This is a genomic window from Hymenobacter saemangeumensis (genome assembly GCF_039541835.1).
In the GTDB taxonomy this organism is placed as follows: domain Bacteria; phylum Bacteroidota; class Bacteroidia; order Cytophagales; family Hymenobacteraceae; genus Hymenobacter; species Hymenobacter saemangeumensis.
This window is the reverse complement of sequence record NZ_BAABGZ010000027.1, coordinates 57,672-113,304: the sequence shown is the minus strand read 5'-3', so window position 1 is coordinate 113,304 and position 55,633 is coordinate 57,672. Positions and strand designations below refer to the sequence as shown.

52 protein-coding genes (1 of these 52 running past the window's edge) are annotated in these 55,633 nt (G+C 60.4%); 21 read left to right on the top strand and 31 right to left on the bottom strand.

Features of this window, described 5'->3' with window-relative positions:
- Positions 1–3: 3 nt before the first annotated feature.
- The 4 genes from ABD919_RS12310 to ABD919_RS12295 form a co-directional block, all read right to left on the bottom strand.
- Positions 4–1,941 (bottom strand): KUP/HAK/KT family potassium transporter, encoded by a 1,938-nt coding sequence (locus ABD919_RS12310; protein ID WP_345236315.1) that lies wholly within the window; start codon positions 1,939–1,941, stop codon positions 4–6.
- Between the two features lie 95 nt (positions 1,942–2,036).
- The gene (locus ABD919_RS12305; protein ID WP_345236314.1) at positions 2,037–2,657 is read right to left on the bottom strand and encodes a hypothetical protein; all 621 of its coding nucleotides are present in this window, start codon (positions 2,655–2,657) and stop codon (positions 2,037–2,039) included.
- Between the two features lie 141 nt (positions 2,658–2,798).
- A complete protein-coding gene (bamJ, locus tag ABD919_RS12300) occupies positions 2,799–3,425 on the bottom strand; it encodes a BamJ family beta-barrel-assembly machinery protein (RefSeq protein WP_425556412.1) in 627 nt (208 codons plus the stop codon).
- 199 nt (positions 3,426–3,624) lie between these two features.
- Entirely contained in the window at positions 3,625–3,759 is a 135-nt protein-coding gene (locus ABD919_RS12295; protein WP_345236313.1) for a hypothetical protein, read from the bottom strand.
- A 372-nt stretch (positions 3,760–4,131) separates the two neighbouring features.
- On the opposite strand from ABD919_RS12295, the gene ABD919_RS12290 reads away from it, so the two are divergent.
- Entirely contained in the window at positions 4,132–4,971 is an 840-nt protein-coding gene (locus tag ABD919_RS12290) for an outer membrane beta-barrel protein (RefSeq protein WP_345236312.1), read from the top strand.
- 38 nt (positions 4,972–5,009) lie between these two features.
- Here ABD919_RS12290 and ABD919_RS12285 read toward each other — a convergent pair whose 3' ends face one another.
- The 4 genes from ABD919_RS12285 to ABD919_RS12270 form a co-directional block, all read right to left on the bottom strand.
- Entirely contained in the window at positions 5,010–6,110 is a 1,101-nt protein-coding gene (locus tag ABD919_RS12285) for an OmpA family protein (RefSeq protein WP_345236311.1), read from the bottom strand.
- Between the two features lie 137 nt (positions 6,111–6,247).
- Positions 6,248–6,967: a hypothetical protein gene (locus tag ABD919_RS12280; protein WP_345236310.1), complete on the bottom strand. Its 720-nt coding sequence runs from the start codon at positions 6,965–6,967 to the stop codon at positions 6,248–6,250.
- A gap of 127 nt (positions 6,968–7,094) precedes the next feature.
- Positions 7,095–7,907, bottom strand: coding sequence for an OmpA family protein (locus ABD919_RS12275; protein WP_345236309.1), 813 nt, complete (start codon positions 7,905–7,907; stop codon positions 7,095–7,097).
- Entirely contained in the window at positions 7,852–8,130 is a 279-nt protein-coding gene (locus ABD919_RS12270; RefSeq protein WP_345236308.1) for a hypothetical protein, read from the bottom strand. The genes ABD919_RS12275 and ABD919_RS12270 overlap by 56 nt, the downstream gene beginning before the upstream one ends.
- A 269-nt stretch (positions 8,131–8,399) precedes the next feature.
- Between ABD919_RS12270 and ABD919_RS12265 the strand changes: the two genes are divergently transcribed.
- Positions 8,400–9,212 (top strand): IS5 family transposase, encoded by an 813-nt coding sequence (locus tag ABD919_RS12265; RefSeq protein WP_345236307.1) that lies wholly within the window; start codon positions 8,400–8,402, stop codon positions 9,210–9,212.
- A gap of 17 nt (positions 9,213–9,229) precedes the next feature.
- Here ABD919_RS12265 and ABD919_RS12260 read toward each other — a convergent pair whose 3' ends face one another.
- Both ABD919_RS12260 and ABD919_RS12255 read right to left on the bottom strand, forming a co-directional pair.
- On the bottom strand, positions 9,230–12,670 hold the full coding sequence (locus ABD919_RS12260; protein ID WP_345236306.1) for a methylmalonyl-CoA mutase family protein: 3,441 nt from the start codon (positions 12,668–12,670) through the stop codon (positions 9,230–9,232).
- Between the two features lie 97 nt (positions 12,671–12,767).
- Positions 12,768–13,622 carry a hypothetical protein gene (locus ABD919_RS12255; protein WP_345236305.1) on the bottom strand — a complete coding sequence of 285 codons (855 nt, stop codon included), beginning with the start codon at positions 13,620–13,622 and terminating at the stop codon, positions 12,768–12,770.
- A 151-nt stretch (positions 13,623–13,773) separates the two neighbouring features.
- Between ABD919_RS12255 and lepA the strand changes: the two genes are divergently transcribed.
- The 5 genes from lepA to ABD919_RS12230 all read left to right on the top strand — a co-directional run bounded on the left by lepA (position 13,774) and on the right by ABD919_RS12230 (position 20,249).
- A complete protein-coding gene (gene lepA / locus ABD919_RS12250; protein WP_345236304.1) occupies positions 13,774–15,561 on the top strand; it encodes a translation elongation factor 4 in 1,788 nt (595 codons plus the stop codon).
- A gap of 123 nt (positions 15,562–15,684) precedes the next feature.
- Positions 15,685–16,584, top strand: a complete 900-nt coding sequence (locus tag ABD919_RS12245) for a bifunctional 5,10-methylenetetrahydrofolate dehydrogenase/5,10-methenyltetrahydrofolate cyclohydrolase (protein ID WP_345236303.1) — start codon at positions 15,685–15,687, stop codon at positions 16,582–16,584.
- Positions 16,585–16,794: 210 nt separating this feature from the next.
- A complete protein-coding gene (locus tag ABD919_RS12240; protein ID WP_345236302.1) occupies positions 16,795–17,376 on the top strand; it encodes a 7-carboxy-7-deazaguanine synthase QueE in 582 nt (193 codons plus the stop codon).
- A 9-nt stretch (positions 17,377–17,385) separates the two neighbouring features.
- Positions 17,386–19,368 (top strand): OmpA family protein, encoded by a 1,983-nt coding sequence (locus ABD919_RS12235; RefSeq protein WP_345236301.1) that lies wholly within the window; start codon positions 17,386–17,388, stop codon positions 19,366–19,368.
- Positions 19,369–19,877: 509 nt separating this feature from the next.
- Positions 19,878–20,249, top strand: coding sequence for a hypothetical protein (locus tag ABD919_RS12230; RefSeq protein WP_345236300.1), 372 nt, complete (start codon positions 19,878–19,880; stop codon positions 20,247–20,249).
- A gap of 202 nt (positions 20,250–20,451) precedes the next feature.
- On the opposite strand, the gene ABD919_RS12225 is transcribed toward ABD919_RS12230, so the two are convergent.
- The 5 genes from ABD919_RS12225 to ABD919_RS12205 form a co-directional block, all read right to left on the bottom strand.
- Positions 20,452–21,741 (bottom strand): citrate synthase, encoded by a 1,290-nt coding sequence (locus ABD919_RS12225; protein WP_345236299.1) that lies wholly within the window; start codon positions 21,739–21,741, stop codon positions 20,452–20,454.
- 130 nt (positions 21,742–21,871) lie between these two features.
- Positions 21,872–23,284, bottom strand: coding sequence for a tRNA uridine-5-carboxymethylaminomethyl(34) synthesis GTPase MnmE (gene mnmE, locus ABD919_RS12220; RefSeq protein WP_345236298.1), 1,413 nt, complete (start codon positions 23,282–23,284; stop codon positions 21,872–21,874).
- A 265-nt stretch (positions 23,285–23,549) separates the two neighbouring features.
- Positions 23,550–24,212 carry a metal-dependent transcriptional regulator gene (locus ABD919_RS12215; protein ID WP_345236297.1) on the bottom strand — a complete coding sequence of 221 codons (663 nt, stop codon included), beginning with the start codon at positions 24,210–24,212 and terminating at the stop codon, positions 23,550–23,552.
- 106 nt (positions 24,213–24,318) lie between these two features.
- Positions 24,319–25,329: a 3-oxoacyl-ACP synthase III family protein gene (locus ABD919_RS12210; RefSeq protein WP_345236296.1), complete on the bottom strand. Its 1,011-nt coding sequence runs from the start codon at positions 25,327–25,329 to the stop codon at positions 24,319–24,321.
- A 111-nt stretch (positions 25,330–25,440) separates the two neighbouring features.
- Positions 25,441–26,613 carry a glycosyltransferase gene (locus ABD919_RS12205; protein WP_345236295.1) on the bottom strand — a complete coding sequence of 391 codons (1,173 nt, stop codon included), beginning with the start codon at positions 26,611–26,613 and terminating at the stop codon, positions 25,441–25,443.
- An 84-nt stretch (positions 26,614–26,697) separates the two neighbouring features.
- Between ABD919_RS12205 and ABD919_RS12200 the strand changes: the two genes are divergently transcribed.
- Positions 26,698–27,522: a 2,3,4,5-tetrahydropyridine-2,6-dicarboxylate N-succinyltransferase gene (locus tag ABD919_RS12200; RefSeq protein WP_345236294.1), complete on the top strand. Its 825-nt coding sequence runs from the start codon at positions 26,698–26,700 to the stop codon at positions 27,520–27,522.
- Positions 27,523–27,701: 179 nt separating this feature from the next.
- On the opposite strand, the gene ABD919_RS12195 is transcribed toward ABD919_RS12200, so the two are convergent.
- The 3 genes from ABD919_RS12195 to ABD919_RS12185 form a co-directional block, all read right to left on the bottom strand.
- Positions 27,702–28,622, bottom strand: a complete 921-nt coding sequence (locus ABD919_RS12195; protein WP_345236293.1) for an isoaspartyl peptidase/L-asparaginase family protein — start codon at positions 28,620–28,622, stop codon at positions 27,702–27,704.
- Positions 28,623–28,741: 119 nt separating this feature from the next.
- On the bottom strand, positions 28,742–29,278 hold the full coding sequence (msrA, locus tag ABD919_RS12190) for a peptide-methionine (S)-S-oxide reductase MsrA (RefSeq protein WP_345236292.1): 537 nt from the start codon (positions 29,276–29,278) through the stop codon (positions 28,742–28,744).
- Between the two features lie 212 nt (positions 29,279–29,490).
- Positions 29,491–30,378: a 3-hydroxybutyryl-CoA dehydrogenase gene (locus ABD919_RS12185; RefSeq protein WP_345236291.1), complete on the bottom strand. Its 888-nt coding sequence runs from the start codon at positions 30,376–30,378 to the stop codon at positions 29,491–29,493.
- A gap of 192 nt (positions 30,379–30,570) precedes the next feature.
- Between ABD919_RS12185 and ABD919_RS12180 the strand changes: the two genes are divergently transcribed.
- Positions 30,571–30,729, top strand: a complete 159-nt coding sequence (locus tag ABD919_RS12180; protein ID WP_345236290.1) for a lmo0937 family membrane protein — start codon at positions 30,571–30,573, stop codon at positions 30,727–30,729.
- A gap of 119 nt (positions 30,730–30,848) precedes the next feature.
- Here the strand turns inward: ABD919_RS12180 and ABD919_RS12175 are convergent, their stop codons facing one another.
- Positions 30,849–31,619 carry a hypothetical protein gene (locus ABD919_RS12175; RefSeq protein WP_345236289.1) on the bottom strand — a complete coding sequence of 257 codons (771 nt, stop codon included), beginning with the start codon at positions 31,617–31,619 and terminating at the stop codon, positions 30,849–30,851.
- A 108-nt stretch (positions 31,620–31,727) separates the two neighbouring features.
- Positions 31,728–33,353 carry an ABC-F family ATP-binding cassette domain-containing protein gene (locus tag ABD919_RS12170; RefSeq protein WP_345236288.1) on the bottom strand — a complete coding sequence of 542 codons (1,626 nt, stop codon included), beginning with the start codon at positions 33,351–33,353 and terminating at the stop codon, positions 31,728–31,730.
- On the opposite strand from ABD919_RS12170, the gene ABD919_RS12165 reads away from it, so the two are divergent.
- The 3 genes from ABD919_RS12165 to ABD919_RS12155 all read left to right on the top strand — a co-directional run bounded on the left by ABD919_RS12165 (position 33,343) and on the right by ABD919_RS12155 (position 34,880).
- The gene (locus ABD919_RS12165; protein ID WP_345236287.1) at positions 33,343–33,690 is read left to right on the top strand and encodes a hypothetical protein; all 348 of its coding nucleotides are present in this window, start codon (positions 33,343–33,345) and stop codon (positions 33,688–33,690) included. The two genes, ABD919_RS12170 and ABD919_RS12165, sit on opposite strands and share 11 nt — an antisense overlap.
- 132 nt (positions 33,691–33,822) lie before the next feature.
- Positions 33,823–34,293 (top strand): DUF4199 domain-containing protein, encoded by a 471-nt coding sequence (locus ABD919_RS12160; RefSeq protein WP_345236286.1) that lies wholly within the window; start codon positions 33,823–33,825, stop codon positions 34,291–34,293.
- Between the two features lie 185 nt (positions 34,294–34,478).
- The gene (locus ABD919_RS12155) at positions 34,479–34,880 is read left to right on the top strand and encodes a hypothetical protein (protein WP_345236285.1); all 402 of its coding nucleotides are present in this window, start codon (positions 34,479–34,481) and stop codon (positions 34,878–34,880) included.
- A 59-nt stretch (positions 34,881–34,939) separates the two neighbouring features.
- On the opposite strand, the gene ABD919_RS12150 is transcribed toward ABD919_RS12155, so the two are convergent.
- Complete coding sequence (locus tag ABD919_RS12150; protein ID WP_345236284.1) at positions 34,940–35,299, bottom strand: hypothetical protein; 360 nt, start codon at positions 35,297–35,299, stop codon at positions 34,940–34,942.
- 225 nt (positions 35,300–35,524) lie between these two features.
- Between ABD919_RS12150 and ABD919_RS12145 the strand changes: the two genes are divergently transcribed.
- A complete protein-coding gene (locus ABD919_RS12145) occupies positions 35,525–36,313 on the top strand; it encodes a murein L,D-transpeptidase catalytic domain family protein (protein ID WP_425556411.1) in 789 nt (262 codons plus the stop codon).
- A 112-nt stretch (positions 36,314–36,425) separates the two neighbouring features.
- Positions 36,426–37,238 (top strand): M48 family metalloprotease, encoded by an 813-nt coding sequence (locus ABD919_RS12140; protein WP_345236283.1) that lies wholly within the window; start codon positions 36,426–36,428, stop codon positions 37,236–37,238.
- A gap of 186 nt (positions 37,239–37,424) precedes the next feature.
- Here ABD919_RS12140 and ABD919_RS12135 read toward each other — a convergent pair whose 3' ends face one another.
- Complete coding sequence (locus tag ABD919_RS12135; RefSeq protein ID WP_345236282.1) at positions 37,425–38,060, bottom strand: LON peptidase substrate-binding domain-containing protein; 636 nt, start codon at positions 38,058–38,060, stop codon at positions 37,425–37,427.
- A gap of 144 nt (positions 38,061–38,204) precedes the next feature.
- Between ABD919_RS12135 and mtgA the strand changes: the two genes are divergently transcribed.
- Positions 38,205–38,969, top strand: coding sequence for a monofunctional biosynthetic peptidoglycan transglycosylase (gene mtgA / locus ABD919_RS12130; protein ID WP_345236281.1), 765 nt, complete (start codon positions 38,205–38,207; stop codon positions 38,967–38,969).
- Position 38,970: 1 nt separating this feature from the next.
- A complete protein-coding gene (locus tag ABD919_RS12125) occupies positions 38,971–39,435 on the top strand; it encodes a YybH family protein (RefSeq protein WP_345236280.1) in 465 nt (154 codons plus the stop codon).
- A 207-nt stretch (positions 39,436–39,642) separates the two neighbouring features.
- Here ABD919_RS12125 and ABD919_RS12120 read toward each other — a convergent pair whose 3' ends face one another.
- Positions 39,643–40,770 (bottom strand): App1 family protein phosphatidate phosphatase, encoded by a 1,128-nt coding sequence (locus ABD919_RS12120; protein ID WP_345236279.1) that lies wholly within the window; start codon positions 40,768–40,770, stop codon positions 39,643–39,645.
- Between the two features lie 119 nt (positions 40,771–40,889).
- Complete coding sequence (locus ABD919_RS12115) at positions 40,890–41,693, bottom strand: M48 family metalloprotease (protein WP_345236278.1); 804 nt, start codon at positions 41,691–41,693, stop codon at positions 40,890–40,892.
- A 175-nt stretch (positions 41,694–41,868) separates the two neighbouring features.
- Here ABD919_RS12115 and ABD919_RS12110 point away from each other — a divergent pair, with 175 nt between their 5' ends.
- A complete protein-coding gene (locus ABD919_RS12110; protein ID WP_345236277.1) occupies positions 41,869–42,984 on the top strand; it encodes a DNA topoisomerase IB in 1,116 nt (371 codons plus the stop codon).
- A gap of 229 nt (positions 42,985–43,213) precedes the next feature.
- Here ABD919_RS12110 and ABD919_RS12105 read toward each other — a convergent pair whose 3' ends face one another.
- Complete coding sequence (locus tag ABD919_RS12105) at positions 43,214–44,836, bottom strand: hypothetical protein (RefSeq protein ID WP_345236276.1); 1,623 nt, start codon at positions 44,834–44,836, stop codon at positions 43,214–43,216.
- Between the two features lie 190 nt (positions 44,837–45,026).
- Between ABD919_RS12105 and ABD919_RS12100 the strand changes: the two genes are divergently transcribed.
- A complete protein-coding gene (locus ABD919_RS12100; protein ID WP_345236275.1) occupies positions 45,027–46,628 on the top strand; it encodes a hypothetical protein in 1,602 nt (533 codons plus the stop codon).
- 159 nt (positions 46,629–46,787) lie between these two features.
- Here the strand turns inward: ABD919_RS12100 and ABD919_RS12095 are convergent, their stop codons facing one another.
- Entirely contained in the window at positions 46,788–47,519 is a 732-nt protein-coding gene (locus ABD919_RS12095) for a spheroidene monooxygenase (protein ID WP_345236274.1), read from the bottom strand.
- A 66-nt stretch (positions 47,520–47,585) separates the two neighbouring features.
- Positions 47,586–48,092 carry a pyridoxamine 5'-phosphate oxidase family protein gene (locus tag ABD919_RS12090; protein WP_345236273.1) on the bottom strand — a complete coding sequence of 169 codons (507 nt, stop codon included), beginning with the start codon at positions 48,090–48,092 and terminating at the stop codon, positions 47,586–47,588.
- A gap of 275 nt (positions 48,093–48,367) precedes the next feature.
- On the opposite strand from ABD919_RS12090, the gene ABD919_RS12085 reads away from it, so the two are divergent.
- Together ABD919_RS12085 and ABD919_RS12080 are read left to right on the top strand one after the other, a co-directional pair.
- A complete protein-coding gene (locus tag ABD919_RS12085) occupies positions 48,368–48,976 on the top strand; it encodes an acyl carrier protein phosphodiesterase (RefSeq protein ID WP_345236272.1) in 609 nt (202 codons plus the stop codon).
- Positions 48,977–49,191: 215 nt separating this feature from the next.
- Positions 49,192–51,531 (top strand): TonB-dependent receptor, encoded by a 2,340-nt coding sequence (locus ABD919_RS12080; protein ID WP_345236271.1) that lies wholly within the window; start codon positions 49,192–49,194, stop codon positions 51,529–51,531.
- A 188-nt stretch (positions 51,532–51,719) separates the two neighbouring features.
- Here ABD919_RS12080 and ABD919_RS12075 read toward each other — a convergent pair whose 3' ends face one another.
- The 3 genes from ABD919_RS12075 to ABD919_RS12065 all read right to left on the bottom strand — a co-directional run bounded on the left by ABD919_RS12075 (position 51,720) and on the right by ABD919_RS12065 (position 54,852).
- Complete coding sequence (locus ABD919_RS12075) at positions 51,720–52,232, bottom strand: FKBP-type peptidyl-prolyl cis-trans isomerase (RefSeq protein ID WP_345236270.1); 513 nt, start codon at positions 52,230–52,232, stop codon at positions 51,720–51,722.
- A 141-nt stretch (positions 52,233–52,373) separates the two neighbouring features.
- Positions 52,374–52,913, bottom strand: coding sequence for a GxxExxY protein (locus tag ABD919_RS12070; protein ID WP_345236269.1), 540 nt, complete (start codon positions 52,911–52,913; stop codon positions 52,374–52,376).
- Positions 52,864–54,852, bottom strand: a complete 1,989-nt coding sequence (locus tag ABD919_RS12065; RefSeq protein ID WP_345236268.1) for an IGHMBP2 family helicase — start codon at positions 54,850–54,852, stop codon at positions 52,864–52,866. The genes ABD919_RS12070 and ABD919_RS12065 overlap by 50 nt, the downstream gene beginning before the upstream one ends.
- Before the next feature lie 176 nt (positions 54,853–55,028).
- Here ABD919_RS12065 and ABD919_RS12060 point away from each other — a divergent pair, with 176 nt between their 5' ends.
- A complete protein-coding gene (locus ABD919_RS12060) occupies positions 55,029–55,445 on the top strand; it encodes a hypothetical protein (RefSeq protein ID WP_345236267.1) in 417 nt (138 codons plus the stop codon).
- Here the strand turns inward: ABD919_RS12060 and ABD919_RS12055 are convergent.
- Positions 55,442–55,633, bottom strand: partial view of a hypothetical protein gene (locus ABD919_RS12055; protein ID WP_345236266.1) — the 3' portion only. 393 nt of this gene lie beyond the right edge of the window; 192 of the gene's 585 nt are visible here — the last part of the coding sequence; the start codon falls outside the window, past its right edge; it ends in the stop codon at positions 55,442–55,444. The genes ABD919_RS12060 and ABD919_RS12055 overlap by 4 nt on opposite strands.

Below are 55,633 nucleotides of genomic sequence, written 5' to 3'. Positions count from 1 at the left end.
CGGTCAGACAATCCGGGTCAGGGCCACTTCCCGCACGGGGGCAATAACCAGCGGTACCTTCTCCACTTTCACGGAAGAAGTATCCAGGCCGAAGTATTTGTCTTCGGAGGCAATGAACTGGCGGATGTAGAAGTAGGCCTGCATCACCAGCTTTTCCAGGGTGGGGAAGTCGTTTTCCACGCTGAGGAATTTCTCCAGCACCACGAAACGGAAGTCGCCGGTAACGTGGCGCTGGCTGAGCGACTCGTAGCGGGAGGTGATGTCCACTTCCTTGTTGCGCACCAGGTCTTCTACCACTTTGCGGAAATAGAGGTTGATGCGCTGCTGTACCCGGAAGCCCAGGCGGAAGTTGATGCGGAACACGTCGTCTTTGGCTACCTCGGTCACCTTGTACTCCATGGTATAAGGCTGGTCGGTGGTCTCCACGTGGATAAACCAGTAGATGTCGGCCCGCTTCGGACGCTTCTGAAAGATGGAGTAGATAATTTTCTGCTCAATCTCGGTGCTGCGCTCGGCCGAAGTCAGAAACACCAGGTGAGTAGAGTACTTGGGCACCGTATCGTCGTTGCTGAGCTGCTTGAGCGCGTCGATGTAAGGCTCCAGGCGAACAAACTCGGTAAGGCGGCGCTTGATGTAGAAGGCCTTGAGCCACACATACATCACCCCGATAAGCGCGCTGCCGATAGCCAGCGACACCCAGCCCCCGTGGGGGAACTTGATGAGGTTGGCAATAAGGAAGGAGCCCTCAATCAAGCCATACAGCAGGGCAAATGCAATTACCAGGGGCTTGGCTACTTTCTTGGCGCGCAGCCAGATAGTGAGCAGGATGGTGGTCATCATCATCGTGAGCGTAATGGCCAGGCCATAAGCCGCTTCCATGTTTGATGACTCCCGGAAGTAAAGCACCACGGCGATGCAGCCCAGCAGCAGCAGGCGGTTCATGCTGGGCACGTAGAGCTGCCCCTTCACGTTGGTGGGGTAGTTGAGCTTCACCTTGGGCCACATGTTCAGGCGGATGGCCTCGGCCACCAGCGTGAAAGAGCCCGTAATGAGGGCCTGCGAGGCAATGATGGCGGCAATAGTGGCCACGCCTACGCCAATGAGCAGAAACCACGCGGGCATCAGCTCATAAAAAGGGTTGCGCCCGGCCAGCTGCTGGCCCTGGTGCTCCAGCAGCCAGGCCCCCTGGCCGAAGTAGTTAATCAGCAGGCAGGTTTTTACAAAAATCCAGCTGGTGCGGATGTTGTTCTTGCCGCAGTGCCCCAGGTCCGAATACAGGGCCTCGGCTCCGGTAGTACAGAGAAAGACGGCGCCCAGCAGCCAGAAACCACCGGGGTACTTCACCAGCAAATCGTAAGCGTACATGGGGTTTGCCGCCTTGAGAATGCCGGGGTGAGTGATGATGCCTTTCAGGCCCAGCACCGCCAGCATGGTAAACCACACCATCATCAGCGGGCCAAAGGCCTTGCCCACAATCTGGGTGCCGAAGCTCTGCATGAAAAACAGGCCCAGCAGAATGGCGATGACGATGGGCACGGTCGGGATGTTGGGGTACACAGCTTGCAGCCCCTCAATAGCCGATGAAACCGAAATGGGGGGCGTTATAACGCCATCGGCCAGCAGAGCCGCCCCGCCAATAATTGCGACAGCCGACAGCCAGGCGCCGCGGCGGCGCACCAGCGCATAGAGCGAGAAGATGCCCCCCTCGCCGTTGTTGTCGGCATTGAGCGTGAGCAGCACATACTTGACGGTGGTTTGCAGTGTCAGGGTCCAGAGCACGCAGGAAATGCCGCCGTACACCAGCAGCGGGTCGATAAGGCCCGGCACAATGGCCTTCATCACATAAAGCGGCGACGTACCAATGTCGCCGTAGATAATGCCCAGCGCAATAAGCAGGCCCGCACCGGAAACGGCATGGTGCCCGTGTTTTGACGAATCCATGAAAAATAAGGGATAGGAGGTAGGGGGTCGGTGAGGGCGGGCCAGGGACGGCTCACTTATTGGAGCAAAGGAAAATGGCCGGGCGAAGTAACGGGCTAGGTTGGTTCTGAGCCGGGCTGGGATGCTTGCTCCCGCAGCTGAGCGGCCAGGGCTTCCTGGCGGCGGGCTTCATCGGCTGCCGCCAGCAGGAGAGCCGCTTCGGCTGCGGCGCGGTCGTGCAGGCGGTGTATCCGGCGGTTTACCTCGCCGCTAAGCTGTTGCCAGGCGGCACTATCGCCGGGCAAGGCAAAATTGACCATCTGCTGGCCCAGGCGGTGCAGGCGCAGGCGGTTGGTGCCGCGGCGCCCAAATGCCAGCATCAGCGCCGTAAGGGCCATGCCCAGCATAGCCGGCCCCGTGCGCAGCCAGTTGCTCAGAAAGGCAATCATCACGGCGGCCAGGCCCAGGCCACCCAGCAGGTACCACAGCAGCCACTGCACGGGCGTCAGCTCCACCCGCTCCAGCTCCAGCAGCAGAAACGTCTGGCCTTTTACGGTGAGACGGTCATTGGTAAGCGTCACTCGCTTATCGGGACTGCTGATAGTGGGCAGAATTTCGAGGGGAGGCAGCTCCACCGGCCGCGGGGCGGCAACGCCGGCCGGCCCGTGTGCAAAAGTGCTCCCCGGAAGGGGACTGGGGGGCTCGGTAGCCGCCGGCTCCGGGGTAGGTGCTTGCATGGCGGGGGAAGAAGAGGCCTTGGTTGTTGCAGGGGAGGGCTGGGCCAGCGGACGCTGAGCGGCCGTACTGGTTTGAACCCAGCCCGGCGCGGCAACCCGGGTAGCCGAGGGCGCGGCCTGCGCCGCACCCTCGACAGTCCCTCAGTTATTTACTTTGAGGAGCTCCACGTCAAAAATGAGGGCCGTGTCGCCCGGGATGTCGCGGCCGGCGCCCCGCTTGCCGTAAGCCAGCTCCGAGGGAATGTAAAGGCGGTACTTGGAGCCTTCGCCCATGAGCTGCAGCGCTTCCGTCCAGCCGGCAATTACGCCGTTTACGGGGAAGGTAGCCGGCTGGCCGCGCTGGTAGCTGCTATCGAACACCTTGCCGTTGATGAGGGTACCGTGGTAGTGCGTGGTTACCGACGAGCGCAGGGTGGGCTTCTTGCCACTGCCTTCGGTAATTACTTCGTACTGCAGGCCGCTGGGCAGGGTGGTTACGCCGGGCTTCTTGGCGTTTTCGGCGAGGAAGGCTTCGCCTTCGGCTTTGTTGTTCATGGTATCGGGGGTTGAGGTGTCGTCGTCTTCCATGCCGCCCATCTGCTCCTGCAGCTGCATCATGGCTTGTTGCATCTGTTCCTGGGTAAGGCGGCTGGGCAGGCCCTGCAGGCCTTCTTTGAGGGCCGCGGCCAGCACATCAATGTCGAGGTCCAGGCCCTGCTGGGCGAAGTTGCGGGCCAGGTCGCGGCCAATGATGTAGCTAACCTGCTGCTGATTGGTGTCGAGGGTCATGAGATTCAGGGAAAGACGCTTCTCAGCGCCGGTTTGAAAGGATAGAAAAGTGCGTTAAACGGGGATGCGCTCTGAAAAGCTGGGTCTATCGGCCTTTGTTTTTGCCGGGCAAATGTCGGCACTGCGGCGCAAATGGGAAGAAAAAAGCCCCGCTGTAGGGCGGGGCTTGCAGAAAGATGCGCCAGGCGCATTAGAAGGACTAGCAGTAGTGGCAGGCTTCCTCGCCCTGCAGGCTAAAGCTCAGGTCAAGGTCGCGCAGCTGGGTAGCTAGGTAGCTCAGCGAGCTGAAGCCACCCAGGAGGAGGAAGGAAGAGAAAGCAGTGGTCTTTTTCATAACTCAGAAAGACAGTAGGTGCCCCGGAGGGCATAATTGGTTTTAACTCTGCAAATATACGAAAAATCTGAGAAAAATGTTATGCATGCAGTGTAATGGGGCGGCTGATAATCCAGTGTCCGTTGTTCTGCCATCGGCTTATCTACGGCATGAGCTGCAATGCTTTTGCTTCATTACCGCAGCATTTAGCCATATTTTGCCGGCACTCCATAGCGGGTGAGCCCGCACTGAGCCTGGCTTTTTTCAGCCAAAAAAATTCTGAGTAAAAGTTGTCGTGCGGTGCGGAGCGCTTACCTTGGCGCTTTATAGTAAACTCACAATTTTTTATTCGTAATGAAAAACCATCTGTTGCTGCCTCTGGTACTGTTTACAATGACTGCGTCGGTTGCGCACGCCCAAACTTCCATCAGCCTGGGTTTTCGGGCCGGGGGCAACTGGGCTACCCGGGCCGGCGATGACCCGGAATACAAACCCTACACGGGAAGCTCTACCGGAACAGTTACCGCCCGCTCGAGCTCGGATTATACCCGCTCTGGCTTGCTGGCACCGCAGTTTGGCGCGGTGCTGGACGTTCGTTTTGGCAAGCTGGCGCTTCAGCCGGCCCTTTTATTTACCCAGAAAGGCGTGGAGCAGCAGATGACTGTAAACAGCAGCTTTACCTATTCATACAACGGCTTTCCCAGCTCCGTCCAAACTATCAAGGAGAGCATGCACAGCATCAGCCGCCCAAACTACCTCGAAATACCGCTTAACCTGGTTTATACCACTGGCACAGACCACGGCTTTCAGCTGTTCGCGGGCCCATACATGGCCTTTGGGGTAGGGGGGCGCAGCGAGCTGGAATACGAAGGCAGCAGCTCCTCAAATGGCAGCAGCAGCAGCAGCAGCAACAGCAATGGCTATTACAGTTACGGCAATACCTTCTTCGCGTACCGGGATACTTACCCGGGCCCACAGCCAGCTACCTTCAACAACAATACCCGCGCTACTCCCTTCGAAGCCAGCAGCGGGGCGTACATAGCCCGGCGCTTTGATGCCGGGGTGAATGCCGGCATAGGCTACCGCTTCAGCGCCCTTCAGGTGCAGCTGGGCTATGGCCTGGGCCTTGTTAATCAACAGGCTGAAAAAGCACCCGGCTTTCGCGACGAGATGCCTGCGTACTATCAACGGGTAGCCCAGCTTACCGGCACTTACTTTTTTAAGGTGAAATAGGAAAGGAAGGCTACCCTTCTTTCTCTCAGTCGCGGCAGTTACTTAACTTCCTGCACCTCTACCCGGCGGTTGCGGGCATCGGGCGTGGCATAGAGCGGTTTGGAGTCGCCGTAGCCAATGGTTTCGAGGCGCCCAGCGTCTATGCCGGCCTGAACTAAGTAGTCCTTTACGGCGGCAGCCCGCTGCTCGCTCAGTATCCGGTTTTTACTGGGTTCGCCAATGCGGTCGGTATGCCCGGCCACCCGTACCCGCAGCTCCGGCCGCCTACGCAGCTGGGCCGCGAGCGAGTCGAGGGCCGGGGCTGCCGTAGGAAGCAGCTCGGCCGTGCCCAGCTTGAACAGCACCGTAGGCAGTACCAACGGGGCGGCGGTAACCGGAGCGGGCAGCGCCGCTGCCTCCGACGTGGCTATGGCTGGCGAGGCAGCGCCGGGCAGCTCCGCATCGGGAGCTGTCGCCGGCGGCACGGGCTCGGGCTTGCGCGGCGCGGGGCCGGCTACTTTGATGGTGATGGGCACCACTGCGCTGCGGTCGGTGACATAATACCCCTGCATAAGGTAAAACGTCGTCGTTTTGCTGAGCCTGGTACGGTACGTATTGCCGGCGGCCAGGGGCTTGCGCAGGTCGGCATCGGCAAACCAGCGCACGTTCTTGCCCGTCACTACCAGGTCGGTAGCCACCCCGGCCGGCACGGTAGCGGCCGATTTAAGCCTTACCCGGTACAGCTCCAGGTCGCCGGTGCTGCAGCTCATCAGGGGTTGGTAGGCGGCCTTGCCGGTTAGCTTTTCCTCCGCGGCATCGTAGGTGAACACGATGCCGCCGCGGCACCATACGCCGTTGCGCGGCGAAATATCAAACTCGGTTCCTTTGTGGCTAAGGCTGACTCCGCTTTTGGTGCGGCTGCCTTCCATGCGGAACAGGACCTTGTACTCGGGCTGCCCGCCAATTTCCTGGTAGAGCTCGCCGCTCAGGGCATTGCCTTTGCCGTTTTGCAGGCTAAGCTGCACGGGCCAGTATTCGAAGTCGCTGCGGCGGGTGATGGGGTTGCGCTCGACGCCCTGCCACTCGCCCGACAAATCCTGGGCGGCCGCGGTGGACAGGCGTAGTAAACCAAGCGCAGTCAGGGCTAGGCTGGTTTTCATGGCACAAAAATAAAAAAGAGGTTTATTCGATGGTGACAAGCCAGGTCAAAACCACGCAGCAAATGCGGGCATGCCTAACAGCTGCCGGCGGCAGCCGCAGCCATAGACAATCGGCCTGCTCCGGGGATGCAAGCCGCTTACCGCTTCACAAACACCAGCCAGCTCGACTGCCGGGCCGTTTCTGTGCGCCGGTTGCCCAGCTTCACCACCTGGCCGCCGCGCTTGTACCAGCCTTCGTCCCAGTCGCCCATGTCCAGGTACAAGGCGTTACGGACACCCAGCTCCAGCAGGTCGTCGCCAAACTGCTTCATGGTAAGCGCATCCGCCACACTCTCGGCCACCGCAAACCGCCCGTTGGCAAACTCCACCAGGGCCCGGCGCTGAAACACGCTGCCGCCCGGGTCCCTCAGGTTCTGGCCCTGATACAGCAGCAGCTCCTGCAGCAACAAGGTGCCGTGCTGCCGGCGCACTACCTGAAGCTGCGGGTTGGCGGGCGGCTGTCCTTTCGCAATGCGGGAAATCCTGAGGCTGTCGCCGACAATGGTGAGTACGCCATCCAGGAAGCCTAGCCGGGGCCTGGCCTGCAACTCCCGGCCCTGGTCAATCAGCAGGTCCAGGGGCTGGTCAGTTTCCAGGTCGGTGTACGCGGCCGCGACGCTGAGCTGGTAGCGGCTATCGGCGGCGTCCGGGCGCTGGGTTACTACCCGAATGGCCAGGTCGCCGGGATGAAACAGGGAATACTGGTTACCATTGGCCGTGGTGCGTCCTTCCAGCCGTACCTGCTGCGCCGAGTACTGGCTGCAGGACAAAAGACCGGCCAGTAGCCAAACCAGGTTGCGGCTTTTCAGAATGGGCATGGCGAGTGTACAGGAAATGTGGGGCGACCACGAAGGCTGCTACCGGTAAAGGTGGACATCACGGGCCGTAAAGCCAGCGGGCCAATGCACCTTATGGTTGCAGCCGCTGGCTTTCTATATAAGCCGTTTACTTCAGCTCTTCAATCTCAACGCGCCGGTTCCGGATATCGGGGGAAGGGTAAAGCAGCCGGGTATGGCCGTAGCCGGTGGTTTCGATGCGTTCGGGCGCGATGCCGGCATTGACCAGAAAGGCTTTCACCGCCCCGGCCCGCTGTTCAGACAAAACCTTGTTTTTGCCGGCCTCGCCAATCCGGTCGGTGTGGCCGGCTATGCGCAGTCGCAGCCGGGGACGGGCTTTTAGCTCCGCCGCCAGGTGCTGCAGCGCAGGAGCTGACTCGGGCAGAAGCTCGGCTGTGGTGCTCCGGAAAAGGACGGTGGGTAGAACCATTGCAGCTGGGGAGGGGGCAGTAGCTTTAGCAGGAGCAGGGCCTGGTTTTGGGGCCAGGCGAGGCGCTTTTTCCAGGGGCACTGCTTCCACCGTAATGGCTACCGGCTCGCTGTGCCGGGTTGGGTAAAAGCCCTGGGTAAGGTAGAAGGTGGTGGTTTTGCTCAGGCGGGTGCGGTAGCTGTTGCCTTCGGCCACCGGCTGGCGCAGTTCCGGGTCGGCATACCACTGCACCTGGCGGCCAGACACGCGCAGGGTGCTGGCTTGACCCGCCGTTACCTTGGCGGGTGATTTGAGCTTGACCCGAAACAGGTCGAAGGAGCTATTGGAGCAGTTGTTTACCGGTCGGAAAGTGGAGTAGCCCGTCAGCCTTTCCTCACTGGCATCGTAGGTAAACTCCACGAAGCCCTGGCACCAGGAATAATCGCCGTTACCGCTTTCAAACAAAATCCTGGTCTGGTCGAGCCGAATGCGCTGGGGGGGTATGCTGCCCATCAACCTGAAACCGGACGAAGCTGGTGGGCTGGTTGCCGACTTCCTGCTCCAGCATACCCGTAATGTGGCTACTTTTGTCTTCCTGAATGGTGAGCACAGCCGGCCAGAAGCCCATTCTTGGCAGGTGGGTTTCCACGCCCTGCCACTGGCCCGACAAGTCCTGGGCCGCCGCCTTGGTCAGGCAGAACAAACCGAGCGCCATGCTTGCAAAGCTTGCTTTCATGAGGGCGAAAGTAGGGAGAACAACCAGCGCGAGTTTAGGCGAAGCCGTAAGTCATGCCTGGCATTCTGGCAAGGCTGTGCCTCGCAACCGAACGACGGTAGCTGAACATGATGGTCGGCGCAGTCCCGTATTGCCGCTGCGCGGCAGAGGAGGCACAGCCTCCACGTCGTGGTTGGTCACAGTTACGGCTTTGCCTAATTAACTCGCGCGAGCCAGGGTATTGGAACTACGCCTAGAGCGTGTTAATGACTAATTGAGGAAATTCGGGGATGAAAAAGCCCCATCCTGGATATCCGAGTGATGTAAGCGACGAAGAATGGGCCTTTGCCGCGCCCTATCTGACGTTGATGCGTGAAGCGGCTCCGCAACGGGAATACCCGCTGCGGCACTTGTTCAACGCCGTGCGCTACCTGGCCCGCACCGGGGTGCCCTGGCGCTACCTGCCGGGCGATTTTCCGGCCTGGCCGGCCGTCTACCAGCAGCTGCGCCGCTGGCTCGACGCCCGGTGTTTCGAATCCATGGTCGACGATTTGCGCCAGTTGCTGCGCACGGCCCAGGGCCACGCGGCCGAGCCCTCGGCTATCTTGCTCGACAGCCGCACGCTGCAAAGCACGCCTGAAAGCGGGCACCGGGCGGGCTACGACGGGGCCAAACGGCGCAAGGGCAGCAAGGTGCATATCGCCGTGGATACGCTCGGGCACCTGCTGGCAGCGCTCGTCACGCCGGCCAACGAACAGGACCGGGCCCAGGTGGCGGCCCTAACCGAAGAAGTGCAGGCCATCACCGGCCAAAGTGTGACCCTGGCGTACGTCGACCAAGGCTACACGGGAGAGGAACCAGCGCAGGCGGCGGCAGAGCAGGGCATCGCGCTGCATGTCGTGAAATTACCCGCGGCCAAACGCGGCTTTGTGCTGCTGCCCAAGCGCTGGGTCGTGGAACGCTCCTTTGCCTGGGCCGCCCGGTTCCGACGATTGGCCCGGGATTACGAACGCCTCACCACTACCTTGGAAGGCATTCACTACCTTGTGTTTGCCTGCCTCATGCTCGTCAAAGCAAACCACATCAACCTGCTAAGTCATTAACACGCTCTAGAGAAATCCTACATATTCCTTCTATACTGCCCGCCTACCTCAAACAGCGCATTCGTAACCTGCCCCAGGGAGCAGAACTTCACGGCTTCCATCAGGGCGTCGAACATGTTGCCGTTGGTCACGGCCACCTGCTGCAGCTGCTTGAGCTGCTGCGGGGCCTGAGCAGCGTTGCGGGCGTGCAGGTTGCCCAGCATCTCAATCTGGTAAAGCTTTTCCTCTTCCGTGGCACGGATTACCTCGGCCGGGATGATGGTAGGCGAGCCCGTGGATGAGAGGAAGGTATTCACGCCGATGATGGGGTACTCGCCGGTATGCTTGAGCATCTCGTAGTGCAGGCTTTCCTCCTGGATTTTGCCGCGCTGATACATGGTTTCCATGGCGCCCAGCACGCCGCCGCGCTCGGTGATGCGGTCGAATTCAAGCAATACTGCTTCTTCCACCAGGTCGGTCAGCTCCTCGATGATGAAGGAGCCCTGCAGCGGGTTTTCGTTCTTGGCCAGGCCCAGTTCCCGGTTGATGATGAGCTGAATGGCCATGGCGCGGCGCACCGAGCCCTCGGTGGGCGTGGTGATGGCCTCGTCGTAGGCGTTGGTGTGCAAGCTGTTGCAGTTGTCGTAGATGGCGTACAGCGCCTGCAGCGTGGTGCGGATGTCGTTGAAGTCGATTTCCTGGGCGTGCAGCGAGCGGCCGGAGGTCTGAATGTGGTACTTCAGCATCTGGCTGCGCGGGTTGGCGCCGTACTTCAGCTTCATGGCCTTGGCCCAGATGCGACGGGCCACGCGGCCAATCACGGCGTACTCGGGGTCGATGCCGTTGGAGAAGAAGAAGCTCAGGTTGGGCGCGAAGTCGTTCACGTCCATGCCGCGGCTGGCGTAGTACTCCACGAAGGTGAAGCCGTTGCTCAGCGTCAGGGCCAGCTGGGTGATGGGGTTAGCGCCGGCCTCGGCAATGTGGTAGCCGCTAATGCTGACCGAGTAGAAGTTCCGCACCTTGTGGCGGATGAAGTACTCCTGCACGTCGCCCATCAGGCGCAGGCTGAACTCGGTGCTGAAGATGCAGGTATTCTGGGCCTGGTCTTCCTTCAGGATATCAGCCTGTACGGTGCCGCGCACCTGGGTGAGCGTTGTGGCCTTAATGGTGGCGTACACCTCGGCCGGCAGCACTTGGTCGCCGGTCACGCCCAGCAGCAGCAAGCCCAGGCCGTTGTTGCCGTCGGGCAGCTCGCCCTGGTAGCGGGGCCGGGCCACGCCCTTCTCCTGATAGATGGCGTCGATTTTGGCTTCCACCTCGTCTACCAGCCCATTTTCCCGGATGTACTTCTCGCAGTTCTGGTCGATGGCCGCGTTCATGAAAAACGCCGCAATGGTAGCAGCCGGGCCGTTGATGGTCATCGACACCGAGGTGGCCGGGTGGCTGAGGTCGAAGCCGGAGTATAGCTTCTTGGCATCGTCCAGGCAGCAGATGCTCACCCCGGCGTTGCCGATTTTGCCGTAGATGTCGGGCCGGTGGTCGGGGTCTTCGCCGTAGAGCGTCACCGAGTCGAATGCCGTGCTCAGGCGCTTGGCGGGCAGGCCGGCCGATACGTAGTGGAAGCGGCGGTTGGTGCGCTCGGGGCCGCCTTCGCCGGCAAACATGCGGGTGGGGTCTTCGCCTTCGCGCTTAAAGGGGAATACGCCGGCGGTGTAAGGGAACTCGCCGGGGAAGTTTTCCTGCATGGCCCAGCGCAGGCGGTCGCCCCAGCCGGTGTAGCGCGGCACGGCCACCCGCGGAATCTGCAGGTGCGACAACGACTCGTACTTGGTCTTGACGCGGATTTCCTTGTCGCGCACCTTGTACACGTATTCCGGGTTGCGGTAGTTCTGCAGCGTAGCCTCCCAGTTTTCGAGGATGGCCTGGGCCTCGGGGTCGAGGCGGCGCAGCTGGGTCTGGATCTTCTTGGCAAAGTCGGCCACCATGCCCGCGTCGGCCTGTTCGCCCTGGAAGTGCTTTTCCAGGGTGGCGAAGGAGCCGGCCACTTCGGCAATGGCGGCCTGCTCGGCCACGCGCTTGTCGTAGGCGCGGTTGGTTTCAGCAATTTCCGAGAGGTAGCGCGTGCGGTGGGGCGGGATGATGTAGACCTTTTCCGACACCTCGGCGCTGGTTTCGAGCTGGGAGGCGAAGGTGGCGCCGGTTTTCTTTTCCAGTACCTGCAGCACGGCCCGGTACAGGCGGTTCATGCCCGGGTCGTTGAACTGCGAGGCAATGGTGCCGTGCACCGGCAGCTGGTCCAGGGGCTGGTCCCAGAGCTGGTGGTTGCGCTGGTACTGCTTGCGCACGTCGCGCAGCGCATCCAGGGCCCCGCGCTTATCAAATTTGTTGAGGGCGATGACGTCGGCGAAGTCGAGCATGTCGATTTTCTCCAGCTGCGTAGCGGCGCCGTACTCGGGCGTCATCACGTACAAACTCACGTCAGAGTGCTCGATAATTTCGGTGTCGGACTGCCCAATGCCGGAGGTTTCCAGAATAATCAGGTCGAAGTCGGCGGCGCGCACCACGTCCACGGCGTCCTGCACGTAGCGGCTCAGCGCCAGGTTGCTCTGGCGCGTGGCCAGGCTGCGCATGTACACCCGCGGGTTGTTGATGGCATTCATCCGAATCCGGTCGCCGAGCAGGGCCCCGCCGGTTTTGCGCTTGCTGGGGTCGACGGAGATAATGGCCAGCGTCTTTTCCGGGAAGTCGAGCAGAAAGCGGCGCACCAGCTCATCCACCAGGCTGGACTTGCCCGCGCCGCCCGTGCCGGTGATGCCTAGTATTGGGGCCTTAGTTGTCAGTTGCTCGTTGTCAGTTGTCAGGTCCTGGGCCTGGCCTTTTTCACTGGCAACTGACAACTGATAACTATCAACTAACTGCTGGCGCACTTTCTCGAATTCCTCCGGGAAGTTTTCGGCGGCCGAAATCAGGCGGCCAATGCTGCGGGCGTCCTTGTCCTTGATGTGCTTCACCTCGCCGTTGAGGTTCTGGCCGGTGGGGAAGTCGCAGCGCTGCAGCAGGTCGTTTATCATGCCCTGCAGGCCCAGGGCGCGGCCATCGTCGGGCGAGTAGATGCGCTCGATGCCGTAGCCCTGCAGCTCGGCAATCTCGGTGGGCAGAATTACGCCGCCGCCGCCGCCAAACAGGCGGATGTGGCCGGCGCCGCGCTCCTTCAGCAGGTCGTGCATGTACTTGAAGTACTCGTTGTGCCCGCCCTGGTAGCTGGTGATGGCAATGGCCTGGGCATCTTCCTGAATGGCGCAGTCCACAATCTCCTGCACCGAGCGATTGTGGCCCAGGTGAATAACTTCGGCGCCGCTGCTTTGAATAATGCGGCGCATGATGTTGATAGCAGCGTCGTGCCCGTCGAAGAGCGCGGCCGCCGTTACAATGCGGATATGGTTCTGGGGTTTATAGGGAGCAACTGGAGCAGGGTGCATGGGCGGGATATTTAGGGGAGCGAAGGTACGAAAAACGCCCCGTCGCAGGGCAACGGGGCGTTTCCGCACTTAGTTCAGCCAGGCAGCACGGAGCTGCTTAGCCAAAATGTACCGGCGGACTCAGGAACATGTACCAGGACGCTGCCATCAGGATTCCCAATACAATGTAGCCCCAGGTGAAGTCGGTGGGCTGGGGCTTGCGTACCGTGGACTCAAATAACTCATTCATGCAGCCCAGAGCGGTGGGAGTCACCAGCAGGCCCATCATTACCAGGCGCAGCACTTCCTGAATGTTGATATAAGGCAGCTTGGCCAGCATAATCAGCACCGAGCCCACTGCCCAGGGAATGATGAGTGTGCTCAGCACCATGCGCTGCCGGTGCTGGTAGCGCATCACCGTCTTGGAGTCGTGGGCCTGCAGGAAGGGGATGGCGGCAAAGTAACCCAGGGCCAGCTGAATGATGCCCGCTACCAAGGCCAGCAGCACGTTTACCACATTACCCAGCTCGAACACCCAGCTGGGGACGTACCAGAAGCCGGATTGCGTAAACGTATCGGCCAGTAGAGCCCCGAAAAAGGCGTTGAAGCCGTGAAAGGCCGCCCAGATTAGTACCAGCTTAAATACGCCACGCTTGGCGCGGGCCCGGCGCCAGTACCATTGGAAGGCCGCAAATCCTGCCAGTAAGCAAACCACGGGACCAATGCCGTTGATGGCGATAATGGCCAGGCGCCACCATTCCCCGTCGGCCATGGTGTAGACGATTTTGCTGGGGTCCCAGCTGCCCCGCAGCGAGAAACGGTGCGACAGGGCTATCTTGGCAAATTGGTGAAGGGCCGAAATGAAATAGTACGTCACCACATACACCGCCGTGCCGTTGACTGCCGCAATCAAAAACTTATTTTTTTCGGACGGGGCCGTATCGGTTGTTAATGGAGTAGTTTCTGCACTCATAAAAAGGAACTGCCAATAAGAGAGGGGCGAATCAAAGGCCAAAACTACGCAGCCTGCACCATTTTCAGTAGCAGCCTGCGCAGCCTTTAGCGGTTCAAGCTGGCTTTTGCGCTGGGCTTTGCGTACCTTCGCAGACTGAAAAACTGCCCTAGTGAAGAATATCCGCAATTTTTGCATCATTGCCCACATCGACCACGGTAAAAGTACCCTGGCCGACCGGCTGCTGGAATTTACCAGCACCGTTGCCAAGCGCGACATGCAGGCCCAGCTGCTCGACAACATGGACCTGGAGCGCGAGCGGGGCATCACCATCAAGAGCCACGCCATTCAGATGCAGTACCCCTACAAAGGGGAAGTGTATACGCTGAACCTGATTGACACGCCCGGCCACGTCGACTTCAGCTATGAGGTAAGCCGCAGCATTGCCGCCTGCGAAGGTGCCCTGCTCATCGTGGACGCTTCGCAGGGTATTGAAGCCCAGACCATTTCCAATCTTTACCTGGCCATCGGGGCCGACCTGGAAATCATCCCGGTGCTCAACAAGATTGACCTGCCCCACGCCATGCCCGAGGAGGTAACCGACGAAATCGTCGACCTCATCGGCTGCGACGCCGACGATATTATTCACGCCTCGGGCAAGGCCGGTATTGGCATTGAAAACATCCTGAACGCCATCTGCGAGCGTATTCCGGCCCCTAAGGGCGACCCGGATGCCCCGCTGCAGGCCCTCATCTTCGACTCGGTCTTCAATTCCTACCGGGGCATCGAGGTACTGTTCCGCATCAAGAACGGCACCATGCGCAAGGGCGACAAGCTGCGCTTCATGGCCACGGGCAAGGAGTACGGCGCCGACGAAATCGGGGTGCTGAAGCTCAACCAGGAGCCGCGTATGGAAATGAGCGCCGGCAACGTGGGCTACCTCATTTCGGGTATCAAAGAAGCGCGCGAAGTAAAAGTGGGCGACACCATTACCCTGGTAAACAACCCCACTACCGAGGCCATTGTCGGCTTCGAGGACGTGAAGCCCATGGTGTTTGCCGGTATTTACCCGGTGGAAACCAGCGAGTACGAAGACCTGCGCACCGCCATGGAAAAGCTGCAGCTCAACGACGCCTCGCTGGTGTGGGAGCCCGAAACCTCGGCCGCCCTGGGCTTCGGCTTCCGCTGCGGCTTCCTGGGCATGCTGCACATGGAAATCGTGCAGGAGCGCCTCGAGCGGGAGTTCAACATGACCGTGATTACCACCGTGCCCAGCGTGCAGTTCCACGCCATTGGCACCAAAGACCAGCTGCTGGTAATCAACGCGCCCTCGGAGATGCCCGAGCCCAACCTCATCAAGAACATTGAGGAGCCCTACATCAAGGCCCAGATTATTACGGCCGCGGACTACGTCGGGTCCATCATTACGCTGTGCATGGACAAGCGCGGCATCATTAAAGGGCAGTCGTACCTGACTTCCGAGCGGGTAGAGCTGAACTTCGAGCTGCCGCTGTCGGAAATCGTGTTCGACTTCTTCGACAAGCTCAAAACCATTAGCCGCGGCTATGCCTCGCTCGACTACGAGCTGATTGGCTTCCGCGAATCTGACATGGTAAAGCTCGACATCATGCTCAACGGCGAGAAGGTAGATGCCCTCTCCGCCATTGTGCACCGCTCCAAGAGCTACGACTGGGGCCGGCGCCTCTGCGAAAAGCTGCGCGAGCTGCTGCCCCGGCAAATGTTCGACATTGCCATTCAGGCCAGCATCGGCCAGAAAATCATTGCCCGCGAAACGGTGAAGGCCCTGCGCAAAAACGTAATTGCCAAATGCTATGGCGGCGATATCAGCCGCAAGCGCAAGCTGCTTGAAAAGCAGAAGGAGGGCAAGAAGCGCATGCGTCAGGTCGGCTCCGTTGAAATCCCGCAGGAAGCTTTCCTGGCAGTTCTAAAAATCGACTAATAATTTTAAACGCGGCTTATGGGCCGCGTTTTTTTTGCTTCCTGTCCTGCTCCGTACACGGTACTCCCATTTCTAATTTCTTACCCATCATGCCCCAGTACTGGGGCAAACCTGCAGCTACGAATGACACCCACTACCTATCGCCTTATCGACGGCAAGCAGACTGCCGAAGAAATCAAAGTTGAAATTGCTGCTGAGGTAGCCCAGCGCAAAGCCCAGGGGCTGAAAGTGCCGCACCTGGCTGCTGTGCTGGTGGGCCACGACGGCGGGTCGGAGACGTACGTGCGCAATAAGGTGCTGGCCTGCGAGCGGGTGGGCTTCGAGTCGACCTTGATACGCTACGAAGACGACCTGAGTGAAGACGAGCTCCTGGCCAAAGTAGCCGAGTTGAATAACGACCCCGAAATAGACGGCTTTATTGTACAGCTGCCGCTGCCGGCACACATCAATACCGACAAGGTGATTGAAGCCATTAGTCCCAACAAGGACGTGGATGGGTTTCACCCCATGAACATCGGCCGCATGGTGGCAGGGCTTCCGGCTTTGTTGCCGGCCACACCCTCCGGCATCGTGGAGCTGCTCAGCCGGCACGGTATCAAAACCAGCGGCAAGCATTGCGTGGTTATCGGCCGTTCCAACATAGTTGGCACGCCTGTAAGTATACTGCTAGCTAAGAACCTGGATACGGGTAACTGCACCGTTACTTTATGTCATTCCCGTACCCAGAACCTGGCTGAAATCTGCCGGACGGCCGACATTGTAGTGGCGGCCATTGGCCGTCCCGAGTTCGTGACGGCCGACATGGTACGACCGGGAGCAGTGGTAATTGACGTGGGTACTACCCGCGTAGCCGACCCCAGCAAGAAGAGCGGCTACGCCTTAAAAGGGGATGTCAACTTTGCCGAGGTGGCGCCGCTGTCTTCCAGCATTACCCCTGTGCCGGGTGGGGTTGGCCCCATGACCATTGCCATGCTTTTGTTGAACACCTTACGGGCGGCAAAGGGAGAAATCTACCCCAAGTAGCCGGTAGGAACGACCGTTTTTTTGCTTTTTAGCCCCCTGCGACGTACTTTTAAAGTCCGGCATCGGGAACACCATGCCCGTTTTTTAACGTTGGAAAACTTTCTGGTCCGACGTTTTTACCCAATGACTCAACCTAGCCTTTCTTTTGCTCTACCCCGTGTTTCTACTGATGCAGCCGCTTTGATGGAAGCCGGATTGTTGCTGCCAGTGATGGAGCAGTTTTATACTATTCAGGGCGAGGGCTTTAATACCGGCAAAGCAGCGTATTTTATTCGGCTGGGAGGCTGTGACGTGGGCTGCCACTGGTGCGATGTGAAAGAGTCGTGGGATGTCACGGCCCATCCGCTCCAGGCGGTCGAAGACCTGGTGGCTGCGGTGCTGGAGTACCCGGGTCGCAACGTTGTTATTACGGGCGGCGAGCCGCTCATGCACAACCTGCTGCCGCTAACCCAAGCCCTGAAAGCAGCGGGCTGCCAGACCTGGCTGGAAACTTCCGGAGCCCACCCGCTGTCGGGCCAGTGGGATTGGCTTTGTGTTTCGCCCAAGAAGTTTAAAAAGCCTTTGCCGCAGGTGCTGGCTGCTGCTCACGAACTAAAAGTAGTGGTATTCAATGAGTCCGACTTTACGTGGGCTGAAGAGCACGCGGGCCTGGTTGCTGAGACGGCCCGCCTGTACCTGCAGCCGGAATGGAGCCGGGCCGCTCGGGTTACCCCGGCCCTGATTGAGTATGTGAAGCAGCACCCCCAATGGCAGGTATCGCTGCAAACGCATAAATACCTCGACATCCCGTAGCTTGTGCCCATGCTTCGCTTTGTAGTTCATTGTGGGAATCACCTGGGGGCTTTTTGCCTGCTGGTGCTGCTTTGGACTGCAGAGGCTGCACAGGCGCAGGCGCCGCCCCGGAATTTGTCGATTACCAACACCAAAGCCAAGTCGCTTTATGATAAAGCCGCGCAGCAAAGCCGGGAGCGCGACTTTGTAAAGGCCATTGAAACCCTGAACCAGCTCAACCAGAAGTTCCCGTCTTTTGGCGAGCCTTATCTGATGAAGGGCTCCTTGCTTAAGGCCATGGGCGACAACCATGGGGCGCTGGCCGCTTATAAGGAAGGCCTGAGCAAAGTGCCGGCCGATGCTTCGCATGCCGGCGAGTTTCAGTTATTAGGCGACCTGGCCCTGAGCTATGGCGACTACCAGACGGCCGGCGATGCCTACCGGCAGCTGCTAAAGGTGGCTCCTAAAACGTACCGCAACCTGGCCAAGTCGGAGCGGCAGCTACGCACCTGTGAGTTTGCGCTGGAAGCCATGCGGAAGCCGGTGGGCGAAGCCCCAACGCGGCTGCCTTCGCCGATGAATGCTTTCAAGTTTCAGTATTTCCCCGCTCTCACAGCCGATAACCGATTTCTGCTCTTCACCGGTCGGCCTTCCGACAACAGCGGCGAGGACTTGTACATCAGCCGCCAGGGCAAAGACGGTGCCCTGGGAGAGCCAGTGCCGATATCACCGGCTATCAACTCCTCTTTTAACGAGGGCGCCGGTACGATTTCCGGCGATGGCAAAACCCTGGTATTTGCCTCCTGCGACCGGCCCCGCGCCATTGGCAACTGCGACCTGTACATCTCGCGCCGTACCGGTAATAACTGGAGCGCGCCGCAGAACCTGGGCTCCAATGTCAACTCGGTGGAGTGGGACTCCCAGCCTTCCTTATCGGCCGATGGCCGCACGCTTTACTTTACCTCGACAAGACGCGGTGGCCAGGGCCAGGAAGACCTGTACGTAACTACTCTACAGCCTGACGGCAGCTGGAGCGTGGCCCAAAACCTGGGCACGCCGGTGAATACCCCGGGAAAGGACATGGCCCCCTTTATCCATGCCAGCAGCACCACGCTTTATTACGTTACCGATGGCTTGGTGGGCATGGGCGGCCTCGATGTGTTCCGCTGCGAAAAAAGCCCCATTACTGGGCAGTGGAGCGAGCCGCGAAACCTGGGTTACCCCCTGAATACTTTCGAAAACGAAGCCTCCCTCTTCATTACCTCCGATAATCAAAAGGGTTTCTGCTCGCGTACCCGCGTATCGCAGGAGCCTACCGGCGGGGTACGCCTGATTCGGGAGCGGCCGGTGGAGCTTTTTACCTTTAGTGTGCCCAATCAGGTGAAGGCCCGCGAAACCAGCACCTACACCCAGGGCCGGGTTTTCGACGCCATCACCAAAAAGCCGCTGAAAGCTGAAGTAAAGCTGTACGACCTCGATACGGACGCCCTTACCCAGTTTGTAACGTCCGACCCCGAGTATGGCGACTACACGGTGGTACTGAACGAGGGGCACCACTACGCCATGTACGTCGTGGCTGACAAGTACTTGCTTAAAAGCCTGAGCTTCGATTACTCCGACCAGCACACCTTCAACCCGCTGACCCTGGACATCTACCTGGAGCCGGTGCGGGCGGGCCGCAGCGTGGTCTTGAACAACCTGTTCTTCGATACCAACAAGTACGACCTCAAGCCCCAGTCGCGCACGGAGCTGAATCGGCTTATTGAGTTCATGCGCCAGTACAAGGACATCCAGATTGAAGTGTCGGGCTATACCGACAACGTGGGCACCCCGGAGGCTAACATGCAGCTTTCCCAGCGCCGGGCCCAGGCCGTTGTCGAATACCTGGGCAGCAATGGCATCGCGCCCACGCGCCTGCGCTCCAAAGGCTATGGCGAAACCCATCCGCTGGCACCAAACGACTCGGAAATGCACCGTCGTCAGAACCGACGCATTGAGCTGCACATCCTTTAGCAGCGCATTTAACCAGTTGCTAAAGAGCGGCGGCCACTGGCCATTACTCCTTCCTCTGTACCCATTGATGGTTACCCATAGGCAGCCTTTCTGAGCTTTTTGCTGCTCAAATGCCTGTTAACGAATAGGACTATTCCACGGTTGAGGTAAGCATTTTGCATTGCGGGTGTTCAGCTGGTGAACTCTGGTTTTGTTAGGAAAATGCGCCGGGCTGGCACTTTACTTAAAGTAATACTTTAGATGGGTTAAATTTTTATAGCATTTAGCCGGAAAATTGTATTGTTCGCCCATTAGCGAACTTTTTTTTTGCCTCTAGCTTAAATTTTTTTGTTGGGATTTATAGGTTAAAAATCAGTAGGTTATACAATCCAGGGAAAAGTGTCTGGTTAGAAAAGTGACAAAAAAAATATTTTTAGTTCTAAAAAATATTTTGCTTACGTTTGAAATGGTCATTCGGGACTTCCGGAGACAATTCAGGCACTTTTTTCACCTTCACCCTTTTTACCACCATGAAAAATCTTTTTTTAGCTACCTGCCTCGCCGCGGGTGTAAGCACGATGCCAGTAGCAGCATCCGGACCTGGCGACCGCGAGTATTCGCCGGCCATCATCTCGCGGGCCACAACCCTGACCCGGGCGCTCGACCGCCGTATTCATTTCAACGAGGGGCAGTACATCGCCGTCAAGCAGCTCCACCTGCGCATGCTGGCTGAGCGGCAAGAGCTGGAAATCAAGTACTCAGGCGACGAAGGTGAGCGTGATTACATGCTGGCTAATGCCCAGGAGCGCTACGAGAACGAGCTGAACTGCCTGCTGAACCCGCGCCAGGTGGTGGCTTACCACGACCTGCGCAACAATTTCACCGCCCACCGTATCAAGTAGGGGCGGGGAGGAGCTTGTTACCGCGTTTTCGAACACGAAAAAGCCCGCTCAGTGAGCGGGCTTTTTGCATTATTCAGGTTTTCGTGATTAGGTCTATGGGCAGGTTGTAGCCTGGGCAGAAGAGAAGTCTTTTAGCGTTAGCAAATACATTTGAAAGCTTTTACTTCTACCTAAGACCTAAGACCTAAGACCTAAGACCTGGCTAGCGGGCGCTGATTTCAACGTAGTCGCGCTCCAGCTCGCCGGTGTAAATCTGACGCGGGCGGCCGATGGGCTCCTTGTTTTCGCGCATCTCCTTCCACTGGGCAATCCAGCCGGGCAGGCGGCCCAGGGCAAACATCACCGTGAACATCTCCGTGGGAATGCCCAGGGCCTTGTAAATGATGCCGGAATAGAAGTCGACGTTGGGATACAGCTTGCGCTCGATAAAGTACGGGTCGGTCAGAGCCGCCTGCTCAAGCTCCTTGGCAATTTTCAGCAACGGGCTATCTTCCAGGCCCAGGGCCTGTAGCACTTCGTCGGCCGCCTTCTTGATGATGGTAGCCCGGGGGTCGAAGTTCTTGTATACGCGGTGGCCAAAGCCCATGAGGCGGAACGCATCGTTCTTGTCCTTGGCCTTGTCAACCCACTTTTGGGTGTTGCCGCCGTCGGCCTGAATAGCCTCCAGCATTTCCACCACTTCCTGGTTAGCACCGCCGTGCAGGGGGCCCCACAGAGCATTGATGCCGGCCGATACCGAGCCGTAGAGGCTGGCGTTAGCCGAGCCTACGAGGCGCACGGTGCTGGTCGAGCAGTTCTGTTCGTGGTCGGCGTGCAGGATAAGCAGCTTGTTGAGCGCCTTCACTACTACCGGGTTTACTTCATACTTCTCCGTAGGGAAGCTGAACATCATGTACAGGAAGTTGGAGCAGTAGTCGAGGTCGTTCCGCGGGTAGTTCAGCGGGTGACCCATCTGGTTTTTGTAGGTCCAGGCCGCAATGGTCGAAATCTTCGCCATCAGGCGGATGATGTTCAGCTCCATTTCTTCCTGGCTGATTTCCGGGGCCACGCTCTTGGGGTAGAAAGCCGTGAGCGAGCACACCAGCGACGACAGGATGGCCATGGGGTGAGCCGCCGAGGGGAAGCCGTCGAAAATCTTGCGCACGTCTTCGTGCACCAGGGTGTGCTTGGTGATGTTGCTGCTGAAGGTATTGAGCTCGGCCTGGGTGGGCAGAGCACCATAAATCAGCAGGTAGGCTACCTCGAGGAAGCTCGACTTCTCAGCCAGCTGCTCGATAGGATAGCCGCGGTAGCGTAGAATACCTTCTTCGCCGTCGAGGAAAGTGATGGCGCTTTTGGTTGCCCCGGTGTTCTTGTAGCCCGAGTCGAGGGTTACGTAGCCGGTCTGGTCGCGCAGCTTGCCAATGTCAAAGGCTTTTTCGTGTTCAGTCCCTTCAATGACCGGGAGGGTGATGGATTTCCCGTCGAGGATAAGTTCAGCAGTTTCTGCCATGGGCGAATAGGATAAGGGAGAAGTTCTGCGCGAAACTAATGCATAAGCCTCACGCCGGAAAGGTTTGCGGTGAATTGGGTTTGATTAATACAACTAAAAAGGGCAGAGGTTCTACTCCGGCCCAGATATTTTACTTGCCAATGCAGAACTGGGTGAAAATGCTGGTGAGCAGGTCGTCGGTAGATATTTCGCCGGTAATCTCGCCCAGGGCGGCCAGGGCGTGGCGCAGGTCGGCTGCCAGCAGCTCGGTGCCCAGGCCCAGGTCCAGGCCTTGCTGCACGGCGGCCAGGTAGCCGGCAGCCGCTTCCAGGGCCCGGGCGTGGCGCACGTTGGTGACGATGGTAGCCGAGGCATTGGCTTCCAGGCCGGCCCCGCGTACCTGGCCGAGCAGGGCGGCCTGCAGCTCTTCCAGGCCCTCTTTGCGGGCGGCCGACAGCAGTACGGGCAGCTGTAGGGTGCCGGAGAGCGCCAGGGGCTGCCCAAAGGCTGCCAGCTGGCTCGCCGAAGCCCGGTCGCGCTTATTGCCCACGGCCAGCACCGGCAGCTGCAGGCCCGCGGTGAGCTCGGCAACTTCAGCCTGCACCTCGGCGGGGCTCATCTCGGCCAGGTCGAACAGGTAGAGCAGCAGGGCGGCTTGCTGTACGCGCTGCCGGGTGCGCTGCACGCCAATGGCCTCAACCTCATCGGCGGGGTTGTCGCGCAGCCCGGCCGTGTCCACGAAGCGGAAGCGGATGCCGTCGAGGCTGACTTCATCCTCGATGAAGTCGCGGGTGGTGCCGGGAATGGCCGACACAATGGCCCGCTCCTCGCGCAGCAAGGCATTCAGCAGCGTCGACTTGCCGGCATTGGGCCGCCCGGCAATGACGGTGGTAATGCCGTTTTTGATGACGTTGCCGAGCTCAAACGAGCGCAGCAGGTCCGCTACCACGCCGCGCACCTCGTCCAGCAGCCGGGCCAGGCCGCTGCGGTCGGCAAACTCCACGTCTTCTTCGCCAAAGTCCAGCTCCAGCTCCAGCAGGGAGGCAAACTGCACCAGCCGGGCCCGCAGCTCACGCAGCTCCTGGGAAAAGCCGCCCCGCAGCTGGTTGAGGGCTACGCGGTGCGAGAGAGCCGAGTCGGCCGCAATCAGGTCGGCTACCGCTTCGGCCTGGGCCAGGTCCATGGCCCCGTGCAGAAAGGCGCGCTTGGTGAACTCGCCGGCTTCGGCCAGGCGGGCGCCCTGGCGCAGCAGCACGGCCAGCACCTGCCGCACCACGTAGTCGGAGCCGTGGCAGCTGATTTCCACCACGTCTTCGCGGGTAAAGGAGCGCGGTGCCCGGTACAGGGCCACTACTACCTCATCCAGAATGGCTTCGCTGTTGGGGTCGCGCAGGGTGCCGTAGTGCAGGGTATGGCCGGGCTGCTCGGCCAGCTTCTTTTTGGAGAAGATGCCGGCCGTTATGGCCACGGCATCGGGGCCCGATAGCCGGATAACAGCCAGCGCCCCGGCCCCGGGCGGCGTGGAAAGGGCTACAATGGTGTCGGAGAAAATTGTCTGAACCACGGATTTTTCGGATTAAACGGATTTCACGGATTTTGTCTGAACCACGGATTGGCTACGCCGAACTTCGTTTGACGCGGACTTTTCGGATTTCACGGAGTTTGTAAACGGAGCAGAACCGTGCCTATGGGCCTTGACGAGGCGAAGGTCAGGCTTGAACAAAAAGGCAGCCGCAAGGCTGCCTTTTTGTTTGGCTTGCTTTCGAATGCGAATCGACTACAAAGTCCGTGAAATCCGAAAAATCCGTGTCAATCCGTGGTTCATACAACTATTCCGTCACAAACAGGTTCCGGCTTACTTCGGCGGAAATAAGGGTGGTGCGGTCCTGGTTGATGCGCAGCTCGCAGGAGTGGTCGAACTCAATTTTATCAAGCACTTCCAGGTGGGCGCCCAGCTGCAGGCCGACTTTGTTCAGGTACTGTAGAAAGGGTACTGAGGTGTTCTTGACGGCCGCCAGCACGCCCCGCTCGCCCGGGCAGAGGTCGGCCAGCAGGCGGTGGGAGGGGCGGCGGATGGCACCATCTTCACCCGGAATGGGGTCGCCGTGGGGGTCCAGGGCCGGGAAGCCCAGGAAAGCATCGAGCCGACGCATGAGCAGCGGCGACTGCACGTGCTCGAGCTCCTCGGCTACTTCGTGCACCTCGTCCCAGTGAAAGCCCAGCTGCTGCACCAGAAAAACTTCCCACAGCCGGTGCTTGCGAATCGTCAGTAGCGCTACCTTTTGCCCTTCGTCGGTGAGCTGCACGCCCCGGTACCGCTCGTAGGCCAGCAGGCCCTTCTCAGACAAGCGGCGCAGCATGTCCGTCACCGACGCGGCCCGGGTATCCAGCGCCGCCGCAATGCGGTTGGTGCTCACCCCGGCCTGCTCCGGCTCGGCTTCGGCCAGCTTGTAAATGGCTTTGAGGTAATTTTCTTCGGTGTGGGAGGGCATCTTAATTGAATTATAAATTATAAATTATGAATTATAAATTGCGGTTCTGGGCTGCTGCCAGCACTCATTTATAATTCATAGTTTATAATTCTTAATTGCGAAGCGTCTACCACTTTATCAGCGCGCTGGCCCAGGTGAAGCCGGAGCCGAAAGCTGCCAGGCACACCAGGTCGCCGCGTTGGATGCGGCCTTCCTGCACGGCTTCGCTCAGGGCCAGGGGCACGGAGGCGGCGGTGGTGTTGCCGTAGCGCTGGATGTTGGAGTACACCTTTTCGTTGGGCAGGCCCATTTTCTGCTGCACGTACTGGGTGATGCGCAGGTTGGCCTGGTGGGGAATGAGCATGTCCACGTCTTCGGGCTGGTAGCCGTTCTGGTCGAGGGCCTCCTTAATCACCTGCGGGAAGCGCACCACGGCGTGCTTGAACACGTTCTGCCCGTTCATGTAGGGGTAGAGGTCGAGGGGTTTATCCAGGATGTACTGCACGCGGTTGTCGCGGTTGGAGCCCGGCTCTTTCACAATCAGCTCCTCGGCGTGCTCGCCCTGGGAGTGCAGGTGGGTGCTGAGGATGCCGTGCCCTTCGCGGGAGCAGGGACGCAGCACCACGGCACCGGCGCCATCGCCAAAGATGACCGATACGCCGCGGCCGCGGGGTGTCTTGTCGAGGCCCGAGGAGTGTATCTCGGAGCCCACCACCAGCACGGTGTCGTACATGCCGGTTTTAACAAACTGGTCGGCTACCGACAGGGAGTAGATAAAGCCCGAGCACTGATTGCGCACGTCCAGGGCCGGCACCGACTCCTTGATGCCCAGCTCGCGCTGCAGCAGCACGCCGGAGCCGGGGAAGAAGTAGTCGGGCGAGAGGGTAGCAAACACAATCAGCTGCACGTCGTCGGGCTGCAGGCCGGCCATGGCCAGGGCTTTGCGGCTGGCCTCGGCGGCCATGCTGGCCGTGGTGTCTTTGCCCTCCTCAAACCAACGCCGCTCCTGAATACCGGTCCGCTCCTGAATCCAGGCGTCGGAGGTATCCATCATGCTTTCAATTTCAGCATTTTTAACAACGCGGCTGGGGACGTAATGGCCGACCCCGGCAATTTCGGACTGACGTAAAGTGGCCATGTGCGAGAAGGGAATGGTGGGATTTTAAATGAGAAAAGCGAAGCGAATGTAGTACGGCGCAAGAAGCCGAGCTGGCTACGGATAAGCTAAAACGGGCGCAAAGGTGGCAGGTTAAACGAGAGAATCCAGCAAAAGCTGCAATTTTTCTCCCTCGGTGGCCCACAGGGCCTCAGCAGGAATGCCGGCAGGGTAGAATGATGCCCTTGACAGCTGCGCGCTAAGGACGGCCGCATCCACCTGCTGAAAGTCGGTTTCCAGGCCGGCTTGATGCGTCTGCGCCAGGGCCCGCCACAGGGGGTTGGGCGGGTACAGCACCGGCAGGCCGTGGGCTAGGTACTCAAATAGCTTGGTGGGCCGGCAGCGCGCGGTGCTCGGATGGGGCCGGTAGGGCAGCAGCCCCAGGTGGCTGCGGCCGATTTCGGCCACAATTTCAGAGTGCGGCACAGGCTGCGCCCCGCCTACCAGCCGCAGCAGGTTGGGGTGGCTGGCCACCTTTTCCTGTAGCTGCAGCAGCAATGCCGGCTGCTGGCAGAAGCCAACAATGGTAAGCCGGGCGCCCCCGGGCCAGACAGCGTGCAGCTTTTCGGCCAGGGCAATGGCTTCCCAGATGCCATTTAGCACGGAGATGGTACCGGAAAAAAGCAGGCGCAGCGGCTCACTGGTGGGAGGCAGTAGGCGGGGCTGCGAGGGCAGGCCCTCCCCGGGCGCGGGCTGGTACTTGTTTTCAAGGACAAGAATGCGGCTTGGCGGCAGTTGCCGGAGGAAGGGCAGCTCATCGGCGTAGCTTTCCTCGGCCAGCACGACGGCCGCTGCGCGGCGGGCCGCCAGCCCTTCTACCCAGCGCAGGCCGCCGGCCAGCAGGCGGCGCATCAAGCCCTGGTACACCCCCTGGGTAGATACGTTCAGGGCGTAGTTTTCGCGGATGTCGTAGAGAAACCGGCGGCCCTGCCCCAGCAGCTGCCATAGCAGGGTGAGGGGCAACAGCTCGGGGGCATGCACGAAAACCAGACCGGGCTTTACGCGGCGCAGCAGCTGCCAGTAGCGCCACTGCGCGGCCAGTCGGGCCAGGCTCAAGCGGGAGCCTTGGAATATAGGATGCAGTGAAACCGTGGGGCTGTGGCCTGCTTTGCTGGCTTGCCCGGCCGCCCGGCCGGCCACGTGCACCACGGTGCCGGGCCGGGCCGCCAGCGTTTCGGCAAACTTTTCCCGCATGCGGGTATCGTCCACCGGCTTGAGCACCGATGCCAGCAAAACCACAAAAGAAGTAGGAGCGGAGCCGGGCACAAGCCAAAGATGCTAGTTTTGTTGCTCTCAAACCCGTGCGGTACCCTGCGCCGCGCCATTTACGACCCGCTTATTTTCCTGTCAATGTCTGAGTACCAAACCCTCATCGAAGCCGCCTGGGCCGACCGCGCCCTGCTGCAAAACGCCGACACCAAAGCTGCCATCGAGCACATCATTGAAGAGCTGGACAAGGGCCGCCTGCGCGTGGCCACGCCGCCCGCCGAGGAGGGCGGCGACTGGCAGGTAAACGACTGGGTGAAAAAGGCTGTTATCCTGTACTTCCCGCTGCGGCAGATGAGCACCCAGGAAGTGGGTCCCTTCGAGTACCACGACAAGATGGCCCTCAAAACCGACTACGCCGGGCAGCAGGTGCGCGTGGTGCCACCGGCCGTGGCCCGCTACGGCGCCTTCCTGGCGCCCGGGGTCATCCTCATGCCCAGCTACACCAACATCGGCGCTTACGTGGGCGAAGGCACCATGGTCGATACCTGGGCCACGGTGGGCAGCTGCGCCCAGGTAGGCAAAGGCGTGCACCTGAGCGGCGGCGTGGGCCTGGGCGGCGTGCTGGAGCCCGTGCAGGCCGCACCGGTCATCATTGAAGACGGCGCCTTCATCGGTTCGCGCTGCATCCTGGTCGAAGGCTGCCGCATCGGCCAGGAAGCCGTAATCGGGGCCGGTGTCACCATCACCGGCAGCACGAAAATCATCGACGTGACTGGCGCCGAGCCCAAGGAGTACAAAGGCTACGTGCCGCCCCGCTCGGTGGTCATTCCCGGCTCCATTCCCAAGCAGTTCCCCGCTGGCGAGTACCAGGTGCCCTGCGCGCTGATTATCGGCCAGCGCAAGCCCAGCACCGATTTGAAAACGAGCCTGAATGATGCGCTGCGGGACTTAGGAGTTTCTGTCTGAACCGCAGATTGACGCAGATTTAACGGATAAGAACGGATTCTATTCCGACTGTTCTTCCTTTAAAAGCAAAATGGCCACTGCGGCAGGAGCAGTGGCCATTTCTTTTTGTGGAAGCTGAATACAGGACTTTCGAATCTGTGTAATCCGTTAAATCTGCGTCAATCTGCGGTTCAGACAACCTACTCCTTGTCCATCCAGATGTCGATGAACGGCTCTTCCTCCTCCACGCGGTAGGCGCGCCGAAACACGTTGGTGTTGGACTCGATGGCGATGTTGCCTTCGGGGTCGAGGGCAATAATTCCCCGGTCGCCCTGCAGCTTGTCGGCGTACACGTCTACGGCGCCCCGGGCGGCTTTCTGGATGGACAGCTTCTTGTACTTGCGCAGCGCGTACACCTCGTGGGCGCAGGAAGCCAGCATGATGATTTCGCCATCGCCGGTGCAGCTCGCGGCGCACACCTCGTTGTTGGCGTAGCCACCGCCGCCGTATATGCAGCTGTCGCCCACGCGGCCACGCAGCTTGCCCTCGATGCCGCCGGTAGAGGTGGCGCAGGCCAGGTTGCCGTGCTGGTCGAGGGCTACGGCGCCCACGGTGTCGTGCTTGCCGGGGTGGTCTACTTCGGCCTCCTGCAGGATTTCCATCCACTCGTCGCGCTGCTGGTCGGTTTTGAAGTAGCTCGGGTCCTGCAGCGTCAGGCCCTGGGCCAGGGCAAACTCGTGGGCGCCGTCGGCAGTGAGGAAGCTGTGCTTACACTTCTGCATCACCAGGCGAGCCAGGGCCACCGGGTTTTTCACCAGCTTCAGCCCGCTAACGGCGCCGCCCTTCAGGGTCAGGCCATCCATGATGGAGGCTTCGGTTTCCACGTCGCCGTTGATGTTGAACATGCCGCCGCGGCCGGCGTTGAACAGCTCGTTGTCTTCCATTGCCATCACGGCGGCTTCCACGGCGTCGAGGGCGGTGCCGCCGCGGTTGAGGATTTCCCAGCCGGCGTTCAGCGCAGCTTCGAGGCCCTGCTTGAGGGCTTCTTCCTTTTCCGGGGGAATGGTGGTCGGGTCGGTATTCACGGCGCCGCCGTGGATTAGCATCACATATTTTGCCATGGGACTGAGTAGAATTTGGGTGTGCGGGTTCTACTTAGCTGGCTGGATTTTGTTAGGTCGAGCTTAACATAACGAGTAGGGGCGGGGCTAGCCCCCGCCCCTACAACGCTCTGCAATCTTTACACCCCGGCTTTCAGCTTATCCCCAAACAGGGCCTTTACCTTTTCCACTTTGGGGCGGGCCACAAACTGGCAGTAGGGCTCGTGGCCGTGCTGGTTGTAGTAGTTCTGGTGGTAGTTTTCGGCCGGGTAGAAGGTCGGCGCGGGTAGAATCTCCGTTACCACCGGATTGGGAAACGCTTGGCCCTCGTTGAGCTGCTGCTTGTACTCTTCGGCCAAGCGGCGCTGCTCGTCGTTGTGGTAGTAGATGCCCGAGCGGTACTGCGTGCCCACGTCGTTGCCCTGGCGGTTGAGGGTGGTGGGGTCGTGGGTTTTCCAGAAGATTTCCAGCAGCTCCTCGAAGCTGATAACGGCCGGGTCGAATGTGATTTGAATCACCTCGTTGTGGCCCGTGAGGCCACTGCACACTTCCTTGTACGTAGGGTTGGCGATGCGGCCCCCGGCGTAGCCCGACACCACTTTCTCAACGCCCTTCAGATTCTGAAATACGGCCTCGACGCACCAAAAGCAGCCGGCTCCAAATGTTGCTTGCTCCATAAATCGCTGATTTTCGCGGATTATTATGATTTCACTGATTTGTTCTCTTAGCTAACAGGCTTGATACGGGGGTGGTTATCTGGGGGCTGAAGTAGCGCCAACATTTCTACGCAATGGCCTGCCTGGTCATGTCGCATAAAAGGTGGCACAAAAAAGAGGCCCGAACTACTGTTCGGGCCTCTTTGCAGAATGCGGTTGAAATCGGCGCGGGCTTACTTGCGGAACCGCTCGGCCACCACCAGCTCTTTGGAGCCGGCCGTGTACTGGTAGAAGCCTTCGCCCGACTTCACGCCCAGGCGGCCGGCCATCACCATGTTCACCAGCAGCGGGCAGGGCGCGTACTTGGGGTTGCCCAGGCCTTCGTGCAGCACCCGCAGAATGGCCAGGCACACGTCGAGGCCGATAAAGTCGGCCAGCTGCAGCGGGCCCATGGGGTGGGCCATGCCCAGCTTCATCACCGTGTCGATTTCCTCCACGCCGGCCACGCCCTCAAACAGGGTGATGATGGCCTCGTTAATCATGGGCATGAGGATGCGGTTGGCCACGAAGCCGGGGTAGTCGTTCACCTCGGTCGGAATTTTATTGAGCTGCCGCGACAAGTCCATTACCTGCGCGGTTACGGTGTCGGAGGTGGCATAGCCCCGGATTACCTCTACCAGCTTCATTACCGGCACGGGGTTCATGAAGTGCATGCCAATCACCTGGGCGGGGCGCTTGGTAACGGCCGCAATCCTGGTAATGGAAATGGATGAGGTATTCGAAGCCAGAATGGCATCCTGGGGCGCGTAGCGGTCGAGGTCGCGGAAGATTTGCAGCTTGAGCTCCACGTTCTCAGTGGCCGCTTCTACTACCAGGCCGGCGCCGGCTACGCCTTCCTCCAGGGAGGTGAAGGTGCGCAGACGGCCCAGGGTAGCGGTTTTGTCGTCGTCGCTGAGGCTGCCCTTGGCTACCTGCCGGTCCAGGTTTTTGGTGATGGTGCCCAAGGCCCGGTCCAGGGCCGGCTGGCTGATATCAATAAGCGACACGGAGAAACCATGCTGGGCAAACACGTGGGCAATGCCGTTGCCCATGGTGCCGGAGCCAATAACGGCGATATTCATAAGGGTGGGAATGGGAGTGGAGAAAGAATTGATGAAGCAGAAGGCTTGCACCGCAAAGCTACGTGCCGGGGGCTAACTCAAATTGTTTAAAAAAATTTACTGTTTTTTTTAAAAAGAATATCCTTTTAAAATCAGCCCCGTACAAAGCCCAGAGTTCACCTTCTTTTTCACCTTCATTTACTCTCTCACGCCATGGGCAATCTGTTGTATCTCATCGCCGTCGTCCTCGTTATCATCTGGGCCATCAGCTATTTTGGTGGCTTCTACACGGGCGGCATCATTCACACCCTTCTTGTAATTGCCATCATCGCCATTCTGCTGCGTGTTATCAGCGGGCGAAGCGCAGTTTAACGACCATCTGGGTTAAATTAAAAAGCACAAAAAAGCCTCTCTGTTTCGACAGAGAGGCTTTTTTGTGTCATTGTCGCTTTGTATTTCTATTTAAAAAGAAAAAGCAAAATTAACAAAGTCTAACGCCCTAAATTAAATAGGAAACTAAAGCGGAATACCGGATTGCTGTATAAGGAATACAGGGTGTTGTCGAAATTGTACAGCAAAACAATATCTGCAGCAGCCCGCTCGCTGAATTGCTGCCGATAGCCTGCGCCAAGCAGTGGCGTTCCTATCATCTTGCGAATTTTACTGAGGTTGCCGCTGGCATCTTCGGCAAGAAGTTCGGCCCGGGTCAGCTCGTACTCGGCGTGGGCAAAAAATTCTTTGTAAAAAATGTATTGAGCAAAGGCCTTTACCCCAATGTTGCTGGTGGAAATGCTATTAGAGTTTGTGCCCCTGATTACAAAGTTGTCGGGTACCGAATAATTGAGGTAGGAATAGGAGATGCCTGGTCCAAGCGCGAATCGTTCGCTTATGCGGTAGCCCAGCGCAGGCGCGATGCTGAAGTTGAACTGGCTGATGCCATTGACTGCGTTGAAGCCCAGCCCAAAGTTGGAATAAATAAAAAGCTTGCGGCTAAGCTCAGAGCTGCTGCCTCCCGCGGCTCGGGCGTCGCGGTTGCTGGGTAAGTCCAGGCCCGAGGGTTTGTCAGTAGTTGGTGCGGGCAGGGGGGCAGCGCCCGGCGCCGGAGCTGTCTGCTGCACCGGCGGCTGGGCAGGTTGCTGGGCCGGGGGAGGCGTCGCTGTTCCAGGAGGCGCGGTATTAAGCGCGGGCTTGTCCTGAGCCAATGCCGTACCGGCAAGCAGCATGGTTGACGCGGTGAGCAGGGGAAACAGTAGGTTCTTCATGAGGAAAGGAAACCGGCCGGGGCCGGGAAGGTTAAGTAGGCGGCTGACGATAAAGAAATTGTCCGTTGTCGGCAGGTGAACAGTCTCCTGCCGACAACAGAAAAACTCCTAGACGAGCTGCTTGTACATTTTCTGGCGCTGCACCTTGAGGTTTTCATCGGCCAGGTACTCCTCGTAGCTCATGCGGCGGTCGATGATGCCGTCCGGCGTAAGCTCGATGATGCGGTTGGCGATGGTGTCGATAAACTGCAGGTCGTGCGAGGCAAACAGCATGGAGCCCTGGAAGTCGCGCAGGCCGTTGTTGAGGGCCTGAATGCTTTCCAGGTCCAGGTGGTTGGTCGGGTCGTCGAGCACCAGCACGTTGCCGCTTTCCAGCATCATCTTCGAGAGCATGCAGCGCACTTTCTCGCCCCCGCTCAGCACATTGGGCTTTTTCTGCGACTCTTCGCCCGAGAAAAGCATGCGGCCCAGCCAGCCGCGTACGAAGCTCTCGTCTTTCTCCACCGAGTACTGGCGCAGCCAGTCCACCAGGTTCATGTCGCCGGCCTGGAAGAAGGAGCTGTTTTCCTTGGGAAAGTAGCTGGGCGTAATGGTGGTGCCCCACTTAAACTGGCCGGTGGCCGGCTGGGCCTCACCGAAGATGATGTCGAAGAGCAGGGAGGCGGCGCGGTCGTCGCGGCCCACAATGGCAATTTTGTCCTGCTTGTCGAGCGTGAAGCTGACGTTCTTAAACACCGTCTGCCCGTCGACGGTGGCGCTGAGGTTCTCAACCGCCAGCAGCTGGTTGCCGGCTTCACGCTCGGGCTTGAAGGCGATGTAAGGATAGCGGCGCGATGAAGGCTTGATTTCCTCCAGGGTAAGCTTCTGCAGCAGCTTCTGGCGCGAGGTGGCCTGCTTGCTTTTGGAAGCATTGGCCGAGAAGCGGCGCACAAACTCTTCCAGCTCTTTGCGCTTGTCCTCGGTTTTCTTGTTCACTTCCTGGCGCTGGCGCAAAGCCAGCTGGCTGCTCTCGTACCAGAACGAGTAGTTGCCGGGGTACATCGTGATTTTGCCAAAGTCCAGGTCGGCCATGTAGTTGCACACGGCGTCGAGGAAGTGGCGGTCGTGGCTTACCACAATCACCGTGTTCTGGAAGCTGTCGAGGAAGTTTTCGAGCCAGAGCACGCTCTCCGCGTCGAGGTTGTTGGTCGGTTCGTCGAGCAGCAGCACGTCGGGGTTGCCAAACAGGGCCTGGGCCAGCAGCACGCGCACTTTCTCGCTGGCGCCGAGGTCGGCCATGAGCGAGTGGTGCTTGTCTTCGGTGATGCCCAGGCCGCTGAGCAGCTCGGCGGCTTCGTATTCCGCATTCCAGCCTTCGAGGTCGGCGAACTCGCCTTCGAGCTCGGCGGCACGCTCGCCGTCCTTGTCGGAGAAGTCGGCCTTGGCGTAGAGGGCATCTTTTTCCTGCATCACCGACCACAGGCGCTGGTGGCCCTGAATGACGGTTTGCAGCACCACCTGCTCGTCGTAGGCAAACTGGTTCTGCTTGAGCACGGCCAGGCGCTGGCCTGCCGGCATCTCCACCGAGCCGGTGTTGGGCTCCAGCTCACCCGAAAGAATTTTCAGAAAAGTGGATTTGCCCGCGCCATTAGCCCCAATAAGGCCATAGCAGTTGCCCGGCAGGAATTTCGCGGTAACATCTTCAAACAAAATGCGCTTGCCGTAGCGCAGGCTGACATTGGTCGTGGAAATCATTCAGTCAAAAAATAAAGGCAAAAAACGGGTACGCGCAGTACCGGGCCGCAAAATTACGCAAAACCGGCCGGGCCCGAATTGGTCGCAGCCATTCGGGCGCGAACAGCTAATAAAACAACTGGTTAAAAGTCAAATTAGTGCCCGCTCGCTCATGGCTGGCAGCACCGGTAAAGTGGACGGCAGGGCTGAATTTTTTCAGAATTTACCAACGAGCCTGGTTCGCTGGCGCGCCTGTGATGCGGGAATAGGCACGGCCATGCAGGAAGTAGCCGGGCAGAGCAGGGGAGCAGGCAGCCGTTGCAGTGGGCTGATAAATAATGGGTTTCAAGTGCTATGAAGGTTGTGTAGTTCTTAGCAGGTGCACTTTTAGGCTAGACCAGCAAAAACCCGCTGCACCCAAAGTCAGTATAGAAAGGCAGCTGCCGGGGACGCCGGCACTATCCTTCCTTCCACTAATTGAGAAACTATTATGGGCGACGTAAGAATCACCCCCGAACGTACTGGCATCCGCATGGGCGTGCTCACGGCGGCAGTGCTTATTGTGTACACCATCATTGCCAACTTTGCCGGCTTCCTCGACAAGATTGAGGCCGGGGCCCTGAACCTGGTATTCCTGTCGATAGGCGTAGTGCTGGCCATTATACGCTTTAAGCGGGCCAACCATGCACATATGTCTTATTTCCAGGGCTTTGGCACGGGCATCGTGACTGCCCTGGTGGCCTCGGCGCTGCTGGGCGTATTTTTCTGGGTGCTTACCAGCATCAGCCCCGTGGCCCAGGAGCGGGTGCAGGCCCTCGACCTTTTTGGCACCGACCTGGGCCCGCTGGTAGCTGGTCTCGGCATTGTGCTGCTGGGCAGCATGACCGGCGTTATTGTATCGCTGGTAGCCATGCAGTACCTGAAACAAGCCTTCCACCAGCCCATGACCAGCCTCGATTAAAGCTGACATCGGTTGTTAAATCATAAAAAGCCGGCTGTTATTACAGCCGGCTTTTTTATTTCATCTGCAGGTGAAATTTATAAGAAAATAAGAAGTAATAGAAACTTACAGGGGTGGGGTCAGCGTTAAAGCGTATAATCCTTTTCGACAAGTAGTGCTTGTTTGTGTTTACTCTACCCTTAGCTATGAAAACCACCCTTACTATTCTGGGCCTTTTACTGGGAGCATTGCCGCTGACGGCGCAGGCTCAGATGGCAGACCGCCAAAATCCCGTGCCCGCCTTTGTTCGGCCGCCGGGAGCGGCGGCAGCCACTGAGCTAACGCGGGAAATGGCGGCGCGGCTGCAGCTCAACGAATACCAGTACTTGCAGCTGCTGCCCCTGAATCAGACGCGCTTAACCCAGCTCAACCTTCTTAACCGGCAGTACCAGAACGACCAGCTCACCCGTCTGGCTAAGATTGCCGAGCTGGAGGCCTACTATGAGCAAGAATGCCGGCGCATACTCACGCCCACCCAGCTCAGCCAGCTGCAGCAAACCCAGCAGCCTGCCAGCCTGCCCGACAACGAATCCAACGGGTTGGGCTAGCAGCCGCAGCACAAAGCCTGCCGTGTTGACGGCAGGCTTTTTTCGTGGGCAGCATGCACCTAGGGCTTGCGAACCGGGTCGGCAAGAACTTCGGTAACGGTGCCCAGCGGGCCGAAGCGCAGGCTGAGGCGGGGGGCACTGGACCGCTGGTGGCGGTCATCGCACTGGCTGCCGGCCTGCAGGTAATAGAAATACACTTTCTCGGTGCCGGCCCGCAGCTCCTCCTCGTCGGGGTGGCCCAACAGGGAGGTGATGTCGTTGGCGCGCGCTTCGTAGAGCAGCTCTTTATGCTTCAGAATCGCAGCCAGGCCCTTTTCTCGCTGGTTGTGACAGCCGTAGGGGTCGGCCCGCCAGGCCTCAGCATCGAAGCCGGGCAGCTGGGGCAGGGAGTGGCCACAGCCGCTAAGCAGGCCGGCCAAGACCATTGCAAGGGCCCGGCCCAACCAGGAAGGCTGGCAGCGGAAAGCCGGTAGTGGGAAACTCAGCATCGGGAACTATCGTTTGCACGGCGGCGTAGCGCCGCATCTATCCGCGAAGCTACGGGTAAATCCGGCCGCTGGGAGCATATTTACAGGGAGGAGAATGCTTGCTAAACGTTCTTTGTACGAATGAAGCCATTGAAAATACGTTGGTTTTGCCCCCTGGTGTTGGCTGCAGTGCTAAGCTGCACGGGCTCCGCCCGGGCACAGCAGGCGCCGGCTGCCGCCCTGGCCGAGCTTCCGGCCAGCGCCCGGAAGGTATTTTATCAAACTGCGTTCGAGCAGAAGACAACACAGCTGTACACCAAGCTCAAGTTAAGCGAGCAGGGCCTGACCCTGCCCGTATTTCGACGGGCCCTGGTGGGCTATTACAACCTGCACGCAAAAAAAAGCGGCCGCGCGGTGCTCACGCTGATTGACTATACCAGGCCCAGCGCCAAAAAAAGGCTGTGGGTTATCGACCTGGCCAAGCAGAAGGTGCTGTTTCACACCTTGGTGGCTCACGGCAAAAGCTCCGGCGAAAACGTAGCCATGGCCTTCTCTAACAAAGGCGGCTCGGAGATGACCAGCCTGGGCTTTTACCGAACCGCCGCTACCACCTATGTGGGCAAGCATGGCTTGTCGCTGAAGCTGTATGGCCAGGACCCCGGCTTTAACACCAACGCCGAAAACCGGGCGGTGGTGGTGCACGGGGCCGAGTATGTATGCGAAGAGTTTGTGCGCCAGCACGGACGCCTGGGGCGCAGCCAGGGCTGCCCGGCCCTGCCACTGGCTCAAACCACCGCCATTGTGAAAGCTATAAAAGGAGGCAGCGTCTTGTATCTGCACGGCCCCGAGAAAGCAGGGTTCCACTCCAAATGGCTGGATTTTGACCAGGCCGTGCAGTCTTTTGCCCGGAAGGAGGGTATGCTGAGCCTGAGCCAGCCTCCCTCAGTAGAAGCCGGGCAGGACTAAAAATGGGAGAGGAGTAACTTAGGCAGTAGCCTGACGTTAGAAGCAGCATTCGGGCACCGTTGCACTTGTTGTGCGGCCCGGCTTCTTTCACCTCCTTCCTTTTCCTTGCATCATGCGTGGTGGCTTTCGTTTTATAATAGCGCTGGTAATTGCCGGCTTTTCCTTGATTACCTACTGGTGCAAGCGGGAAGCCAACCCCGTAACCGGGGAGATGCAGCATGTCAACATGTCGGCTGAAGAAGAAGTGGCCCTGGGCCTGCAGGCTGCTCCCCAGATGGCCCAGCAGTACGGCGGCATTCACCCCGACCGGCAGGCCGGGGCCGCCGTGCAGCAGATAGGGCAGCAGCTGGTGCAGGCTTCCGGAGCCGGCAACTCCCCCTACCGCTTCGATTTTCACTTGCTGGCCGACGAGCAGACCATTAACGCCTTCGCCTTACCCGGCGGACAGATTTTTATTACGGCAGGCCTGCTCAAGCACCTGAAGTCCAAAGCCCAGGTGGCCGGCGTGCTGGCCCACGAGATTGGGCACGTCATTGGCCGGCACTCGGCCGAGCAGCTGGCGAAGGCCCAGCTCACCCAGGGCCTGGCCGGGGCCGCGGGCATTGCCGCCTACGACCCCAACCGCCCGGGCCGCTCGGTTGCCAATGCCGCCGTAGCAGCGGCAGTAGCCAAGCTCCTGACCCTGCGCTTCGGCCGCGATGATGAGTTGGAGTCGGACCGGCTGGCCGTAAAATACACCGGCGCCGCCGGCTACGACCCCCGCGCCATGATTCAGGTGATGCAGATACTGGAGCAGCAGGGCGGTGGCGGCCGGGGCCCGGAGTTCCTGGCTACCCACCCCAACCCCGGCAACCGCGTTGGTGTGCTGGAAGAAGAAATTCAAAAGCAATACCCCAGCGGCTTACCTGGGGGGCTGAGCCAGTAAATCTGAACCGCAGATTTTAACGGATTTGACGGATAAGAACGGATTCAAAAGACCTGTTTTCAGCCAGATAATTAAAAAAAGAAAAATGACCACTGCTCCGGCTGCAGTGGTCATTTTTCTTTGTTGATAGAAGACCGGACGGAAAGGAATCCGTTCTTATCCGTCAAATCCGTTAAAATCTGCGGTTCAGAAAGATGGCGGCTGCAGGTTCTTGAAGTGGCCATTTAGCCGGACCCGCTCCTTGAGCCTTTCGGTTTCGAGGACTACCGGCAGGATGGTGTCGAGGTGTTCGCGCAGCATTTCCTGGCGCTCCTGCTCGCTGGTGGTGGCCAGCAGCTGGTATTCCTGCTCGGGGCTGAAGCCCACGTGGTGGGCCACGTCGAAAATGCGGTAGTCGGGAGAAAGCTCCAGCAGCAGCTTGCGCAGGCCCAGCGCTTCGTAGAGCTGGCGTACCTGCTGGCTGATGATGTCGCGCAGCAAGGGGTCGGGCTCGTCGTCCTGGGCTACATCCTCTACCTGGCCGGCAGCATAGAGCTTGCCCGGAGCCTCGCGGAAGAACTTGTTGATGCGGAATACCCGAACGGCCTGGGTGCGGATGTCCATCTCGCCGCTGGTATACGTCTGCTCTACGCTAAGCAGACGCATCTCCGTGCCCAGCTCGCCCAGGGTGTTGCCCAGAAAAGGCGGAATGCCGAAGGTGATGCCCTGCTCCAGGCAGTCGCGCACGAGCTGCCGATAGCGAGGCTCGAAGATGTGCAGGTTCAGCTTTTCGTGGGGAAAAACCACCAGGTTAAGAGGGAAAAGCGGCAGCAGGCGGGCCATGAGCAGAAACGGGGAGGGGAGAGTTGAAGTCGGGCAGGCAAGGAATGGCAAACACCCGAATACCCAAGCAGCCGGGCGCTAAAAAGGTTGTGCCAAGGTAGGGTGCCAGGGGCGAATCCGATGCACTAGGCTATTTTTGCCCCAATGCCCGCCCCCCCTTCCCCCTTTCCCATTGCGCACTACCTGAAGCTGGGCAGCCGCCTGTTGCTGCAAAGCCTGGCGGCCTTTTTTCTGCTGAGCGTGGCCTGGGTACTGATTTACCGCTGGATAGCTCCCCCCGCTACCTGGCTGATGCTGGAGCGGCGGGCCCACGCCCCGGTGGGCATGGGCTACACCGGCATACAGGCCGACCCTCGCCACATCAGCTACCGGTTTCGTACCCTCGACGAAGTGGCACCCGCCGTGCCGCTGGCCCTGGTGGCAGCCGAAGACCAGCGTTTCCTGACTCATCACGGCTTCGATTTTGATGCCCTGGTGAAGGCGGCGAAAACCAACTGGAACGGCGACGGCAAGCGCATCGTGGGGGGCAGCACTATCTCGCAGCAGGTAGCCAAAAACGTCTTTCTCTGGCACGGGCGCAGCTATGTGCGCAAAGCAGCCGAAGCCTACTTCACGGTGCTGATTGAGTTTCTGTGGAACAAGCGGCGCATCATGGAAATGTACCTGAGCGTGGCCGAGATGGGCGACTGCACCTTTGGAGTGGAAGCGGCCAGCCAGCGCTACTTTCATAAGCCGGCCAGCGAGCTGAACGCGGCCGAAGCCGCCCTGCTGGCCGGCGTGCTCCCCAACCCCCTGCGGTTTCGGGCCTCCAACCCCGGGCCGGCTGCCCGGGCCAAGCAAATGCGCGTGATGCGCAACATGCGCCGCCTGGGCGGCACTGCCTACATTGCCGAAATCTTAACCGAATAACGTGAAGCCGACCCCTTTCCTCCGTTTTCTGCTGGTGCTGCCCCTGCCACTCGCGCTGAGCTGTACGCCTTCCTCACCCACCAGCTCCCCTGATACGGGGCAGATACGGCACGACATTATGCAGGTATTGAATGCGCAAACCCAGGCCTGGAATCAGGGCAACATTCCGGGTTATATGCAGGGCTACTGGCAGTCGGATTCCCTGGTTTTTATCGGCAAAAAAGGCCTGACCTATGGCTGGCAGCCCACGCTGGACAACTACCAGAAAAGCTACCCCGACGCAGCCGCCATGGGGCAGCTATCCTTTACCAGCTTGAAAATAACCCCGCTGGAAGCTGGCACTGCCCAGGTGGTTGGCGGCTGGCACCTGGCCCGCCCGCAGGCCGGCGATTTGCAAGGCCATTTCCTGCTCATAATGCGAAAAATAGACGGCAAATGGGTGGTTGTAGCCGACCATTCTTCTTAGGTCTTAGGCCTTAGGCCTTATACGTAGTTAAGTATTTGTATTATGCCAGTGCAGAAAGTGCCTAGACGCCTGTGCTGGCATCCAGGCTTTTTATTTCCTCAGGCGACTCGGCCAAAGAATAACGTGACCAGAGTCAGTCTTAGCTATAAAGATGTCGTTCGCTCCCTAATCCCTAATCCCTAATCCCTAATCCCTAATCCCTAATCCCTAATCCACCGGGCTTTTGCCAATGCCTTCGGCTTTAATCAGTCCCAGGCCGGCGGCGTGCTGGGCTGCGGTGGCGTAGTCGGGCACGAGCAGCATGGGCACGCCTTCGCCGCGCAGCTCTTCGCTTACGGGGCCCACCAGGGCGGCCCGGGCCGGCACCTGCACGTCGCGGATATAAATGGCCTTGATGCGGCCGGGAAAGCGGCGCACCACTTCGCGGTAGATGCGGGTGTCTTCCTGCCCGCTGTCGCCCAGCAGCACGAAGGGCAGGTGAGGGTAGGTGGTGAGCAGGCCCTCGATTTCGTGCAGCTTGTGGGCGTGGTGGGCCGAGGCGGCCATGGATTCGCCGGGAATGGCGGGCGGCAGGCGCAGCGACGCGTCGCGCAGCAGCAAGGGGCCCGCGGGCAGCTTACCCAGGCTGATAAAGTCCTCCAGCATGTCGTAGATGTTCCAGGGGGAGCTGCTGACGTAGAAAAAGGGGTTGTCGGGCTGGCCAGTCAGCCCGTGCTGCAGGGCCTGGTAAAACTCGGCTACTCCTTCAAAGGGCGGGCGGGTGTGGGCATTGCTCAGCAGTACTTTGCCCAGCATCTTGAGCACGTTGGTCGCCTTGGTTTCCAGCACCGTGTCGTCGAGGTCGCTGATAACGCCAAACTCGGCCGTAGCCGGGGGCACCAGCACGCGGGCCACGCCCTGCACTTTGGCGGGGATGGCCGGGAAGTGTGATGGCAGACGGCTGAGGCTAACCGGGATGGGGTACCAGAGGTAGGCCACCGGCTCGGGCAGGGCCTGGGGCTCGATGATAAGGGTGAAGTAACCTTCGTCGTCGGTGGTCACCAGGTGCTGGCTGCCATCGGGAAGTTCGGCTACCAGGTCGGCACCGGCTACTTCGCGGCTATTGAAGCGGCGCACCATGCCTTGAAAGTTGCGCCAGCGCGAGTCTTCCGCGGTTTGGGCCGAAATGCCGCGGTCGGCCAGCAGGCGGCCTTTGATGTAGAAGCGGTCAGGGGTGCCGTAGCTTCGGTAGGCATCGATGTGCAGGGGCCGCAGGCTGCCGTTTCGGGCAGAAACCCGGGTCATAAAATGGTCAGACCACTCCACCAGGGAGCTTAAAAAGCGGGGTAAGGGCATGGCATCGGGCGCCAAAAGCGCGCTGTGAAGGTGCAAGAATAACGTTCCGGGCGCGGGTAGGCTACAAAAAACGCCAGTAGCAAAAGCTACTGGCGTCGTTATCAGCTCAAAATCCCTGGTTAAAGAATGCGTTGCAGCTCCTGGAAATTGCTGTTGTTAACGGTGCGGCCGGTGCAGCTCAGCTCCCGGGCCTTGGTTTGGATAGCCTGAATGCGGTTGTCGGGGTTGGGGTGGGTGCTGAGGAATTCGGGCGGGTTGCCCTGGCTTTGGGCCTGTGCCTTGATGAAAAAGCCCGCTGCGCCGTCGCAGGAGTACATGGTGGGGTTGAGGTAGGTGACGGAGTAGTCGTCGGCTTCGCGCTCAAATTCGCGGCTGAAGCTGAGCTGGCCCAGGCCCACGGCAATGCGGGTGAGCTGCCCGGGGTTGTTGCCGGTGAGTACGCCCAGGAGCACCGACACCCCGTATTGCTGCTGCAGCAGGCGGGAGGTGTGCCGGCGGTCGGCGTGGGCAATTTCGTGGCCCAGAATGCCGGCCAGCTCGCTTTCATTATCGAGGAAGTCAATCAGGCCCGAGAACACATAAATGTGGCCGCCGGGCGTAGCAAAGGCATTCTGAATGTTGGGGTCGCGAATGATTTTTACGTCCCACACAAAGTCGTTGCGGTGCTGCAGCTGGCCCGAGTTGAGCACGCGGTTCACAATGGGGTCGAGCAGGGCATAGGCGCGGGCGTTGGCGGCGTTGCGCTCGAGCAGCTGGCCGTTGGCGCGGTAGGTAGAATCGGTTTTGGCGGCTACCTGGGCACCCAGCGCAATGTCGTCCTGCACAGAAAAGAGGAGCACGCCATCGCCGTCTTTGGAGCAGGAGCCCAGGCCGATTCCCAGGAAAAGTGCTGCGGCAAGCAGAGGTTTACGAAGTGAAATCATATGGATGATAAGTGAAAGTCGGTGAGTAGAAACGGCAGTTGCCAGGAGCAGTAGCGCCCCGCCAGGCTGCCCATTGATACGCAGGGCAGGTGCCGGGTGTTGGAAATTGACCCGGCGGCCCCGGCTTGCGTAGAAGGCAGGCGCTGAACAGCCAGCCTTTCTTCTTTTAATTTTCATGCCAGACACACTCGCCGCTCCCCGCCCCAAAACCCGGAAAAAAAGCCTGGCGCCGCTCGATGAGGCCCACGTACTCTACAAAGACCCTGCCCGCCAGGCCCAGCTGGCCGGCCTACGCTACGCATCCGACCAGGGCCCGGGCATCACGCGCAAGCCCACCCGGGCCGGCAACTTCACCTACCACGATGCTCAGGGCCAGAAAATAACCGACAAGGAAGTGCTGGACCGAATTGCCAGCTTCGTGATTCCGCCGGCCTGGACGGAGGTCTGGATTTCGCCGCTGCCCACGGCCCACCTGCAGGTAACCGGCCGCGACGCCCTGGGCCGCAAGCAGTACCGCTACCACCCCGACTGGGACCAGATGCGCAGCCTCACCAAGTTCAGCCGCTTGCGGGCCTTTGGCGAAAAGCTGGGCCCCCTGCGCCAGCAGCTGCGCAAGGATTTGAGCCGGCCAGTCCTGGACAAGGAAAAGGTTGTGGCCCTGGTGCTCACCCTGATGGACCAGTCATTTATTCGGGTGGGCAATAAGGAGTACGCCAAGAAAAACAAAAGCTACGGGCTGACGACCCTGCGCGACAAGCACGTGAGCATCGACGGAGCCGACGTGCGCTTTGCCTTCACCGGCAAGAAAGGGGTGGCCCACGATGTAACCCTCACCGACCGCCGCCTGGCCCGGCTGGTGCGCAAGTGCAAGGAAATTCCCGGGCAGCACCTGTTTCAGTACTACACTACCGACGGGCAGCGCCATGCCCTGGAGTCGGGCGACGTGAACGAATACCTGCAGCGCCACACCGGGCTGGCCCTTTCGGCCAAGGACTTTCGTACCTGGGGCGGCACCGTAAAAATGGTGGAGTGCCTGGAAAGCGTGCTCCGGGAAGAGCCAGGGCTAGCACCCGAAAAGGTGATAAAGAGGGCGGTAAAGGAAGTGGCCAGCGGCCTCGGGAACACGCCTACGGTGTGCTCGAAGTACTACATCCACCCGCAGGTAGTGGAGCTGTTTAAGGCCGGGCAGCTGATTGAGTTTCTGCGCCGGCACGATGCCGAAGCTGCCCCAGACGATTTGCTTTCTCCTAATGAGCGCCTGGTGCTGCGCATGCTGGAACAGGCAGCGTGATGGGGAAGGCTTCATGCCACGCAGTGGCTGGTAGTGGTATGGCGCAGTGATTCGCTGGGTTGTTCTGGAAGTAATTCTCAAGTAGGCGTACCGGCTTCGTTTTCCCGTCCGCCTCACCCTCCGCCCCCAAAAAATGCTTAATTCGCATTTCCGAAAGGGAGAGGGGGAGCCGGTCTGGAATAACCCTACAGCAACTTCGGATGCGATTTAAGGGAGCCCTGGCGTCCGCTCAGGGGCTTTTGTCTTTGTCGAACCGTGCGTAGGGCTTGTGTTTCTTGGGTGTCGGCCGGGCTTTGATGGGGCTTTTGCTCCCAGCTTCATCGTAGTAGCGCAGGTGCCGGGTGCTGCCGCTGAGGGTTAGCTCATCGGTGCCGGGGCCCCCGTGAATGGCCAGCGGCATGGGCCGTTTGGTGTTTATGGTCCTGACGTCGAGCTCATCGTCGCCGCCTAACGCTTCCAGGGTCAGGTGTTTGGTTTCCTGGCGCAAAAAGGTGCGCTGGTAAAAAACCGGAAAGGCCACCCGGGCATTCTGACCCTGGCCGCTCACTTGCAGGCCGCCTTCGATGCGCACCACGGTAGAGTCGGCGTAGCGGCGCACCACAAACCGCTCGGGCTGGGACGTGCCACCTACCACTGCCTGGCGAAACAAGTCGAGGTAGAAGGCATCGGCCGCCTGGGGCAGGGCTTCGCGCCGAGCTTGCAGGGTAGCCACCAGGCGCTTTCCCTCCAGGGCATACACGCTGGAGGGAAGCAAGCGGGCAGCCCGCTCGAGCAGGGTATCCGGCAAGCGGCGCTGCAGCTCAGTGGCCATGCGGTGAAAGTCGGCCCGCCGCAGCAGCGACAGGCTGCGCTGGTCGAGGAAGTGGCCCTGGGATACGAGGCCATGCACGTTGGTATACGTGGGCTTGAAGGTTTGAAACCTGGGCGCCACGAACCGGCTGACAAGCCAGGGAATCAGCCCATCGTCGAAGCGGAAATACACCTGGTCGCGGTCTTTGGGAATGGCCTGGAAGCGGGTGCGGCCGTTTTTCTGCGCGAACTCCGCCCACTGCCACTGCCCCTCGTGCCGGTCCCAGTCGCCGAGCCACACATCGAGCAGGCGCGCCCGAAGAAAAGCCGGCTGCTCGATAAACGCGGCATGGGAGGCATACAGCTTCTTCAACATCTCCTCGCTTTCCCGAAACGTCTCGGCGCTCAGCCAGGGGCCGGTGCGGTCGGCGGGGCCGTCGTATTTTTCTTCCAGCAGAGCCAGCTTGCCCCGGAACCGTTCGGAGCCTTCGCCGAGGTCGTTGGCATCGGGGCGCACGTACACCAGCCGGGGATGGGAGTGCGGCACTCCGGTTGCCTGGGCCAGCGGCGGCACGGTGAGGGCGCCGTAAGGATTCGCGGCCGAAGTGGCGTCGCGCACTACATTCAGCAGAAAGGTCTTACGCAGCCAGATGGGCAGGGTCTTGTTGGGGGCCTTGTCCAGGGCCCGCAGCGCGTACTCACGTCCGGTCGGGTTTTCCAGCGTCATGCTGATGCTTTGGAAGCCGCCGCCCATCTTTCCGGCTTTCAGGCCTCCCGGGGCGGCCGTACTCAGGTTGAGCACGGGCGCTTTCACCTCGGCGGCCCACACCGGGCGGTAATGCCGGCCATATAACAGCTTGTGCACTGCCGAGTGGTGGTTGTAGTGTCGTCCGGCAGTGGCCCGCACGGAATCGGCCCCGGCCGGCAACGGGGCCGTGGCGGTAGGGCCCACGCGGGCATCAGGCTGAAAGTAGTTGCGCCGGGCGCAGCTTGTGCTCAGCAGGGTTAGCAGCACAAGCAGGGCGGGCAGGCGAGGAGAAATCCAGGATAAAAAAGGGAACATTCCGAAATTACGGCAAAGCACGAATATGGCATTAAACGCAGCTTTAGCAGAAAAGTAGGCCATTTACCAGCTCAAACAAGACGGAGCGGCCCGGGTTGGGCACAACTGTAGCGCCTGGCTTTGCGCTATAACAAACGAATTTCCCGGCTTAGGTCACTTTCAGCAAGTGGCTGGTTCCGCTCTTTTGCTTGTGGGCTTACTATTTTCAACATCCCTTCGCCTGGCCGTAGTCACCACGGCGCTGTTCTCGGCAGGAGCCTGCACCGGTCAGTTTTCCCCTGGCTCCGAGCCGGTGCAGTGGGCGGCAGATTCCAGCACGGTGCGCACTGCTGCCGGCACGCATTACGACCGGAGCGCAGTGTGGCAGCTGTTCTGGGGCAAGCATTACCGGGAGCTGTGGGCCACCCCGGTTACGGCCCCGGTGCTGCGCCTGGGCGCGGCCACGCCCAACGGGCCGCTGCTTCCCCTCCAAGCCGGGGGCAGCTACCAGAGCCGCACCTTGCGCCTGCAGGCGCCAACGGGCCAGCAGTACGTGCTGCGCTCGGTTGATAAAGACGCCAGCCGGGCCCTGCCCGAAGGCTGGAGGCGCCAGCTGCTGGGGGGGCTGATGAAAGACCAAACCAGTGTAATCCAACCCTATGGAGCGTATGTGGCCGCTGCGCTGGCTGACGCGGCGGGGGTGTACCATGCCAACCCGCGCCTGGTGTTTCTGGCGGCCGATACCACGCTGGGCAAGTTCCGGAAAGACTATGCCAATGCCCTCTACCTGCTGGAGGAGCGGCCCGACGGCGACCAGCGCCTCACCCCCAGCTTTGGGCGCTCGCCGCGGGTGGTGAGCACGGCCAAGATGCTGGCCGACATACACCAGCGCCCGGGCAGCTACGTGAATGCCCGGGCTCACCTGCGGGCGCGGCTGCTCGATATCTGGCTCGGCGACTGGAGCCGCCGCGAAGACCAATGGCGCTGGGCCAGCTTTCCGGGGCCAGGTACCACCGAGTACCGGCCCATTCCGCGCGACCGTGACCAGGCTTTTTTCCTGTTCAACGACGGGGTGCTGACCCGGCTGGTGTCCTGGGTGGTGCCCCGCTACCAAAGCTTCCGCGGGCGCATCAAGCTGGGCGATGTCGAGGCCCTGACCCATACGGCCCGGGCCCTGGACCGCAGCATCCTGACCAGCCTCAGCGATGAAGACTTCCGGCAGGTTGCCGATTCGCTGCGCCTGCGCCTGACCGACGCCCTTATTGACCAGGCCCTGCAAGCGGGCCCACCGGAAACCCGGGCGCGGGTGACGGCCTACTTCGGCCCCCTGCTCAAAGCGCGGCGCGAGCAGCTGCCGGCCGTGGCCCTGCGGTTTCGCCGGGAGCTGACCCGTGAAGCCTGGATAGTTGGCACCGACCGGCCCGAGCGCTTCGTGCTGAGTGCCACCGGCAAGGCCGGGCAGCTGCGGGTGCAGCACCTGGTACGGCCGGCTGCTGGCCCCGACAGCCTGGTGGGCGACTACCAGCTGAGCGTACGCCACACGCGGCGCCTGAACGTGTACGGCCTGGGCGGTGATGACGTGTTTGAGCTGCACGGCCGCCTGCGGCCAGGCTTTGCGGTGGGGCTGCACGGGGGCAACGGCAAGGATGAGGTGCAGGGCAAGAACCTCCGCGAGACCCGCGGCATCACCTGGTACACCAGCAGCAACCCCGACCCCGAAGCTCCCGCCGGCGTGCGCGTGAAGCTCGACCCGGAGCGCGCCCTGAACTACAATGCCAGCAGCTGGCTGGGACGCTACAAGCTGGACGACTAAGGCTTCTGCTGCTATTACTTTTGCAGCCCGCCTTTAGCTTTCTGCTCGTAAGTTGTGGAATAGGTTTGACCTGCAGCCTAATAACCCAAGTTGTGCGACTGATGACGCGGGGCAGAGCCCTTTGGGTACGACCCCGCGCCATAATTGCCGCAACATGAGTTAATAGGTGTTGGCGCCCAGCTCGGGCACCCGGCCGGCAAGGGGATTTACGCCGTCGAGGGTGCCGGCGCTGCCCAGTACGCTAAAGCGGGCAAACAGCTCCTCGGCGTACCATTTCTCCTGGCGCGTGAGCTTAATGACTTCCCGGTGCTGCTCGTCGCGGTAAGCAAACTGTTGCATGGCCTGGGCCGATTCCCACACGCTGAAGGTGGCCTGCCGCACCACCGGCAGCTCGCCGATGCCGATGGCCGCCAGCAGCCCGCTGGCAGTGGCCAGCCGGGCATTGGTGGGGTCTACAAACTGCCAGAAGCGCATGGCCTTGTGCCAGCGGATGGCGGCCCGGGTTAGCACGGCTACCGGAGCATCGGCGGGCATGGCGCTTTCCGGCGTAGGGTAGTCGAATGGGTTGGTGCCGTTCCACAAGCCCTGCGACTTGATGGGGGCTAAGTGCAGGCACCACATTTCCTGGCTGCGGTGCTGATAGGCCGACCACAGCGTGCTGTGGCTGAAGAAGTGGGCGGCTGCCTGCTCGTTTTCCCACACAGCCAGCAGGCTGTAGCGTTGCAGGTTAGGCCAGAGGCCAAAGCCATTGTCGGCACCGCTGCCCAGCAGGCGGAAAAAGCGCAGGCCGGGCACCTGCCGCAGCAGGGCGGGGGAGGTACCCATCTGGGCCAGGCCCCAGCGGCGGTTGCCCGGGTTCAGGGTGAATATGGTGAGCGTAGTGAGGGGCATTGTTGCAGAAAAGCATGAAAAAAGGCCGGAGCTGCGCCCGGCCTTTTTTAAACAGCAAATCCTGGCTTAAGGATTCACCTTGGAGTGTTCTTCGGGGCTGGGCTGGTGCCGCTCGCCGGTAGCAACCGCTTTCAGGTAGGCATAAGCCCGCAGCAAGGTATTGTTGGGCGAGTTCCAGAATTCGCCGCGCTCAATGTCGACGCGAAGCAGGGAGATGTTGGGGTCGTCGGAGCCTTCGGGAAACCAGCCGCGCAGGCCTTCGCTCCACAGCTCCTTGATTTTAGCCCGGTCGTTTACCACCTTGGCTGTGCCGCTGATGGCCACGTACAGGTTGTCGCTGGGTTCGGCATAAGCCAGGTTGATGCGGCGGTCCTGCTGCACTTCGTCTACTTTAGCCGAGTCTTTTTCGGTGAAAAACCACAGCGTGCCATTGGCTTCGGGCTTGTGGGTGTACATCGGCCGCGAGTGCAGGGTGCCATCGGGCTCGGCAGTGGTCATCATTGCAATCTTGATGTCCTTGATTTTGTCCACGAGCTGGGTGATATCGTGGCTTACGGCAACTTTTTCGGCCATGGGAAGGAAGTGTTTTGGTGTGAAAGTAATGCTTGTACCTACGGCCCGGCTCAGGCAAGGTTGGCCTTTTGCCCGGGCCCGTTCTCCAGCCTAGGCTGCCTTCAAATCTTCCTAAAACAATACCTGCCGGCTGATTGTCTTGCATGGTTATCGCTGTTTCGGGGTCAGTGGATTTGTAGCGTGGACTCTGTGAGTCCGCGCGTAGGAACGTTCACACGCGCGGACTCGCTGCGTCCACGCTACACCCACCGCGATACTGCGCTAACTTCCCCAAAATGAATTTCCTCGCGCACCTTTTCCTTTCCGGTCCCGCCGATGCTCCCGGCTACGCCGACGTGCTACTGGGGAATTTTGTCGCCGACTCCGTGCCTGGCAAGCAGCTTGAGGGCTTTCCGCCGGCCGTACAAACCGGCATTCGCCTGCACCGGGCCATCGATACCTTTACCGACCAGCACCCCGTGGTGCGGCGCGGTACCCAGCGCCTGCGCGATGCGGGCTATGGCAAGTATGCCGGGGTGATTTCGGATATTTTTCTCGACCATTTCCTGGCCCGCAACTTTCCGGACTACTCAACCGAGAGCCTCAGCGTATTTACCCAGCGGGTGTATGCCTTGCTAAGCGCCCGCACGGCCGAGATGCCGGCCCGGGTGCAGCATTTTCTGCCGTACATGGTGCAACAGAACTGGCTGCAGCACTACGCCACCTTGGAAGGTGTAGCCCGCTCCCTGAATGGTCTTAGCCGGCGGGCTCTACCCGGCTCGGGCATGGAAACCGCCGTGGCCGAGCTGCAAGCCAACTACTCTGCATACGAGGCCGACTTTCGGGCTTTCTGGCCAGCGCTGCAGGGCTATGTAAGCCTGCAGCTGGGGGTGTTAAGCAGGTAAGCAAGCGGCGGGCCTTTGGGCTTGTTCTGCCCAAGGAACTTTTGGCTGGGAGGGGCGTAGAGCAGGCATTGTGGGCTGTAGTGCCCGGCTTACCCATGACAGGCCAGCCGCGTTCCGGCCAAGCAGCCGGTGCCTGCTGCACTACTCAAGTGCAAAAGTGCGAGCCGGCGGTACCGGCTAACAAGCCCATTCCCCTAAGCACCACGCGTCCCCGCATGAGCCGACCCGCTATTCACCCTATATCAGCAAGAAAGTGTAAATGGAAGCCGGGCCTGCTGGGGATGCTGCTGCTGGCGTGGCAGCCCGCCGCCGCGCAGCTAAGCCAGTCGGTAAGAGGCCGGGTAACGGAAGGGGCTTCGGGCCGGCCCATTGGCGGGGCCCAAGTAGAGCTGGTGAGCGGGGAGCAGCATTATCAAACTGACTCAGACTCCCTGGGGTATTATGTAGTAAGCCCGGTTCCACCGGGCTACTACCGCCTGCAGGTGCAGCGCCTGGGCTACCACCCGTATCAGGAGCCGGAGCTGGTCGTGGAATCAAGCAAGGTGGTGTACCGGCCGTTGGTGCTGCAGACGGCGGCGGTGGCGCTGGGGGAAGTACAGGTGGGCGCTCCGCAGCTGAGCAGCCTGCACCAGCGCGAGTTCACCGCCGCCCAGACCCAGCGTTTCCCGGCCACCTTCTTCGACCCCGCGCGCCTGGTGCTCAGCCAGCCCGGCATCACCCAGGCCAACGACCAGGCCAACCACGTGGTGGTGCACGGCCTGGCTCCCCAGGGCATACAGTGGCGGCTACAGGGCCTGCCCATCCTCAACCCCAACCACCTCAGCAATGCCGGCGTGCGCTCGGACCGCGCCACGGGCAGCGGGGGCGGAGTGAACATGCTCAGCGGGCAGCTGCTGGCCAACTCTGCCTTCCGTACCGGCGCCCTGTCTTCGCGCTTTGGAAATGCCGTGAGTGGGGTGTTCGACATCAACCTGCGGCCGGGCAGCGCGGCCCGGCGCGAACACACTTTTCAGGCCAGCCTGCTGGGGCTTGACCTGGCCACGGAAGGGCCTCTGGGGGCTGACCACAGCACGTACCTGGTAAACTACCGCTACTCTACCGTGGGCTTGCTCGGGCTGCTGGGCGTCGATTTTGGCGGCGAGTCCATCCGCTACCAGGATGTGTCGGCGCATGTGCAGCTGGAAAAAACGGCGCTGGGCCAGCTAAGCTTTTTTGTGCTGGCCGGCAACAACGCCAACGAGCTGCGGCCCCTGGACGATTCGCTAAGCTGGGAGCAGGATAAAAACCGGCAGCGCATCGACTTCCGCTCCTCACTGGCGGCGGCCGGCATGAGCCAGTCAGCCTCCATTGGCAAAGGGCAGTGGCAGAACGGCCTTGCTTTCAGCACGCTGCGCAGCGTGCGCGAGCAAGCCTGGCTGGGCTCGCGCCGGCCCCTGCGCAGCCAGGCCTACGACCGGCAAACGGCCCGGCAGCTCAGCGCATACAGCCGCTACCTGCGCCCCCTGGGCAGCCGGCTGCTGCTGGAAGCCGGCGTGCAGGCGCAGGCCCAGCACGGCGAGGAGCACAGCACCCCGCTACCCGCCGGAGGCGAGCTGCGCGCCGACATTTCCTACACCCTGGTGCAGCCCTACGTGCAGGCCGACTGGGTTCTGCTGCCGGCCCTGACTTTGCAGACGGGGCTGCGCCTGAGTTACCTGAGCTGGGACCAGCAGGCCCGGCCGGAACCCTACGGGCTGCTGGCGTGGCAGCCGGTGCCGGCTCACCGCTTTCAGCTGAGCTACAGCCGCCAGAGCCAGGTGCTCAGCAACGGGCAGCTGGCGCTGCTGCAGGCCCAGGGGCCGGCCCGCCGCATAAGCGGGCTTATTGGCAGCCACTACAGCGGCCTGGGCTGGGCCTGGCGCCCCCGCCCGGTGCTGCGGCTCACGGCCGAGGTTTTCTACCAGCAGCTGCGCCAGCTGCCTGCCTCGGCCCGCGACGTATGGTGGAACTACCTGGGCGAGCCCGGCTGGCAGCCCACGGGCCAAGGCCACGCCTGCACCTTTGGCGTAGATGCCAGCCTGCAGCGCAGCTTCAGCCGCGGGCTGTACTATCAGCTGGCAGCCTCGGTATTCGATGCCCGCTATGCCGGCACAGACGGGCAGCTGCGTAATACGCCCTTCAATAGCCGCTGGGCCGGGGCCTTTACCGGCGGGAAGGAATGGACGAAGCAGAAAGCCGCGGGGCAGCGGGTTTGGGGCCTGAACCTGCGCCTGCACAGCCGGGGCGGCTACTATTTCACGGCCATCGACGAGGCGCAAAGCCTGCTGCAGCGCCAGGAGGTAGATGACCCGAGCAAGCCTTACCAGGAGCGGCTGCCCACCAACTTCAGCCTGGACCTTCGCCTGAGCCACACCCGCCACAAGCCCGGCTACACCCGCCTCTGGTCGCTGGATCTGCAAAACCTCACCGGCACCCCCAACGTGGGCTGGTACTACTACGACTTCTGGAAGCAGGCGCGCTCCCGGCAGTTTCAACAGGGGCTGATTCCGGTGCTGGCTTACCGCATTCAGTTTTAGCGAGTCTTTTTTCGACTGCTTGCACGCAGTGTTTCGCAGTGTTGTTCTGGCAGCGCAGTTGTGAAATAAGGCGGAATAAAGAGGTGAAGCTTAGTTAAACAGTACAGCCCCCACCGAGGCGAGCAGCCAGTAGCTGCGCTTACCTGAGTGGGGGCTGATGAATAGGGGTTGGGGCAAGCCCGCCTGGCTTAGTGGTGGTGGCCGCCTTCGCCGTGTACGTGGCCGTGGTCCAGCTCCTCGCGGGTGGCCTCGCGCACGCCTTGCACCTGGCCATTGAAGTGCATCACCATGCCAGCCAGCGGGTGGTTGAAGTCCATCTGCACCGAGTCGGTGCCGATGCTAATCACTTTGGCTTGCATGTGGTTGCCCTCGTTGTCGGCCATGGGCAGGAAGTTGCCGGGCGTCAGCATCTCATCGTCCAGCTTGCCGTCAATCATGAAAACCTGCTTGGGAATGTCGACCACGGCCTGGGCATCGTACTCGCCATACGCCTGCTCCGGCGAGAGGCTGAACTCGAACGAGTCGCCGGCATTTTTACCGTCCAGCTGGCGCTCAAACTCATCGGGCAGGCCGCTGCGGCCAAAGAGGAATACCATGGGCGAATCGGCCTCGGCCGACTCAACGAGTACTTTTTCCTGGTTTTCGTCGGTCACGCTCAAATCGTAGGTGATGGTGACAACTTTATTATCGCTGATTTGCATTGATTTTTTTGATTTCGCTGATTCCAGAATCGCTGATTGGGCTGATTAAGCTGATTACGGTGATTCCTGGAATCGTTGGTGAAAGAATTAAGGGTGGGATGTGAATTGGTGTTGTGACTTGGTATTCGGAAAAGACGGGCCTTAAGTTTTGATGAAGCGCTTAAACTGCAGGCTGCGCTGGCCAAAGTTAAGGAGCAGGCCCGTCTGCAGGCGATACGCCGTGAGGTAATTGATGATTTGCGCGAAATGATGCTCATCCAGACCTGTGGTGGCTTTTAGCTCAACCAGCACAGTACTGGCCACCAGAAAATCCACCCGGCGCGAACCTACCTGCTGATTCAGATAGAAGACTGGCTTCTCAATCTCGCGCTCAAATACCAGCGAACAGGCATCCATTTCCAGAGCCAGGCTCCGCTGATAAACTACCTCCGGAAAACCCGGCCCCAAAGCCGAATGAACCCGCATTGCGCAGCCAATAATAGCCTCTGTCAGTTCCGAGTGCGCATATCTTTTATCAATCATCCTACAATAAAGGAATGAAGTAATAAAAAAGTAGGGCCCAGAAAAAAAGAAAATCGGGAGATAGAGAATCCAGAAAAAGAAAAAATCAGCGAAATCAATAAAATCAGCGTCAATCAGCGATTTCCCAGGCCGTGCGGTAGCCCCCAATCCTTTCCACATAGTCCAGAAAGGCCTTGTAGAAGGGGTGAGCGCCCAGGGTGCTGGAGTCGCCGACGAGCAGCAGCTTTTTGCGGGCCCGGGTCATGGCCACGTTCATGCGGCGGATGTCGGCCAGAAAGCCGATTTCGCCCTGGGAGTTGCTGCGCGTGAGGCTGATGGCGATGATGTCGCGCTCCTGGCCCTGGAAGGAATCGACCGTACCGATGCTGAGCATGCGATGCTGAAGCAAGCCGGCCAGCTCGTCGCTTTCCTCCACTACGTCCTTGAGGTAGTTAATCTGGGCCCGGTAGGGCGCAATAACGCCTACCGTGAGCAGGTCTTCCTCGTGGTCAGCCGGGTCGTAAGGCTCCAGCAGCTGCTCCAGACGCTTGATGAGCAGGTCGGCTTCCTCGGGGTTGGCCGTGGAGCGGCTTTCGGGAATGGTAATCTCCTGAAAGCCGAAGCCGGCCGTGTCCAGAAACTCCACGGGCAGGTCGGGGGCAAAGCGCAGGTCGTAGGATTCCAGGCCGGTGTGGCGCACGCTGTCGTGGGCCTGCAGCTTGCCTTCGTAAAACTGCTCCGAGCTGAATTCCATAATCTGCTCGTGCATGCGGTACTGCACCGTGAGCATGCGGGCCGTGGCCGGCTGCCGCTTGATGCACTTCTCGAACAGCGTTTCGCGCAGGCCCTCCCGGGCCGCCTTCTCACTTTTCACCGTGGGCGGCAGCTGGTGGTGGTCGCCGGCCAGCACCACGCGCTCGGCCTTGGCAATGGGAATCCAGCAGCCCGGCTCCAGGGCCTGGGCGGCTTCGTCGATAAACACCGTCTCGTACATCAGGTGGCGGATGGCGCGGTTGCTGGCGCCCACCAGGGTGCAGGTAATCACCTGCACCTGCTCCAGCAGGTCTTCGGTGATGTAGCGCTCCAGCACGTCGGCTTCCTGTACCAGCTGCCGTGCCTGCTCCTTCAGGTGCTTGCGCTGCTGCTGCTCTTCCCAGCCGAAGTGGCGCACGTGCTTGCCGGCCATCTCGCGGTACTGCTCGGCCGTCTGGCGCATGCTGCGCAGCTCGTTGTAGTTTTTGTGGGCCATCACCTGGGCGTCGAGCGTGTGCTCGAGCAGCAGGTCCGACACCCGCGAGGGGTTGCCCATGCGGATGACGTTGACGCCGCGCTCGGCCAGCTTCTCGGTCAGCAAGTCCACGGCCGTGTTCGAGGGCGCGCACACCAGCACGCGCCGCTCGCGGCGGATGGTTTCCAGAATGGCCTGCACCAGGGTGGTGGTTTTGCCCGTGCCGGGCGGGCCGTGAATGATGGCCACGTCCTGGGCGGCCATTACGTGGCGCACGGCGGCCACCTGCGACTCGTTCAGGGGGCTGGGGTAAAACAGGTCGTCGGGCTTTTCTGCGCGGAAGCGGGCGGGCTTGGCACCCAGCAAAATGTCGCGCAGCTCGGCCAGGCGGCCGTCGAAGGCGCCCATCACCTTGCCCAGGGCGTAGTCCATCTCGCGGTAGCTCACCTCGTCGAAGGTGAGGTCGATGCCCAGCTTGCCGCCCTCGTGCAGCCAGTCGGGCAGGTCTTCCTTGGTGGTGGCCAGCAGCAGCTTGTTGCGGCGCACGGCCGTAATCACGCCGCTGAGCGTGGGCCGGTCGGTGGCCGAGCGGCCGGGGATGTTGCCAAACAGGGCGGCGTTCTTGCCCACCTGAAACAGGTGCAGGCCGGCTTGCCCGGCCGGGCGCTCCAGCTCCAGCACCATCTTGCCGCCAAAGCCAATGTCTTCCTTGGTGATGGTAACCGGGTACCAGGTCAGGCCGCGCTGCTGGCGCTCGGCAATGCTGGCCTTGGCGTTTTTGATTTTGAACTGCTCCAGGTCTTCTTCCTGCTCCAGCTTGAGCAGGGCCTGGGTTTTGCGAAGCTCTTTTTCCAGAGCGTAGGGGTCGGTATAGGCGGGAGTCTCAGACAAAAGAATGCAGCTTGATTTCGTTGATTAGCTAACAACGAAAACGGGAAATGAGTGGCCGAAGGTCGGGAGTTTTTTACTAGGCGCCGGGAATAAGGGTGGGAGGTGGCTGAATGCAGACGTTTCGTAGCTTTAGCCCGCTGCCAGCCCTTACCACAGCCGGTAGTGCCGAGCCCGCCATGTACCACGACCTTCCTTCTGCGGCCTTTCTGCAGGTTTGCTTTCGTCAGGATACGCGCCTGCTCACCGGGCGCTGGCAGCGCTCGGTAACGGATGAGGAGATGCAGCAGGGCTACGAGGCCCTGCGCCTGGCCGCCCTGTACCACGACTGCTGCTTCTGGCTGGTAGACGCACGCCGCCGCATCAGCCGCGCGCAGAATGGGCCGGAATGGGTGCTCACGCATTTTTTGCCCGAGGTGCAAAGCGAGCTTGGCGAGGTGCTGCACGTCTCGTTTCTGGTGCTGCCCGACTACCTGCAAACCCTGGAAAACAACCCCGAAGCCTGGCCCGACAGCGCAGTGCAGTACGCCCGCTTTGTGGACGAAGGCGCGGCCAATGCCTGGCTGGCCGCCTGCCAGGCTGGGAGAAGGGCTTAGGCGCGACCCGCCGGGCGCGCGGCCGGCCGGCGGGCGGTGGCTTTGCGGCCGGCCCGCAGCCAGGCCACGAGCAGGCCGGCGCACAGCAGGCCCAGGCCGGCAATCAGGGCGTCGCGCAGCTGGCGCCCGTCCTGCACCTCGGCCAGCTCGGCTTCCAGCTCCCGAATGCGGGCCAGCTGCTTGCTGGC

Excerpts from the sequence above, each read along its gene's own strand:
- ABD919_RS12180 (WP_345236290.1), top strand. The coding sequence starts at position 30,571 with ATGGGCAATCTGTTGTATCTCATCGCCGTCGTCCTCGTTATCATCTGG.
- ABD919_RS12215 (WP_345236297.1), bottom strand. The coding sequence starts at position 24,212 with ATGCCCTCCCACACCGAAGAAAATTACCTCAAAGCCATTTACAAGCTG.
- ABD919_RS12085 (WP_345236272.1), top strand. The coding sequence starts at position 48,368 with ATGAATTTCCTCGCGCACCTTTTCCTTTCCGGTCCCGCCGATGCTCCC.
- mtgA (WP_345236281.1), top strand. The coding sequence starts at position 38,205 with ATGCCCGCCCCCCCTTCCCCCTTTCCCATTGCGCACTACCTGAAGCTG.
- ABD919_RS12075 (WP_345236270.1), bottom strand. The coding sequence starts at position 52,232 with ATGCAAATCAGCGATAATAAAGTTGTCACCATCACCTACGATTTGAGC.
- ABD919_RS12280 (WP_345236310.1), bottom strand. The coding sequence starts at position 6,967 with ATGCCCATTCTGAAAAGCCGCAACCTGGTTTGGCTACTGGCCGGTCTT.
- ABD919_RS12245 (WP_345236303.1), top strand. The coding sequence starts at position 15,685 with ATGACACCCACTACCTATCGCCTTATCGACGGCAAGCAGACTGCCGAA.
- ABD919_RS12310 (WP_345236315.1), bottom strand. The coding sequence starts at position 1,941 with ATGGATTCGTCAAAACACGGGCACCATGCCGTTTCCGGTGCGGGCCTG.
- ABD919_RS12170 (WP_345236288.1), bottom strand. The coding sequence starts at position 33,353 with ATGATTTCCACGACCAATGTCAGCCTGCGCTACGGCAAGCGCATTTTG.
- ABD919_RS12270 (WP_345236308.1), bottom strand. The coding sequence starts at position 8,130 with ATGAAAGCAAGCTTTGCAAGCATGGCGCTCGGTTTGTTCTGCCTGACC.
- ABD919_RS12080 (WP_345236271.1), top strand. The coding sequence starts at position 49,192 with ATGAGCCGACCCGCTATTCACCCTATATCAGCAAGAAAGTGTAAATGG.
- msrA (WP_345236292.1), bottom strand. The coding sequence starts at position 29,278 with ATGGAGCAAGCAACATTTGGAGCCGGCTGCTTTTGGTGCGTCGAGGCC.
- ABD919_RS12110 (WP_345236277.1), top strand. The coding sequence starts at position 41,869 with ATGCCAGACACACTCGCCGCTCCCCGCCCCAAAACCCGGAAAAAAAGC.
- ABD919_RS12255 (WP_345236305.1), bottom strand. The coding sequence starts at position 13,622 with ATGAGTGCAGAAACTACTCCATTAACAACCGATACGGCCCCGTCCGAA.
- ABD919_RS12175 (WP_345236289.1), bottom strand. The coding sequence starts at position 31,619 with ATGAAGAACCTACTGTTTCCCCTGCTCACCGCGTCAACCATGCTGCTT.
- ABD919_RS12240 (WP_345236302.1), top strand. The coding sequence starts at position 16,795 with ATGGAGCAGTTTTATACTATTCAGGGCGAGGGCTTTAATACCGGCAAA.
- ABD919_RS12155 (WP_345236285.1), top strand. The coding sequence starts at position 34,479 with ATGAAAACCACCCTTACTATTCTGGGCCTTTTACTGGGAGCATTGCCG.
- ABD919_RS12235 (WP_345236301.1), top strand. The coding sequence starts at position 17,386 with ATGCTTCGCTTTGTAGTTCATTGTGGGAATCACCTGGGGGCTTTTTGC.
- ABD919_RS12140 (WP_345236283.1), top strand. The coding sequence starts at position 36,426 with ATGCGTGGTGGCTTTCGTTTTATAATAGCGCTGGTAATTGCCGGCTTT.
- ABD919_RS12305 (WP_345236314.1), bottom strand. The coding sequence starts at position 2,657 with ATGCAAGCACCTACCCCGGAGCCGGCGGCTACCGAGCCCCCCAGTCCC.
- ABD919_RS12195 (WP_345236293.1), bottom strand. The coding sequence starts at position 28,622 with ATGGCAAAATATGTGATGCTAATCCACGGCGGCGCCGTGAATACCGAC.
- ABD919_RS12105 (WP_345236276.1), bottom strand. The coding sequence starts at position 44,836 with ATGTTCCCTTTTTTATCCTGGATTTCTCCTCGCCTGCCCGCCCTGCTT.
- ABD919_RS12185 (WP_345236291.1), bottom strand. The coding sequence starts at position 30,378 with ATGAATATCGCCGTTATTGGCTCCGGCACCATGGGCAACGGCATTGCC.
- ABD919_RS12160 (WP_345236286.1), top strand. The coding sequence starts at position 33,823 with ATGGGCGACGTAAGAATCACCCCCGAACGTACTGGCATCCGCATGGGC.
- ABD919_RS12060 (WP_345236267.1), top strand. The coding sequence starts at position 55,029 with ATGTACCACGACCTTCCTTCTGCGGCCTTTCTGCAGGTTTGCTTTCGT.
- ABD919_RS12095 (WP_345236274.1), bottom strand. The coding sequence starts at position 47,519 with ATGCCCCTCACTACGCTCACCATATTCACCCTGAACCCGGGCAACCGC.
- ABD919_RS12230 (WP_345236300.1), top strand. The coding sequence starts at position 19,878 with ATGAAAAATCTTTTTTTAGCTACCTGCCTCGCCGCGGGTGTAAGCACG.
- ABD919_RS12290 (WP_345236312.1), top strand. The coding sequence starts at position 4,132 with ATGACTGCGTCGGTTGCGCACGCCCAAACTTCCATCAGCCTGGGTTTT.
- ABD919_RS12135 (WP_345236282.1), bottom strand. The coding sequence starts at position 38,060 with ATGGCCCGCCTGCTGCCGCTTTTCCCTCTTAACCTGGTGGTTTTTCCC.
- ABD919_RS12285 (WP_345236311.1), bottom strand. The coding sequence starts at position 6,110 with ATGAAAACCAGCCTAGCCCTGACTGCGCTTGGTTTACTACGCCTGTCC.
- ABD919_RS12295 (WP_345236313.1), bottom strand. The coding sequence starts at position 3,759 with ATGAAAAAGACCACTGCTTTCTCTTCCTTCCTCCTCCTGGGTGGCTTC.
- bamJ (WP_425556412.1), bottom strand. The coding sequence starts at position 3,425 with ATGACCCTCGACACCAATCAGCAGCAGGTTAGCTACATCATTGGCCGC.
- ABD919_RS12070 (WP_345236269.1), bottom strand. The coding sequence starts at position 52,913 with ATGTGGAAAGGATTGGGGGCTACCGCACGGCCTGGGAAATCGCTGATT.
- ABD919_RS12115 (WP_345236278.1), bottom strand. The coding sequence starts at position 41,693 with ATGATTTCACTTCGTAAACCTCTGCTTGCCGCAGCACTTTTCCTGGGA.
- ABD919_RS12275 (WP_345236309.1), bottom strand. The coding sequence starts at position 7,907 with ATGGGCAGCATACCCCCCCAGCGCATTCGGCTCGACCAGACCAGGATT.
- ABD919_RS12090 (WP_345236273.1), bottom strand. The coding sequence starts at position 48,092 with ATGGCCGAAAAAGTTGCCGTAAGCCACGATATCACCCAGCTCGTGGAC.
- ABD919_RS12200 (WP_345236294.1), top strand. The coding sequence starts at position 26,698 with ATGTCTGAGTACCAAACCCTCATCGAAGCCGCCTGGGCCGACCGCGCC.
- ABD919_RS12265 (WP_345236307.1), top strand. The coding sequence starts at position 8,400 with ATGAAAAAGCCCCATCCTGGATATCCGAGTGATGTAAGCGACGAAGAA.
- ABD919_RS12225 (WP_345236299.1), bottom strand. The coding sequence starts at position 21,741 with ATGGCAGAAACTGCTGAACTTATCCTCGACGGGAAATCCATCACCCTC.
- ABD919_RS12120 (WP_345236279.1), bottom strand. The coding sequence starts at position 40,770 with ATGCCCTTACCCCGCTTTTTAAGCTCCCTGGTGGAGTGGTCTGACCAT.
- ABD919_RS12210 (WP_345236296.1), bottom strand. The coding sequence starts at position 25,329 with ATGGCCACTTTACGTCAGTCCGAAATTGCCGGGGTCGGCCATTACGTC.
- ABD919_RS12260 (WP_345236306.1), bottom strand. The coding sequence starts at position 12,670 with ATGCACCCTGCTCCAGTTGCTCCCTATAAACCCCAGAACCATATCCGC.